Source organism: Pseudoalteromonas sp. 20-92 (assembly GCF_030847595.1).
Lineage (GTDB): Bacteria > Pseudomonadota > Gammaproteobacteria > Enterobacterales > Alteromonadaceae > Pseudoalteromonas > Pseudoalteromonas fuliginea.
The window spans coordinates 1-57671 of record NZ_JANJGQ010000009.1 but is presented as its reverse complement, the minus strand read 5'-3'; the positions used below and the strand labels follow the sequence as shown (position 1 = coordinate 57671).

General features: G+C 40.2%; 45 protein-coding genes (1 of these 45 running past the window's edge). 24 read left to right on the top strand and 21 right to left on the bottom strand.

The features are described 5' to 3' along the window. Together NRL14_RS10255 and NRL14_RS10250 are read right to left on the bottom strand one after the other, a co-directional pair. Positions 1–283: the 5' portion of a PH domain-containing protein gene (locus NRL14_RS10255; RefSeq protein ID WP_306724588.1), read on the bottom strand. 251 nt of this gene lie to the left of the window's left edge; 283 of the gene's 534 nt are visible here — the first part of the coding sequence; its start codon is at positions 281–283; its stop codon lies off the left edge, out of view. Positions 284–311: 28 nt separating this feature from the next. Next, positions 312–1160, bottom strand: coding sequence for a D-hexose-6-phosphate mutarotase (locus NRL14_RS10250; protein WP_306724587.1), 849 nt, complete (start codon positions 1158–1160; stop codon positions 312–314). Positions 1161–1587: 427 nt separating this feature from the next. Here NRL14_RS10250 and NRL14_RS10245 point away from each other — a divergent pair, with 427 nt between their 5' ends. From NRL14_RS10245 to NRL14_RS10200, 10 genes are all read left to right on the top strand, one after another. Further along, a complete protein-coding gene (locus NRL14_RS10245; RefSeq protein WP_007377393.1) occupies positions 1588–2070 on the top strand; it encodes a MarR family winged helix-turn-helix transcriptional regulator in 483 nt (160 codons plus the stop codon). Between the two features lie 97 nt (positions 2071–2167). After that, the gene (locus NRL14_RS10240; protein ID WP_008136080.1) at positions 2168–3481 is read left to right on the top strand and encodes a porin; all 1314 of its coding nucleotides are present in this window, start codon (positions 2168–2170) and stop codon (positions 3479–3481) included. Between the two features lie 278 nt (positions 3482–3759). Continuing rightward, entirely contained in the window at positions 3760–4155 is a 396-nt protein-coding gene (locus tag NRL14_RS10235) for a YbaN family protein (protein WP_033015673.1), read from the top strand. Between the two features lie 118 nt (positions 4156–4273). After that, positions 4274–4906: a PepSY-associated TM helix domain-containing protein gene (locus tag NRL14_RS10230; protein WP_149613718.1), complete on the top strand. Its 633-nt coding sequence runs from the start codon at positions 4274–4276 to the stop codon at positions 4904–4906. Then, on the top strand, positions 4906–5415 hold the full coding sequence (locus NRL14_RS10225; RefSeq protein WP_008136074.1) for a DUF2271 domain-containing protein: 510 nt from the start codon (positions 4906–4908) through the stop codon (positions 5413–5415). The genes NRL14_RS10230 and NRL14_RS10225 overlap by 1 nt, the downstream gene beginning before the upstream one ends. Positions 5416–5449: 34 nt before the next feature. Next, positions 5450–6295 (top strand): DUF4198 domain-containing protein, encoded by an 846-nt coding sequence (locus tag NRL14_RS10220; protein WP_008136072.1) that lies wholly within the window; start codon positions 5450–5452, stop codon positions 6293–6295. A gap of 535 nt (positions 6296–6830) precedes the next feature. Continuing rightward, on the top strand, positions 6831–9362 hold the full coding sequence (locus NRL14_RS10215) for a TonB-dependent siderophore receptor (RefSeq protein ID WP_306724586.1): 2532 nt from the start codon (positions 6831–6833) through the stop codon (positions 9360–9362). A 206-nt stretch (positions 9363–9568) separates the two neighbouring features. Beyond that, on the top strand, positions 9569–10462 hold the full coding sequence (locus NRL14_RS10210) for a hypothetical protein (protein WP_306724585.1): 894 nt from the start codon (positions 9569–9571) through the stop codon (positions 10460–10462). A gap of 223 nt (positions 10463–10685) precedes the next feature. Beyond that, a complete protein-coding gene (locus NRL14_RS10205) occupies positions 10686–13082 on the top strand; it encodes a PKD domain-containing protein (RefSeq protein WP_306724584.1) in 2397 nt (798 codons plus the stop codon). 163 nt (positions 13083–13245) lie between these two features. Further along, entirely contained in the window at positions 13246–15135 is a 1890-nt protein-coding gene (locus NRL14_RS10200) for a monovalent cation:proton antiporter-2 (CPA2) family protein (protein WP_306724583.1), read from the top strand. A gap of 99 nt (positions 15136–15234) precedes the next feature. Here NRL14_RS10200 and NRL14_RS10195 read toward each other — a convergent pair whose 3' ends face one another. From NRL14_RS10195 to NRL14_RS10165, 7 genes are all read right to left on the bottom strand, one after another. Then, positions 15235–15618 (bottom strand): hypothetical protein, encoded by a 384-nt coding sequence (locus NRL14_RS10195; RefSeq protein WP_008136064.1) that lies wholly within the window; start codon positions 15616–15618, stop codon positions 15235–15237. 2 nt (positions 15619–15620) lie between these two features. After that, positions 15621–16142, bottom strand: a complete 522-nt coding sequence (locus NRL14_RS10190; protein ID WP_008136062.1) for a YcxB family protein — start codon at positions 16140–16142, stop codon at positions 15621–15623. Between the two features lie 64 nt (positions 16143–16206). Further along, complete coding sequence (locus tag NRL14_RS10185) at positions 16207–16947, bottom strand: hypothetical protein (protein WP_008136061.1); 741 nt, start codon at positions 16945–16947, stop codon at positions 16207–16209. Beyond that, positions 16932–17282 carry a hypothetical protein gene (locus NRL14_RS10180; RefSeq protein WP_306724582.1) on the bottom strand — a complete coding sequence of 117 codons (351 nt, stop codon included), beginning with the start codon at positions 17280–17282 and terminating at the stop codon, positions 16932–16934. The genes NRL14_RS10185 and NRL14_RS10180 overlap by 16 nt, the downstream gene beginning before the upstream one ends. 382 nt (positions 17283–17664) lie before the next feature. Continuing rightward, positions 17665–18378 carry a hypothetical protein gene (locus NRL14_RS10175; RefSeq protein ID WP_306724581.1) on the bottom strand — a complete coding sequence of 238 codons (714 nt, stop codon included), beginning with the start codon at positions 18376–18378 and terminating at the stop codon, positions 17665–17667. 138 nt (positions 18379–18516) lie between these two features. Further along, positions 18517–20307, bottom strand: coding sequence for an alkaline phosphatase (locus NRL14_RS10170; protein ID WP_306724580.1), 1791 nt, complete (start codon positions 20305–20307; stop codon positions 18517–18519). Positions 20308–20318: 11 nt separating this feature from the next. Continuing rightward, complete coding sequence (locus NRL14_RS10165; protein WP_306724579.1) at positions 20319–21908, bottom strand: alkaline phosphatase; 1590 nt, start codon at positions 21906–21908, stop codon at positions 20319–20321. 851 nt (positions 21909–22759) lie between these two features. On the opposite strand from NRL14_RS10165, the gene NRL14_RS10160 reads away from it, so the two are divergent. The 3 genes from NRL14_RS10160 (at position 22760) to NRL14_RS10150 (ending at position 23844) form a co-directional block, all read left to right on the top strand. After that, a complete protein-coding gene (locus NRL14_RS10160; protein ID WP_006792548.1) occupies positions 22760–22969 on the top strand; it encodes a cold-shock protein in 210 nt (69 codons plus the stop codon). A 185-nt stretch (positions 22970–23154) separates the two neighbouring features. Then, a complete protein-coding gene (locus tag NRL14_RS10155) occupies positions 23155–23364 on the top strand; it encodes a cold-shock protein (protein ID WP_007377377.1) in 210 nt (69 codons plus the stop codon). Positions 23365–23595: 231 nt separating this feature from the next. Next, positions 23596–23844 carry a DUF3297 family protein gene (locus NRL14_RS10150; RefSeq protein WP_007377376.1) on the top strand — a complete coding sequence of 83 codons (249 nt, stop codon included), beginning with the start codon at positions 23596–23598 and terminating at the stop codon, positions 23842–23844. Positions 23845–24256: 412 nt separating this feature from the next. On the opposite strand, the gene NRL14_RS10145 is transcribed toward NRL14_RS10150, so the two are convergent. Next, entirely contained in the window at positions 24257–24655 is a 399-nt protein-coding gene (locus NRL14_RS10145) for a MerC domain-containing protein (protein ID WP_033030558.1), read from the bottom strand. A gap of 139 nt (positions 24656–24794) precedes the next feature. Between NRL14_RS10145 and NRL14_RS10140 the strand changes: the two genes are divergently transcribed. Continuing rightward, on the top strand, positions 24795–27215 hold the full coding sequence (locus tag NRL14_RS10140; protein WP_306724578.1) for a TonB-dependent receptor: 2421 nt from the start codon (positions 24795–24797) through the stop codon (positions 27213–27215). Positions 27216–27243: 28 nt separating this feature from the next. After that, positions 27244–28638, top strand: a complete 1395-nt coding sequence (locus NRL14_RS10135) for a 5-methyltetrahydrofolate--homocysteine methyltransferase (protein WP_306724577.1) — start codon at positions 27244–27246, stop codon at positions 28636–28638. A gap of 98 nt (positions 28639–28736) precedes the next feature. Here NRL14_RS10135 and NRL14_RS10130 read toward each other — a convergent pair whose 3' ends face one another. The 6 genes from NRL14_RS10130 to NRL14_RS10105 form a co-directional block, all read right to left on the bottom strand. Next, positions 28737–30038 carry a DEAD/DEAH box helicase gene (locus NRL14_RS10130; RefSeq protein ID WP_306724576.1) on the bottom strand — a complete coding sequence of 434 codons (1302 nt, stop codon included), beginning with the start codon at positions 30036–30038 and terminating at the stop codon, positions 28737–28739. A 226-nt stretch (positions 30039–30264) separates the two neighbouring features. Next, entirely contained in the window at positions 30265–31212 is a 948-nt protein-coding gene (locus tag NRL14_RS10125) for a nucleotidyl transferase AbiEii/AbiGii toxin family protein (protein WP_149605334.1), read from the bottom strand. After that, positions 31209–31613 carry a DUF6088 family protein gene (locus NRL14_RS10120; protein WP_149605333.1) on the bottom strand — a complete coding sequence of 135 codons (405 nt, stop codon included), beginning with the start codon at positions 31611–31613 and terminating at the stop codon, positions 31209–31211. The genes NRL14_RS10125 and NRL14_RS10120 overlap by 4 nt, the downstream gene beginning before the upstream one ends. A gap of 263 nt (positions 31614–31876) precedes the next feature. Continuing rightward, the gene (locus NRL14_RS10115; RefSeq protein WP_306724575.1) at positions 31877–33064 is read right to left on the bottom strand and encodes an alpha/beta hydrolase-fold protein; all 1188 of its coding nucleotides are present in this window, start codon (positions 33062–33064) and stop codon (positions 31877–31879) included. A 111-nt stretch (positions 33065–33175) separates the two neighbouring features. After that, positions 33176–34996 carry a glutamine--fructose-6-phosphate transaminase (isomerizing) gene (gene glmS / locus NRL14_RS10110; RefSeq protein WP_306724574.1) on the bottom strand — a complete coding sequence of 607 codons (1821 nt, stop codon included), beginning with the start codon at positions 34994–34996 and terminating at the stop codon, positions 33176–33178. A gap of 40 nt (positions 34997–35036) precedes the next feature. After that, a complete protein-coding gene (locus NRL14_RS10105; RefSeq protein WP_008136027.1) occupies positions 35037–35801 on the bottom strand; it encodes a DeoR/GlpR family DNA-binding transcription regulator in 765 nt (254 codons plus the stop codon). A 138-nt stretch (positions 35802–35939) separates the two neighbouring features. Between NRL14_RS10105 and NRL14_RS10100 the strand changes: the two genes are divergently transcribed. After that, positions 35940–36467: a sugar O-acetyltransferase gene (locus NRL14_RS10100; RefSeq protein ID WP_306724573.1), complete on the top strand. Its 528-nt coding sequence runs from the start codon at positions 35940–35942 to the stop codon at positions 36465–36467. Positions 36468–36544: 77 nt separating this feature from the next. After that, positions 36545–38170, top strand: coding sequence for a tetratricopeptide repeat protein (locus NRL14_RS10095; RefSeq protein ID WP_306724572.1), 1626 nt, complete (start codon positions 36545–36547; stop codon positions 38168–38170). Positions 38171–38423: 253 nt separating this feature from the next. Here the strand turns inward: NRL14_RS10095 and NRL14_RS10090 are convergent, their stop codons facing one another. Beyond that, entirely contained in the window at positions 38424–38888 is a 465-nt protein-coding gene (locus NRL14_RS10090; protein ID WP_096794019.1) for a hypothetical protein, read from the bottom strand. Between the two features lie 352 nt (positions 38889–39240). On the opposite strand from NRL14_RS10090, the gene NRL14_RS10085 reads away from it, so the two are divergent. Both NRL14_RS10085 and NRL14_RS10080 read left to right on the top strand, forming a co-directional pair. After that, positions 39241–40878, top strand: coding sequence for a hypothetical protein (locus NRL14_RS10085; protein ID WP_306724571.1), 1638 nt, complete (start codon positions 39241–39243; stop codon positions 40876–40878). Between the two features lie 71 nt (positions 40879–40949). Continuing rightward, positions 40950–42935: a hypothetical protein gene (locus tag NRL14_RS10080; protein ID WP_306724570.1), complete on the top strand. Its 1986-nt coding sequence runs from the start codon at positions 40950–40952 to the stop codon at positions 42933–42935. Between the two features lie 61 nt (positions 42936–42996). On the opposite strand, the gene NRL14_RS10075 is transcribed toward NRL14_RS10080, so the two are convergent. The 4 genes from NRL14_RS10075 to NRL14_RS10060 form a co-directional block, all read right to left on the bottom strand. Beyond that, positions 42997–45411 (bottom strand): ABC transporter permease, encoded by a 2415-nt coding sequence (locus NRL14_RS10075; protein ID WP_306724569.1) that lies wholly within the window; start codon positions 45409–45411, stop codon positions 42997–42999. 84 nt (positions 45412–45495) lie between these two features. Further along, positions 45496–47892, bottom strand: coding sequence for an ABC transporter permease (locus tag NRL14_RS10070; RefSeq protein WP_306724568.1), 2397 nt, complete (start codon positions 47890–47892; stop codon positions 45496–45498). 1 nt (position 47893) lies between these two features. Next, positions 47894–48595, bottom strand: coding sequence for an ABC transporter ATP-binding protein (locus tag NRL14_RS10065; protein WP_007377361.1), 702 nt, complete (start codon positions 48593–48595; stop codon positions 47894–47896). Between the two features lie 11 nt (positions 48596–48606). Further along, positions 48607–49860 carry an efflux RND transporter periplasmic adaptor subunit gene (locus tag NRL14_RS10060; protein ID WP_306724567.1) on the bottom strand — a complete coding sequence of 418 codons (1254 nt, stop codon included), beginning with the start codon at positions 49858–49860 and terminating at the stop codon, positions 48607–48609. A gap of 225 nt (positions 49861–50085) precedes the next feature. On the opposite strand from NRL14_RS10060, the gene NRL14_RS10055 reads away from it, so the two are divergent. The 5 genes from NRL14_RS10055 to NRL14_RS10035 all read left to right on the top strand — a co-directional run bounded on the left by NRL14_RS10055 (position 50086) and on the right by NRL14_RS10035 (position 57047). Next, on the top strand, positions 50086–51495 hold the full coding sequence (locus NRL14_RS10055; protein ID WP_306724566.1) for a sigma-54 dependent transcriptional regulator: 1410 nt from the start codon (positions 50086–50088) through the stop codon (positions 51493–51495). A 2-nt stretch (positions 51496–51497) separates the two neighbouring features. Further along, positions 51498–52817: a PAS domain-containing sensor histidine kinase gene (locus NRL14_RS10050; protein ID WP_306724565.1), complete on the top strand. Its 1320-nt coding sequence runs from the start codon at positions 51498–51500 to the stop codon at positions 52815–52817. A gap of 97 nt (positions 52818–52914) precedes the next feature. Further along, positions 52915–54213: an NTPase gene (locus tag NRL14_RS10045; RefSeq protein WP_033030507.1), complete on the top strand. Its 1299-nt coding sequence runs from the start codon at positions 52915–52917 to the stop codon at positions 54211–54213. Then, the gene (locus tag NRL14_RS10040) at positions 54200–55648 is read left to right on the top strand and encodes a tetratricopeptide repeat protein (protein ID WP_306724564.1); all 1449 of its coding nucleotides are present in this window, start codon (positions 54200–54202) and stop codon (positions 55646–55648) included. The genes NRL14_RS10045 and NRL14_RS10040 overlap by 14 nt, the downstream gene beginning before the upstream one ends. A 133-nt stretch (positions 55649–55781) precedes the next feature. Then, positions 55782–57047: a LysM peptidoglycan-binding domain-containing protein gene (locus tag NRL14_RS10035; RefSeq protein WP_149605306.1), complete on the top strand. Its 1266-nt coding sequence runs from the start codon at positions 55782–55784 to the stop codon at positions 57045–57047. Positions 57048–57671 lie beyond the last annotated feature (624 nt).

Below are 57671 nucleotides of genomic sequence, written 5' to 3'. Positions count from 1 at the left end.
AAGCAATGTCATGATTTCGCACTGCAAAACCTCGCAACCTCACACTTATCATGTTGTACGCCATAGATATGGCCACCAAAATAGGCATACCAATTAGCAAATACGTTTGTACCTTATTAGCAAAGGCTTCATTAAAATAACAAACAGCAATAAGCGCTCCAATTAGCGGAATATAAAACAGAAGCGAGCTAAGTTGCGCATGTAATAACGCTTTGTTAGCCAATGGCTTAAAGCTAATATCACCATGCTTTGGCAAATCCATTATTTGTTGATTGTTAAACACTATTTATCCCTATTACTGCTTTAATTACTTACCAACCAATGGTGGTTATTAAGGTGTGGCTTTGTTTTGGCTCAAGCGTTACTTTATCGCCTAAAACATTAGCGGCCTCTAGGCAGAGCATTGTTTTATATTCATCATCAGCAAAGTTAGATAAGCGTTTTGATTTTTCTATCCATGGGTTCCAAAGTACACACGAACTTGAATTTTCGCGGCTCACATTAATAACACCTTCTGGCGTATTAATGGTTTGCTCTGTATTTGCTTGTGTATAAACCATGTCGGTTTCGCGATCAAAGCTTACAATGTCATTTTGTACAAATGGCCCTTCACTAAACTCAATATATTGCGCGCCTTGCAACCCATCAACATGAGTATTTGTAATGTCTGAGGTAGGAAAATAGGTATGCAGCGCTTGAGTAAAGCTAAATGGCACTCTTCCTAAGTTAGTGGTCGTCAAGCGAACCTGTAATTTATCGCTTAACACAAACTCAACTTTTAATGCTGACTGATGCGGCCAATACGTTGTATTAACTAGCTTCATAGGTAACTTTAAACTAACCGTAATTTGCTCATCAGATTCGTGTACTTCATCGGCTTGCCACACACTTGTGCGTGCAAAACCGTGGGCAGGCCATCCATCATTAGCATGTGTACCAAACCATGGCCAACAAATTGGAATACCACCTCGAATACTTACACCTTCTTGATAGGTTTCGCTCTGTGACACCCAAATAAGCGGCTTGTTATTTTTAGGAATAAACTCGGTAATTTGCCCACCTTGCAAAAATATTTTTGCATCGCACTTTGCACTAGCTATTTTAATAAACTCAAGACCGGTTTCGCTTTGCTCAATGCTAACTGATGGCGATAATTTCATACCTTCCCCTATAATACTGATACTAAAGATTTTTAATATTTGTGCAAAAACAATAATGCATACTTAAAGTATACGCTATTGATATTAAATATTGATTGCTGAATTTGTTCATTGCCGATTAATACATCTACAGTAAACTCACAAACAATTACTTTGTACTAACAGCTGTAAATGAATAATACTAAAGTCTATGTAATAAGACTTGCCAATTATTCACAACCTACGTACTGTGCGCAACTTAATGTATACAAGATGCTAAGAATATTTAATAAATTTTGAACAATATAATTTTACATTAGTTTCTGCTCTAAGCATTAAAAACCAATAAAAGCGGGTTGAAATACAATATATAATTTGAATTCAATTTATTTGATGTGTAACATTTCGCGATTACGGCAAGCTATTGCTTTTTCGACGAGATAAAAAAATGCAGAAATATGACGAGTTATTAGTTTCTTTACGTAAAGTGATCCGTGCGATTGATTTGCACTCTAAGCAACTAAATAAAACAGCGGGTTTAACAGGGCCACAACTGCTTATTATGCAGGAAGTTTCCCAAACAAACGGCATAACTGCCAGTCGTATTGCTCAAAATGTCAATTTAAGCCCAGCAACCGTCACAAATATTCTAGATAGAATCGAAAGTAGAGATTTAGTAACACGCGTACGCAGTCAAATGGATAAACGACGAGTGAGCTTATACCTCACAGAAAAAGGAAAAGAGTTACTTGAAAAAGCACCTCAGCCATTGCAAGAACACTTCATTGAAAAGTTCTCTGCACTTGCTGAATGGGAACAGAGTCTTTTACTCTCGTCAATGCAGCGCGTAGCCGCAATGATGGATGCTGACAAATTAGATGCATCTCCCCTACTAGAAGTTGGTGCGCTGACTCAAGCTCCTAAAGAATAAATAATAAAAACACATAAGTTTTGTACTTACTCTAAACGTAAGGCGTTTTTTGACGCCTTGAATTTTTTATTTTTTAATCAACATCTGAGCAGCTACTATGACTAAACTCTCTAAATTAACGTTAGCATTAATTTTAAGTGGTGTTACTGGCACTTCTTACGCCACGGATCTCGACACCCTTCAAAACCAATTAAAACAACTAAAACAGCAAATGCAGCTGCTCGAAAATCAATTAATCGAAGAGAAATCCAAACAACAGAAAATCAATAAAAAGCATGAAGAGCAAGTTGCTAAAATTAGTAAAAAGGCTCAGCAAACAGCAACTGTTGTAGAGCCAGTAAAAAAAGACGACGGTATTAAATTCGGTGGTGCAATTCGCGCTAACTATAGCGTGGCCTCATACGATGAAGATAATAAAGATCGTGACGGTGATTTCGATTTTGATATTTTTCGTTTAAATGTATCAGGAAAAATTAACGATATCTCAGTAAATGGTGAAATTCGCTTTTTTGATTATATGACCGTAATTAAATATGCCTATCTAGGTTATGAGTTTACAAATGATTGGGAAGCGCAAGCAGGCATTACACAAGTGCCATTTGGTAACGGTCCTTATAATTCTCATAACTACTTTTTTAGCAGCAACTATTATATTGGCCTAGAAGATGATTTTGATTTAGGTGTTGTCGTTAAACGCAAATTGAAAGATAACTGGAAATTAGACTTAGGCTTTTTCAAAAATGACGAGCTTGGCGGTGTTGACGGATCAGCATCAGATAAAAGCCATCGTTATTCTTATGATATTGTTGGTAGCCGCAGTGCAAGCGAAGGAACATATGCAGAACCAGCTAATGAGCTTGGTGAGTACAATACCTTTGCTGGGCGTGCAACATATCAAATTAAGCACAATAAAAACATAACAACAGATATTGGTATTTCACTACTCAGTGGCGGCTTACATGACGGTGTAGATCGAGCAGGTAGTTATGGTGCATGGGCTGTACACCTTGATAGTCAGATTAATAACTGGAATATTCAGCTTCAACATGGCGAGTATGACTACGACTTAGACGATCAAAGTGACCGTATTTCGGTTGCAGCCTATGCCTATTACGATACGATTTCAAGCGAGGCAACTATGTCTAGCCTTAACGTTGCCTACAATTATTCGGTAGAATGGGGGCCTGTAAATGCCCTACAATTTTATAACGACTACAGCACCATATACGACAAATCAGACGATAGCGCCAATACATGGATGAATATAACAGGTGTGAGTGTATCGGCCGGTGCCTTTTTTACCTACTTTGATTACGTTCAAGCGCGTAACCAGCCATTTATTGGCGGAACAATGATAGGAGATGGCGATACAGAGCGTCGCTTCAATATAAATTTAGGTTACTATTTCTAAAAAAGTCGCACATAATCTATTTAACAATAAAAAAGGGCAAAATACATTTGTCCTTTTTTATTGCGTGCTGTTGTTATTTCATACCAATCTGCTTATATATTTGGTCTATTAAATGATAAAAAACCGCACTAAAACCAAGCAAAAATTTTTAACGAAATGAGTCACTATTTAATACTATATAATCATCATGTTTTTAATAAAATTGGCATAAGTACTTCGAATTACGCCTCAATTAGCCTACAATTTAATGTATCCGTAATTAAACAAAATGAGTATAAGTGAATATAAGAGCAGCCTTTGTTTGTTATAAAAATTTATGGCTAAAAATGCTAGGGCTGATACTGGTTGCACTTGGTATTATTGGCATTGTACTGCCTGTTATGCCCACCACTATATTTTTCATTTTAGCGCTCACTTGTTTTACTCGCTCATCGCCCGCGCTAGAACACTGGTTACTTAACCATCCTCGTTATGGGACTACATTACAACAGTGGCAAGCTCACAAAGTGGTTCCCGTTAAAGCAAAATGTTATGCCGCCATTGGCATGTTAATTGGGTTTATATTTTTACTGTACTCTACTGCCCCGATTTGGGTTATTTACCTCGTTGCAGCGATAGAAATATCGGTAATGATTTACCTTATCTTAAGGCCCTCCACTCCACCTAAGTACTAAACGCATCCCTACAAATACCCTCTACTTGTAAAATCTTAATGTAAAGTTAAGTAAGTAAATTTGTAATGGCTAATGCAAATCATTATCATGTTGTAAATTTTACAACATTAAACTATTTATGGCGTTTATTAATAAGCGAACTTTGTATAGTACAAGTCGCGCTCTACATATTTATATTTCTACAGCTTTGTTTTTTCTGCTTATTTTGTTTTGCGTTAGCGGCATTGTGCTCAACCACATTGACTGGCTTAAAAACGATAAAAATAACGGCCAAGTAACGGCGGCAATTCCAGCTGAGTTAGTTACCAAAGCGAATGAACAGCTAAATACGTTACCTACGCTTTACCCTGAAATAGAAGCTTACCTAGCCGAGCAATATGCACTTACAAAAGTAAAAAGCATTGAGTGGGAAAAAGAAGACGCGCTTGTCATGCTCGACTACCCACTACCTGCTGGGTTTGCCTACGCAGAGCTTGACTTTACAACTGGCGAACTAAATCTTGATTACCAAACAGGTGGCTTTTTAAGCCTTATTGGCGACTTACATAAAGGCCGCCACAGCGGTGAAATATGGAGTTGGGTGATTGATATATCTGCCGTACTAATGATTATATTTGCCATCACCGGCATGATTATTTTGTTTCAAAACAGAAAAAAACGCTTAGCAGGAATATGGATAACTTTACTGGGAGTGGCAACTCCACTGGTTATATATTTATGTTGGGTTCCACAAATAAAAGGAGTGTCTTAATGGTTAAATTTAAATTATTTATAAGCGCCGCATTACTGCTCGTAGCTGCGTTTTTTCAAACAACAGCGCATGCGCAAACATCACAGCTAGAGATTGAATTAACGCTTCCTGACTTAGAAGTGCAACCGTATCACCGCCCTTACGTTGCAGTTTGGCTTGAAACTCCTGAGCGCAAACACGTTACAACGCTTGCACTTTGGGTGCAAAAAGCAGAATGGTTTAAAGACTTACGCCAATGGTGGCGTAAAGCCGGTAAAAGCGATGCCAACTTTGACGGCATTAGCGGCGCAACCAAGCGCGCGGGTACTTACACCATAAATTGGCAAGGTAATGATTTAGACGGTAACCCAGTAAAACCAGGTAAATACTTACTAAATATTGAAGTTGTACGCGAAGAAGGCGGCAGAGACTACACCCGCGTTGAGCTCGATTTAACTAAATCAGGCAAGCTGACAATTGATGGTAAAAACGAGTTTTCTAAAAGCTTCGTCACTGTAAGCACTAAGTAGCTGCTACTTAATCATTTGAATTTAAGGAAATACAATGAAAATTAATTTATTAAAAACGGCATTAATCGGCGCATTGAGCTTATCTGCTTTAGTGTCAACTTCGGCAAGTGCACACGGACGTTGGTTACTACCTTCGCATACATCTTTATCAGGCGATAAAGCGCATTACGTAATGATTGACGCGAGTATTTCAAACGAAATATTTGCACCAGACAAAGCCTTTAAACCTAAAGAAAAAGGCGCCGAGTACGACGACACATTATTAATGGCACTTGCACCTAATGGTGAGCCAGTAAGCGACACTATTCGTGCTTATTACTTAAAACGTAAAAGCTCAGCTGCGGTAAGCTTAACAGAGCAAGGCACTTACCACATTGCAATGACCCAAAAGCCAATGTACATGACCTTCTACAAAAATGAAGAAGGTAAGCGCAAGCGCGTATTTGGTAAAAAAACAGACGCAAAATTACCAAGCAATGCAAAAGATGTAACGACAACGAAGGTTGTTTCAACAGTAGATACATTTGTAAGCCGAAATGGCACCTCAAAACCTGCACAGTTAGGTTTAGGCTTAGAGCTTAGCGGTCCAACGCATCCAAACGATTTATTTGTAGGTGAACAAGCACGTTTTCAGTTACTACAAGATGGTAAATCTGCTGGTGAAGGCGTTGAAGTAAGTATTTTAAAAGGCGACACACGCTACCGTAACGAGCGTGGCGAAGTAAAAGTAACGACCGATAAAGACGGGATGTTTACAATTACGTGGAAAGAGCCAGGCCTATACCTAATCGAAACCTCTAACAAGGTTACCGTAAATGAAGAAGGCGTAGATGCAGGACGTTATGCATTATTTACAACGCTTGAAGTTGCCCCTGAATAATTTAAATTACTAAATTTAAAAAATTGAAAGGCCAAGCATTTGCTTGGCCTTCTTACGTATTACTAACTTTTATCTAAAATCCCCTTGAATTCGTAACCATTCGACACAAGATTACAACTACAACGATCCAAACGCCTATATCGCGCGTAAACACTGGGGCGTGTTGGCCTTTGTGGATTGAAATTTGTTCAATCTAGGAGCGATTTAATCGCGGCGCGAGGTTTGTAACCTAGTGGGCTAAGTAAAAACAGAGTAACAAAGAGTTAATCGTTCCTAGAAAGAACCCAAAGGGCAGCGCATGTTTGCCATTTATGCTGCGTTATCGCCTATTTATGGGGAGTAACCACACTACATAGGCTCTGCCTTGCCTAAAAGCCAAACATACTGCTGCAAATTCAATCACCAAGGCAACACGCCCCAGCTTATGTATTAACAACTTAGAATATCTTAGATAGTTTTTATCTTTGCACTAGGGTAGTCGCTTCTATATGATGCGCTCCTTTTCGAATTACTAGCAGTTCTTGGGGAACAATTAATGACTTTTAAGCGTTTATCTGCAAATAAACTAGCACTTAGCTTGGCCGTTACCACTGCACTTAGCACACCTTACTCTATGGCCGTTGCCGCAGAGCAAGATAATCAAGCAGAAAAGAATATCGAAGTAATTTCGGTTACCGGTACTCGCAGAAGCCTACGCAGTATTGCCGAAAGCTCAGTACCTGTAGATATTATTACCAGCGGTGATATGCAAAGTACGGGTCAGCTAGAAATAAGCCAAATACTAGCAAACCAAGTACCTAGCTTTAACTACCCAAGTGCCACTATGGGTGATGGTACTGACCATGCAAAACCAGCTGTTTTACGTGGATTAGCACCCGATCACACATTAGTACTTATAAACGGTAAGCGCCGCCATGCCGGTGCGCTATTAAACTTAGCAGGTGTTGTTGGCCGAGGCTCTACCGCTGTTGATTTGAACATGATCCCAACCTCTGCAATTAAACGTGTTGAAGTACTACGTGATGGCGCAGCCGCACAGTACGGTTCTGATGCAATTGCTGGGGTAATTAACATTGTACTTAAAGATGCCTCAGAAGGCGGTAGCGTAAGCGTAACGTACGGTAAATACGATACTCAAATGGCTGGCGTACCTCAGCTAGAAAGCACCTACGCAGATGCAAACGGCAACTTAGCGTTTAATACCGGTGGCGACCGCGAAGTAAACGACGGTGCAACACGCACTGTTAGTGCAAACTCTGGTTTTGCGTTATCTGATAACGGCTTTGTAAACGTATCCATTGAATACCGTGATAACGACTCAACGCAGCGCTCAGGCTTTGACCCACGCGAACAATACAGCCGTCTTGATGATGGCAGCCTAGACCCACGCGAATTTACTATCGATCGTTACAACCACCGTTTTGGTAAAGCCGACCTTGAAGATTACGCGTTGTTTTACAACATGGGTTACGATTTAGATAACGGCTTAAACCTTTATTCATTTGGTAGCTACTCAAAGCGTGAGGGTAATTCAGGTGGTTTTTACCGCCGTGCAAAAGACAGCCGTAACGTTTTAGAAGTGTACCCCGATGGCTTTTTGCCGCAAATTGAAACAGACGTACAAGACCACTCATTTGCACTGGGCTTAAAAGGCGAAACTAACGACTGGACATGGGATGTAAGTACCAACTACGGCCGCAACGACTTTGGTTTTGGTGTTGTAAATAGTATTAACACATCACTAGGTGCCGACAGCCCAACCGAATTTGACAACGGAGCACTGATTTACGATCAGTTTTTAGTAAACGCAACAGCCAATACCACACTCGATTTAGGCTTACCTGATGACGTATTTTTTACCGTAGGTACTGAATACCGCCACGAAAGCTACAAAATAGAAGAAGGCGAAGAAGCGTCTTACATCACCGCACTTGATAGCGACGGTAACCCAATTGCAGCCGGTGGCGCGCAAGTACTTGCTGGTTTTGGACCAGAAAGTGCGACTGATGAAAGCCGTCATAACATCGCTTTATTTGTTGAGTTTGATACCTACTTAACAGAAAAATGGAACGTAGTTTTAGCGGGTCGTTATGAAGATTACAGCGACTTTGGTGACACATTTACTTCTAAGCTTGCTTCGCGTTACAGCATTACTGAAAACCTATCGCTGCGCGGTGCAATTAGCACCGGTTTCCGTGCGCCATCTTTAGCGCAAAGCTCGTACCGCCAAATCTCTACTGTACTTGAGAACAACCAACCATTTGAAGTTGGTCTATTCCCAACCGATTCTGCAGCAGCGCAAGCGCTAGGTGCTCAGCCGCTAGATGCAGAAGAGTCAGTAAACGTTACTGCGGGCTTTATGTACACGCAAGGCAGCTTTAGCTTAACAGTAGATGCGTACCGTATTGATATTGATGACCGTATTGTATTGTCTGAAAACTTAGAGGGCGATGCAGTTGTTGAAATACTACAAAATGCCGGTGAGCTAAATACCGAAAGCGTACGTTACTTTACCAACGCGATTGACTCACGCACGCAAGGTGTAGATATAGTTGCCACTTATAACCTAGATTTAGACAACTTAGGTGATTTACGCCTAAACGTAGCCGCTAACTTTAACGACACCGAAGTAACACACGTAAACGACAACCCAAGCGAGCTAAACTCACTAGGCGACGACTACGTAGTGTTTGCCCGTCGTGAAGTAGGCCGCTTTGAAGAAGGCACGCCAGATAGCAAATGGAACCTATCAGCAGTGTGGAACTTTAACGAATGGCAAACTACCCTGCGCGCAACACGTTATGGTGAAGTCGCTGATATATCAACTACAGCTGATCGCGATGAATACCTAGACCCTAAATGGATCACCGACTTAGAAGTGGCATACCGTCCAGACGAATATTGGAAATTTGCCGTTGGTGCAAACAACTTGTTCGATCAATACCCACAAGCAACCGTGGATAACATTGGTTACTCTGACTTTGGCCAAATATTCCCGTACACACCGTATGCACCTTACGGATTAGACGGACGCTTTTTATATGGCAACATTACTTACAGCTTTTAATTAGTTTACTAATAAAAGCAGAGCAATTATAAAAGGATGCATCGCGCATCCTTTTTTATTAATAGTTAGTTATTTTAACCACTTATTGGTATTTCAACTTTCATAAAAAACCACCACCCTATATAAAACAACAGCTTACATTTCGGCCTCATTTTTGCTCTATATTGTTTATATAAATACAAACAATAAATACCAAAGGACTAAACATGAGCTCATCAACTGTATCTAACATTACAAAACCACTTTCGCTTATTGGCGGCATTTTATTATTAAGTGGCTGTGTATTTCATATATCGCCAAGCGTTGCCTCAGTAAAGCAAACTCAACAGCTATCACTGCCAAGCAATAATCTAGAATATTTAAATGTGTTAAGCGGCGCAGGTAGCCTTGAAATAAAAGGCTCAAAAACAGCCACCAGCATTAGTGTTAACGCCACCATTTACACAGCCGACATTGAAGACAAATACGAGCTAACGCTCGAGCAAGACGGTAAACAGGCAAAACTTGTTGCCCAAAATAAAAGCCGTAATGGTATTAGCTTTTACAATGGTCAGTCTCCACATATTGATTTAGTGGTTACTGTGCCAAGTAATCTAAATTTAGATATTGATGATGGCTCTGGCGACATTTTAATAAGTGCTATGCAAAGCAATATTGATGTAAAAGACGGCTCGGGGGACTTAACTATAAGCGGTGCTAAAAACCTAACTGTTGACGATGGCTCAGGTGAAGTAAACTTTGAAAACATCGCGGGTAATTTAGAATTAACCGACGGCTCTGGCAGTATTCACATTAACAACGTAAGCGGCAATGCAACTATTGACGATGGTTCTGGCGAAATGCACGTGAGCAACATAACCGGTTCGCTAAACGTTGAAGATGGATCGGGTGATATAGTAATAAGCCATATTAGCGGTGCAGTTAATGTTGATGATAACTCTGGCGACCTGCTTATTGAGCATATTGGTTCAAGCGTAACAATTGAAGATGGTTCGGGTGATATTCGCGTTAATCATGCAAAGGGGCTGACTATCACTGAGTCGGGCTCGGGCGATGTAAGTATCGATAATATTAGCGGTTCAGTAAAAGTAGCTGACTAACTTTATTTAAGCGTTATTCAACTGCCATTTAATATACTTTATGCCCTATCGATCTGGGCATAAAGCACTCCTCTCAAAGTATAAGTTATTTAAAAGCAGCACTGCTTCACGTTAACTATTTCCTAAAATAATATAAAAAGTACCTATTTTGATTTATTTTTTTGCTTTATAGCTAATTTCGGTACATATTAGTATTCGACTTTATTAAAAGGATATTAATACTATGAAATGGAAACTCTTAATTCTAATCACGACTCTATTCACGCTTGTTGCATGTGGCTCTGGTGGTTCAGACTCCAAAACAGTAACTAAACCGCTCAGCACTAACACAAAGCCTGTTGCGGTTATTACCACCGAGCAATCGGAATTTAAAGTAAATACCACCCTCGTTTTTAGCGCAGCACAAAGTAGTGACCCCGATGGCGATGCACTCACCTATCAATGGCAATTAACCAGCAAAAACGAACAAGTAGAAATACCGATTACGGTTAATAATGAAAGTACCGTTGAGTTTTCGGTATCTGAAGCACAAGAGTACCAATTAGTATTAACCGTGAGTGACGGCAAACTTTCAAGCACACCTGCACAAAAACAACTCACCGTTACTGCAAATACCCAACTAATTGCTAACGCAGGCAGCACACAAACCGTTAAACAAGGTGATGTTGTGCTTTTAAATGGCGCGCAAAGTAGCACAACCAGCGGCGCCATTAATCAATACAAATGGCAATTTATTACTAAGCCTGTAGCAAGTAATGCAATGCTTGAAAATGCGACTCAAGTAAAAAGCCAGTTTGTTGCCGACGAAATAGGCGAGTTTAAGGTTGAGCTTACCGTTACTGATTCACAAGGTGATACGGCAAGCACTGTCGTACTCATAAAAAGTGAATCGCTTAATTCTAACTCATCGCCACAAGCGGTTATAAACGTAGAAAATCAAACAATTGCCCCAAATGAAGTTGTTACACTTTACGGTAACCAAAGTACTGATCCCGATAAAAACGATACGCTTAGTTATGCGTGGGCAATTACAGCAAAACCCCAGGGCAGCACGCCTGCTCTTTCAAACATGCAAAATCATACAGCTGGGTTTTCAGCGTCTACAGCTGGAGATTACGCGCTTTCACTCACTGTTACCGATCAACAAAACGAAAGTGATATCGCATCAGTTACTTTAACTGTTACCACAAGCAATAAAGCCCCAATAGCAACACTTGAATCCGAACGTGATATTACGTTAAACGAATCAACCACTTTGCAGTGCCAACAATGCAGCGACCCAGACGGAGATACGCTGAATTATAACTGGCAGTTACAAGCCAAGCCTGTAAATAGTGCATCGCAACTGACTAACAACACATCAGCAACGCCCTCTATTGTTGCCGATAAAGAAGGCGACTACGTTGTAGTGCTTACAGTGTCTGATGGGCAATTAAGCTCAAACCAAGCAACCTCAGTACTGCATGCCAGTAGCAATAAAAAGCCTATTACTTTGGTAACTTATGCAACCTCCATAACAGTTGATGAACAAGTTTTACTTGATGCCTCAAATAGTTACGATCCAGAGGGCCAGCCACTAAGTTACCAATGGGAAATCATTTCGTCGCAAGGCCAAGCAACGCTTAGCAGTAATACAATATCAAAACCAACGTTTAGCGCATCAGTAGAGGGGCAAGTTGTTATTTCGTTACGCACTAACGATGGCGTGCAGTTCTCTGACACAAAAACCCTAACAATTGATGTAATACAAAATGCACTGCCAGTAATTAGCTTCACGGGGGAGCAATCACGCTACGATGTAGTGGGCAATACGGTTAAATTTGATGTAAGCCAAAGTTACGACCCAGAGGGAACCACTCTCGATTACGCTTGGACACTATCAGCCCCTTCAGGCTCGAGCACCAGCTTAAGCAATACAAACCAAAGTATTACCGAATTTATCGCAGATATGACAGGTAGTTACACGCTAACCGTTGTAGCAACTGATGCTGATGGCTTTTCAAAAAGTGTGCAATTTTCAATTACAGTAACTAACTCTGCACAACTTACCGGTCGTATTAAAGGGCAACTCACTAATGTGCAAAAAGCCGCTATAAGCAATGCACAGCTAACAATTAATGGACAGCAGTACAGCACCAACACAAATGGCTTTTTTGATGAAGAGGTTAATTTAGCGCAAGGTGAAAAAATAACGATAACAACAGCAGATCAAAGGCTTGCAGCTGGGGAATATAACTCTGTAGCTATTACGCAAAGCAATTTTACTGTGGATATAGGCCAAAATAGCATGCCCGTTTTACAGGCTGTTGAGGTTTCGGTATTTGTGTGTGCTGAGTTTTCAGGCCCCGACACCGTTAATTTACGTTTTAACATGGTAGATACACTTTTAGCGTCAGATAGCTTTCAATTTAGCTTTGATCAAACAAAACCACTTACTTTACAAAAAAGCGGAAGTACTTACCTCGATAGCGAATTAGATATCGACCTACCTGCATCAGCCGAATTTGAAGTAACAGTAATTGAAACAAACGTTGAAAATACAATCAGCTCAAACATTACTATTTACCATTCTGATTCAGGCCAACCAAGCTCTGCAATTATAAGTATTTGTAATATTTAGCCCCCAAATAAGCCCTTCAACATAAAGTGCTATTTTTAGCCCAGTAGTTATAACCATTAGTGTTATAACTACTGATAAATAAGCAACTTTGAGCCATATAATCCATTGTATTTTATAAGCAGCTAAGCCATTCTAAAAGCCTTGACGTTATTAGGATAAACGCGTGTTAGAAATTGCTTTAATTTACTTAGCAGCAGCCATAGTCGCTGTGCCTATTGCTAAACGAGTCGGACTTGGCTCAGTATTAGGTTATTTAATTGCCGGAATACTCATTGGCCCTTATGCGCTGGGTGTTGTGGGCGATCAAACCGATGTAATGCACTTCGCTGAATTTGGCGTAGTAATGATGCTGTTTTTAGTTGGTCTTGAACTACAACCTTCGCGTTTATGGACATTACGCCACTCTATTTTAGGGCTTGGCGGCTTACAGGTTGTGTTATCGGCAGCGGCTATTTTTGCATTTTGTTATTGGTTTTTTGCCATGCATTGGCAAACCGCACTCGCCATTGGTTTAATGCTCGCGCTCTCCTCTACCGCTATTGTACTGCAAAGCCTTGAAGAAAAAGGCTGGCTAAAGCAAGAAGCCGGACAAAACGCTTTTTCGGTATTGCTGTTTCAAGACATCGCAATTATTCCTATTTTAGCCCTATTGCCACTGCTTGCATTTGCCCCGCAAACTAGCACAAAAGAAATCAGCGATTCGATTATTGCAAGCTGGCCTGTATGGCAACAAGTATGTGTTTCGGTTGCGGTTATTGCCGCTATTATTGCCGGCGGTAAATACGTATCGGCCCCGTTATTTAGATACATTGCTCAAACACACATGCGTGAAATATTTACTATTTTTGCACTGTTTTTAGTGGTCGCTATTGCACTGGTTATGCAAAGTATTGGTTTATCGCCTGCATTGGGAACTTTTTTAGCGGGCGTTGTACTTGCCGAGAGCGAATTTAGACACGAATTAGAAGCCGATATAGAACCCTTTAAAGGCTTACTTTTAGGATTGTTTTTTATAACTGTTGGCGCATCAATTAACTTTGAACTGCTATTTAACGAGTTTAGTACCGTTATAGGCTTAGTGGTTTTACTCATTGTAGTTAAAGCCTGCATTTTATTTGCCCTTGCAGTTACCTTTAAAATTAGCAGCAAACAGCAGTTATTATTTGCCCTAGCGCTTGCCCAAGGGGGTGAATTTGCCTTTGTACTGCTAAGCGTAACCACCACCTTAAGTATTTTAACGCCCGAGCAAACCAGCCTTGTTACCTTAGTTGTCGCGGTATCAATGCTAATAGCGCCGTTATTACTTATGGTTTATGAGCAAATACAAAAACGCAGCAGCAGTGCTTTACCTGAGTTTGATAAGCCAGAGCAAATTAGCACCGCTAAGCACGTAATTATTGCGGGCTACGGACGTTTTGGCCAAATTATGGGGCGTTTACTGCACGCGCAAGGCTACGAAATTACCGTACTTGACCACAGCCCTAGCCAAATAGAATTACTACGCCGTTTTGGCAATACTGTATTTTATGGCGATGCAGCACGCCAAGAACTCCTTGAAGCCGCAGGCGCGCACACAGCGCAAATGCTAGTAATTGCAATTGATAACCCCGATAAAACTATTGAGATAATTAAGTTCGCGCATAAAAACTACCCGCAGCTTAAAATAGTTGCTCGCGCAATCGACCGCCGCCATGCGTATCAGTTACTTAATTTAAAAGTAGATGCGTTTAATCGCGAAACAGTCGACTCAGCTATTAACCTTGCCGTAGAAGCACTCGAGTTACTAGGTAACACTAAGCAAGATGCAGAGCGCGCCGGTAAGCTGTTTAGAGACCACGACCGCGCTGCAGTACTGCAACTTGCTGCATTATGGGGAGACGACGCCAGCTACGGTGTAGCAGTTCGCCAACGCATGGAAGATTTAAAGCAAGTGCTGCAACAAGATAAACAAGCACAAAGCGATTTAAATACCTGCGATAGCGGCGACTGCGAAGACGGCTTAACAGAAGTAGCGAGTAAACCTAAAAAGCCTGATGATGCTCATTTGGAGTAGCGTCTAAAAACTGATATGTGCTATTAGCGTGAGTTAATAGCACTGTGAATAAGTGCTACAATCAAATAAGTTGTCTGAAAGCATAGCTGTACTTTTTAGTTAGTGTTCAAAGCGCTTATATGTTCCACGCCAATCTAAATTTTCAGGATATTTAACCTTATAAGCATTTATTTCAGCCTTAGAAGCGTACTGAAAATAGATAGAAAAATAGTCACTTATGTAGCTTTCGCCGTCACCCATTCTCCAAAATATATCGCTCGGATGATAATTTGGAAATTTAATCCAAGGCGGTTTTGGCGGAGTATGCTTTAACTTATTTTCATAACGCTCTTTAAGCATTTTATTCCAAGCAGCTCTATGCTCTAGATACTTACCCCATTTTTCATCGGTAGTGTTAGCTGGTTTTTCACTTCCCATTGATGAAATAGGTATAAGCATTAAAATAAACACTAAGACGGTGTAAATATTTATAAAATTACGCATGACTAAATATGAGCTTTAATAAATGCTTTTAGTTCTTCTTTTTCGGCTTCGTTTGTAAATGTGCTAGCTGGGATTATTAAAGCCAATAACTTGTCTACAAATATATATAAATCACCTTTATTTTCTTCCATTGCTTCAACGGCTTGCCATTTATAAAAGTAACTTCCAAGATGATTAGTCTCGCAAATGCCATCAGCTTGAAATTCAATTGTTTTATTGCCAATCATTACGCCATTTTCATTGGGGATTGATTGCTCTTTTAACTTATAATTATTGTATAAAAATACAATAATTAATATTAAAAATGGCACTGCTACAATTAACCCACTTGGCCAATGAAAGTCAGAAAGGCGAATAGACTCAACCTGAAAAAAAGTCATAAGAACAACGGCTAGCACAAACCATACAATCATGTTTTTTATAAACCCTAAACCTTTATTATCTTTAGGCGCACACAACTTTTTTATTATAAAATCAGCATAGTCGGTATAATTCTTTTTAGTAACAGTAATAGATTTGAGCATAGTAATGTCCATATAGAACGCTTTTTAGCGCACAATTAAGTTTTGTGTTTAAGTAAATAGCTAACTACAAGCGTGTATCAAGCTTAACCAACTCACCTGATAGTACATCAAAAATATAATAAAGTGCTTCACTCTCCGGCTTGGTATAAATTAATACCATATTATTACTAATTAGCTGATAGCCTTCAATATTATCCATAATAGATTTCAAGCCAGAGCCGTCGTATTCAGAAACTAATAACTCTTTTTGGTCATCACTATTTAAAAAGCCATTTTTATTTGTATCTTTTTGTACAACTGAGAAGATGTTTTTACTTAGAACGCTTTGGTAACTGGTTTCTTTTAATTGAACCGGAGAAAAGCCTACAATTAATACGTTATTTTTGAATAACACTTTGTTTTTCTCGCCAGCTTTAGTAAACATTAAATTTACTGCATTACGACTCAAACTCAGTGCTGATGAAATAATAATCTCAGCATTAGCGCTGTAAGGTTTTTGATTTATTATTTTGTCAGACGTGATTTCTAAAATGTGAACATCTTTGATTTGACCAATATAATTTTTTTGTAACTTTGGTTCTTCATCAAGGGCTACGCTATGTTCAATCACCTGAACCTTAGGCGCAGAATAGCCACTTTTAAAAAGATCACTAATAAGGCTCTTACCAATAGCAAAAATTACAACTATCGCAGCAATAAATAGTAATACCTGATTAGATTTCTCAATAAAATTCATAATACGTGTTCTCAACGCAAACTCCTTATAAACAACTGTTTCACCTTTGGTAATTAATTTTTTACCCATTTTATATTGGTTTGTTTAATACCTAGACCTTGCTTGAAGCTTACAGGAAACTCTAATGTGGGCTTACCAGCCCAGCCTCTTTCAAGATATAAATTGTAGCCGTCATCATTTTTTTCATATGTAACAGCGGACAACCAAATACCATCCCAATCACCTAAAAAATCCAGTTCAGCTAAAGTGTTTGGGTATACCCCATTGCGGGTTTTATGTAGTTCAATTAGAGAAATAGCAGATACAAAGTTTTGTGTACCAAATTTCTCATCGGCCCCAGTTACTTTAAAATCACACCCAGATAGTAATAAAACAAATAAAAGACTAAATATATACCTTGTCATATGAAGCAACTTCTAACTTTGTTTAAACATTGCCGCAGGAAAATAACAAGTGAGTCCATACAAAGCATATAACTAAAAGTACTCGCATTTAATTCCCCATATAACAGCTTTGTTAATAGGCACTGTTGCAAACATCCCTATTGCGTGGACTTCTATTAGTATCAAATAGCGTAAGTTATTGCCAACTATAAATAATTAGTAAAAAGTTATGCTCATTTATAAGAAGGGACGGTTATTCGAGGTATTGTTTAGGCGGAAGTATTTTAAATTCACTTTATTTTAGAGGGCGGTTGGTAGCTCACCACAGCTTGCTGACTGAAGTATAAATCTCCCCCCTAACACAGCAAGCTCGTTTTACGCCACATTAAAACTCAACTAAAACCTAGTGGTGATGCCCGCCTTGAATAGCCTCGCCTTGCTGGTTGTAAAAACCTGTTGCACTGTGCTCAATAAAACCAAGGTTTATCATTTTAGCTAAAAATGGGTCATTTTCGTTATCGCCAATGTCGGCGTAATCGGTGGTTTGAAAACGATCCCACTGTGCAAATTGAGCACTAATTAACGGCTCATCTGTACTTACCTTATTAAGGCTTAGCAATGTACTGGTTTGGTTTTTTTTATTACTAATGCTAAATGTTTTAACTAATTTTGAATGCGTATAAAAGGCGAGGTTAAAGTCGTTGCCATTTTCGCTCAGTGTATAGTTTTTTACTTCATAGCAGCCTGTGCCTTGTGTGCTTACTAGGGTCATTTTTTCGATTAGGTGGTTATCCACCAGCTGGCTTTTAGCACTCCAGTTTTGTACGCCGCGTACCTCAGATGGTTGATATTCAATACCGCGTTGCTGGGCATTAAAGTAACGTATTGGGCGTATTTGATTATTGGCTAAGTGCTGCCAAAGCTCGGTTATTACTTCACTTTGATGCGCTACTTGCTGGTTGTTTCGCCAAAGGGTAAGTGACTCGCTGCTTTGCTGCGCTTTATGACTGTTGGTAATTTTATAATCGGCTTTTAAATGCTTGGCATCAATATCACATTGCGAGGCAAAGCTACTTGTACTCACAAGCGTGGCAATTATTAATAACGCTTTTTTCATTTAGCTATCTCTTATTTATATTTCAGGTTTATGGCAATAACATAACGATTATAAATGTCAGTTTAATGACAAAAACCCCGCACAGTATGCGGGGTTTTTATTTAGATATATTTAACTAAATTTATAACTAGCCGGTATTTATTGCGCTAGTTTTTCGTCTGCTGTTTTTACAAAGTCAGCGGCAAAGTCCATTACATGGAATAAAAAGCTTTGCTCGTTTGTGCCTGTTACCAAGTGTGCACCTGGCCCCATTGCATAAACGCCTACGTCTTCACCGGCATGTGTTTCTGAGCCCATTGGTACCAGTGCTTCTTGATGAAAACCAGGTGTTGTTGTATCAACATCAGTTAAATCAACACGCCCTGTAACCGGTGCAAAGGCATAACCTGCATCGGCATCGGTCTCGCTGCCTAGGTTTCTAAAACCACCACCATTGGTGTAACCAACCGTTGTATAAGGCATATCATCGGCAGCTAAGCTTGCCTCAGTAGCGCCTACTGCAACCACTTTACCTAAAATTGGGTTACCGCGTTTAGGGTAACCGGCAATGGTAAATACATGGCTGTGATCGGCAGTTACAACTATTAATGTTTCTTCTGGGTTGGTGTTTTCCATCGCCACTTTAACGGCTTTGGCAAGCTCAATGGTGTCGTTTAACGCGTTATAAGCGTTACCCGCATGATGCGCGTGGTCAATTCGACCCGACTCAACAGTTAAGAAAAAACCTTGCTCGTTGTTATCAAGTACGTTTATTGCTTTTTCGGTCATTTGTGAAAGCGAAGGCTCGCCTGCAACATCGTTTGCGCGGTCAGCTTCGTACTGCATGTGGGATTCGTTAAATAAGCCTAACACTTTAGTGGCGTCGTTACTTATTGCATCAAAACCGGTTTGATCCATTACGTAAGTGCCATTTGGATACTGCGTTTTCCACTCTGCGGTTAAGTCGCGGTTATCTGTACGATCCCCTTCAACTGCACTTACTGCATCGGCTGAATTAAACGCGGCATCTTTTGGTAAAAAGTGACGACGACCGCCGCCCATTACTACGTCAATACCGTCTACATCAACACCACTAAAGCGTACTTCTAGGTTGGCTTCAAAGTTCACTAGTTGCGATGCAATGTCTTCACACGTTGCAGCGCTTTCTGGCATATCGGAGATATCTTCCCAGTTACGCTCTGCCGATTTAGCATACGTTGCAGCGGGTGTTGCGTGAGTAATACGCGCTGTAGAAATAATCCCTGTTGCTTTGCCTGCAATTTCAGCAAGCTCTAACGAGGTAACAAGTTCGTGCCCTTTGCCTGATGCACAATTACCACGTTCAACCGCTTCATCAATACCAATAACGCCTGCGTCGGTTTTAACACCCGATGCCATTGCAGTCATAGTGCCTGCCGAATCTGGCGTTTGCGCATCTACGTTGTATGTTTTTACAAAGCCCGAAAAAGGCATAGTTTCAAAGCTTAACTGGTGTTCTTCACCCATTTCACCCTCTAACTGACCCGCTAAAATACGTGCTGCGGTTATGGTAGAAATACCCATACCATCGCCCACAAATAAAATTACGTTTTTAGCTTTGCCTGATTCAGTAACAATGTTGCTACTGGCTGTTTGTGCAGCACCTAATTTTGTTTGTGCTTCACTAAACCATGTATTACTAGTGAGTGAAGCTAACTGCTCGCTTGTTAACGCCGTTGCAGGTGCATTACACACTAAATTAGTTGAGTTAACTTCGTTGCTATCTAGCATGTCGTTATTATTGGTATCTGCGCCTACTTGCGTCTCTACACCGCCATTAATACACTGCTCAGAGCCCACTGCAATAGCGTTATCTACTGCGATAATATTGTTTTCATTTTTGTTATCGTCACTCGAGCAACCTGCAAGCGCGACCATTACTGCCAAAGAAAGTACCGTTAATTTGTTCATGTTAGCCGCCATTATTGCTGAATTAGTTCAAGAGCTTGATTAATTAGATGAAATACAACGTTTTGTTCAATTACACCTTGGGCTAGCTGAGCACCAGGACCTTTAGCATGCAGTGAAATATCTTCACCTGCGTGTGTTTCTGACCCCATTGGTACAGTTGCTTCTTGGTGAAAACCTGGGGTTGTTGTATCAACGCCATTTAGCTCAACACGCCCTGCTACAGCAGCACTTGTGTAACTTGCATCAGCATCAGTCTCGTCGCCTAGGTCTCTAAAACCTAAACCATTTGCGTAACCGACTGTGGTGTACGGCATATCGTCAGCAGCTAGGCTTGGTGTTGTTGCACCTACTGCAACTACTTGACCTAAAATTGGATTACCACGCTTAGGGTAGCCTGCAATAGTAAATACATGACTGTGATCGGCGGTGACTAAAATAAGGGTTTCTTCTGGATTGGTGTTATCTACCGCTGCTTGCACGGCTTTAGCAAACTCAATGGTGTCGTTAAGCGCGTTGTACGCATTACCCGCATGATGCGCGTGGTCAATTCGGCCCGACTCAACCGTTAAGAAAAAACCGTTATCGTTTTTACCAAGCACTTCAATTGCTTTAGTGGTCATATCGGTAAGCGAAGGCTCGCCCGCTACATCGTTTGCGCGGTCAGCTTCGTATTGCATGTGGGATTCGTTAAATAAACCAAATACTTTAGTGGCATCGTCTGCTATTGCATCAAAGCCTGTTTGATCCATCACGTACGTAGCATCTGGGTATTGTGTTTGCCACTCAGTTACTAGGTTGCGCTCGTCAGTGCGGTCGCCTTCAATAGCACTTACTGCATCTGTTGAGTTAGCTGTTTCGTCTTTTGGTAAAAAGTGACGACGACCGCCACCCATTACAAAATCAAGACCGTCTACGTCGGTCCCTACAAATCGTGCTTCCAGGTTTTTTTCAAAGTTAACCAGTTGCGATGCAATGTCTTCACAGCCACCCGTTACGGCATCTTCTGGCATATCGGATACGTCTTCCCAGTTACGGTCAGCCGATTTAGCATACGTTGCAGCAGGGGTTGCATGAGTAATACGTGCTGTAGAAATAACGCCGGTAGATAGCCCTTTAATTTCAGCCAATTCAGTTGCGGTTATTAGCTCGTTACCAGCTACTGTTGAACACACGCCGCGTTCAATATCTTCATCTACACCAATAACGCCCACATCGGTTTTCACACCCGAAATAATAGCCGTCATCGTGCCTGCTGAATCGGGAGTTTGCGCATCTACGTTATACGTTTTAACTTGTGCAGAGTATGGGAACTCTTCAAAGCTTAAATAACCTTCTTCGCCAGGTTGGTTATTACGCTGCCCTTGCAAAATACGCGCGGCGGTAAGAGTAGAAATACCCATGCCATCGCCCACAAATAAAATAACGTTTTTAGCTTTAGTGGCTTGTGTAGCCTGCGCTTGTGCTGTTTTTGTTGTTAGTTTAGTTTGCGCAGCGCTATACCAGCTGCTGTCTTTTTGGCTTTGCGGTAGTACATCTGCATGGCTCACTGCGCTAAACGTTAACGTTAGCGCGATTGCCGCAGCGACTTTTTTAATTTTCATTCATAATTCCCATTGTTTAGTGGTTATTTTTTGCTTGAAGTTAAAAATCTCAAATGAGTAACCGCTGCACTATAGAAAAAAGATATGACTAAAAAAGGTAATTTTGGTGAACAAAAAGTGACTAATATTTTACAAAAAAAAGACATAAAAAAGCGCAGCATGTTAAATGCTATAACTCTGGCTTAAAGCGACTGAGTTACACTCGCCTATGTTGATAGAACTGAGTATCGCCCGTATAACAAGTAGTTACTTTTCACCTTTTATATAGTGATTAAAAACGCCAATAACCTTTTGTTATTTTTTAATTACGCTTGCCTCCATAAATATAAAAAGGGGTAAAACCCATCAAAGTGGACATAAAATCGATTATTTAAATAATTACTGAAACACTTTGGATTACATTATTAGCACCTAAATTTGCAATTTAGAGCCAGTCAATTAAATAATCTAAGATCCATATAAAAATTAAACAGATAAGTGATAGGCGTTTTAAGCACTTGAGGTTTCTATTTAATTCACTTAAAAGAACACAAAATAAAACATAACAAACTGATTTAAAAAGCTTTAATTTAATTTTAAAAAACAAATCTGCATAGGTGTTAGTAAACTGGCTAATAATTAACAGATAAAAAAGTAGTACTTCTAAAATAAAATCACAATAAAGCTTGGTATACGGCTTAACTTACTGTTATCCTGCTTCGCATCGGGTTGATAGAAAACCCTATTTATTTGTAAGTACCACGTTGATATTAGTAATAATCCTTCGCGTTATCCTCAGTTAAATGTATGTTTTCTTCCTGTTAAATTGCCTTAATTTAAGGCGCACTTTTATTAATTCTTAGGATACTATTATGTCTAATACTACAACTGGTACAGTTAAATTTTTCAATGAAGCAAAAGGTTTTGGTTTCATCGAGCAAGAATCTGGTCCTGACGTTTTCGCTCATTTCAGCGCAATCTCTGGTGACGGTTTCAAAACTTTAGCTGAAGGCCAACGTGTACAGTTTACTGTTACTCAAGGTCAAAAAGGCCCACAAGCTGAAAACATCGTTAGCATCTAATTGCTTTCGTTAAATGGGTTAGCAATAACCCATTTTGAATACTAGTTTGAAAGAAGTTCTGTTTTATTTGTTAGTACCGAGTTGTTTTAGTAATAATCCTACACGATATCCTCAAGTTAACTATTTTTTCCGGCTCAATCGCCTCTTTTCAGGCACACTTATATTAATTTTTTAGGATACATATTATGTCTAATACAACTACTGGTTCAGTAAAATGGTTTAACGAAGCAAAAGGTTTTGGTTTTATCGAGCAAGAATCTGGCGCAGACGTTTTTGCACATTTTAGCGCAATCTCTGGCGACGGTTTTAAAACTTTAGCTGAAGGCCAACGTGTACAGTTTACTGTTACACAAGGTCAAAAAGGCCCACAAGCCGAAAACATTGTTTGCATCTAATTGCTAAACAATTTAGTGGGTTAGAGATAACCCATTAATATTTTACCTTTATCATTTTTTAGTCAAATATCTTCAAAATCCTCCTCTGTAAATATTTTCCAAGCTCAATCTCATTTGTATACACAACTCATTAATTAGTACATTTTTAAACACATTTACCACTATCTCTCTTGAGCGAAAGCTTTGTATTGCCTACAATAGCGCATACTTCATTCAATATAGAATATGACCATGAACGACACTACCGCAAAACCTGCTTTACCAGATCGCCTTTCTATTAATCCACGCAGCCCACATCATGTGGAAGACGTTTTTGAACACGATATTGGTATCACGTTCAACGGCAAAGAACGTTTTGATGTTGAAGAATACTGCATCAGCGAAGGTTGGATAAAATTTGCATCTCCAAAAGGGCTTGATCGTCGCGGGCAACCACTTTTACTTACAAGAAAAGGCACTGTTGAAGCCTTTTACAAGTAAGCTAATAATGCTTACTAAAAAAGCGACACCTTATTAGGTAGTCGCTTTTTTTGTGTGTTTTTATAGTGTTTTTATAGTGTTTTTATAGTGTTTTTAAATTTAATACCAATCTGCTTAATTAAGTGAGCTATTTTTAGTTAAGAAAATCGTGTCGATTACAAAGCAAAAATTTCGTTATTTAGTTGTTATCACTAATTGCTCCTGCATTGCTCTATCTCCTGCATCCATGCAGTCGTATATCAGAAACTTTTAACACAGTTAGCATCAGGTTTAAGCCCTCAAATTAATCAAGTATTACTGCTGATTGGTATAAAACTCGCCTTTTAAAGCTGAGTCTTTAATATAAATCAATATTCATTTAGTCGATGAGAGCTATACCACCATAATATAGGCATTAAACTATTTGATAAGATTAATTACCTGAGCACGGACAATCCTCATCTTCTTTTTTAAGACACTGACGATAGTTAAACCAATGTGCTACAGCTATAAAAGCTGAGCCAGTTAAAGTTAGCGCCTTTTCTGCACCTTCATGCCCTATAAAAATAGCAAGTAACATTAAGCACAACCCCACAATCCCAAAAGCCATATAACTAAACTGTTTATGTTTTTTACAGCCTAAGCTTAACGCAAGTAAACTTGTGGGTAGCACCGCCATTAATATCCATATATGAAACTGTTCGTTATCTAGTTGTAGTGCTGCCAAACTAGGTAGAAGTACTAAAATAATTGGCGTTGCAAAACAATGCACTGTACACATTAACGAAAGCCCTATTGCTAGACGATCCATTACACTTTGACTCGATTTCATTTTTTCCTCTACTAATCAATGTCTAAAATAAATATTTACTTTTGCATGAGCATTTAAATAACAATCGTTAATTACACTTGCTACATTATAACATTTGAAGCACAATTGATACAATATAACATACCAAGAGTAAGGTAGAATGAAAAAAAAATCACAGTTAGCTCTTTTAATAGCCGCTTTATTTCCCGCGAGTGTGCTTGCAAAAACCATTCAAGGCACAGTGGTAAATACACAAGGCAGCGCTATAAGTAATGCTGTAATAGAACTTGAAGGCTCAGACATAAAAGTCACCACCGATAAAAACGGTCACTTTGTAATAGCCAAACTAAACAATGGACTCAAAGAGCTTCACATCGTTGCGCCAGGTTATGCGCATTTACATCGTGATATTACTATAGACACAGATGAAACACGCTCTGTATCGTTTTCGCTTCAGCGCTCACCTATTGAAGTAATAGACATTGAGGCAACACCAATTCATATGTCGGCTATGGAGTCAGCCTCACCAGTCAGCGTTTTATCAGGCGAAAAATTAAGGCGCGATCAAGCCGCTACACTAGGTGACACCCTTGAAAAACTCCCCGGTGTAAATACCAATTTTCATGGCAAGGTGGCGAGTACACCAATCATTCGTGGACTAAGTGGCCCCCGTGTACTTATAACTCAAAATGGCCTTGATGTAAGTGATGTGTCGCGCGTTGGCCCCGATCACTCGGTAGCATCAGAGGCTTCTACCGCACAACAAATTGAAGTATTACGCGGTCCTGCGACCTTATTTTACGGAAGTGGCGCTATTGGGGGCGTTGTAAATATAGTTGATAATCGCGTACCAACCGACAGCACAACACGCGGCGAATGGAACGTAGAGCACAACTCAGTAGATAATCAAAAAGTAGCCTCGTTTAATGCCACCACAGGCACAGACTCGGTGGCTTTTTACGCCGATGCATTTTGGCGTGAGGCCGACGACTACGAGGTGCCTGTAGCTGCCGATATAGATAGCGATGGTGAAAGCCATAGTGGCGATTACACTGTTGAAAACAGTAATGAAGAGTCTGACGGTTTTACTGTTGGCGCTAGCTATTTAATGGATAACGGATTTATTGGCTTAGCAGTAGAGCAATTTAATCGTCAATACGGCATTCCAGGCCATACGCACGGCGAGGAAGAGGAAGAAGAGGAAGAGGAAGAGCACAGCGACGAAGAAGAAAGCGTATTTGCTGATTTAGAACAAACCAAAGTGCAATTACTAGGTGAATTCAATCTAAATAATAAGTGGCTAAACAAGGTAAATCTGCGCGCTGGCCATACCGACTACGAACACGCTGAAATTGAGGGTGGCGCTGTTGGCACTACCTTTAAAAACGAAACAAACGAATTACGCATAGACCTACTACATAACCAATTTAGCGAGTGGAATGGCGGCTTTAGTTTTCACTATAAAAATAGTGATGTAGAGGCGCAAGGTGAAGAAGCTTTTACACCGCCATCAGAGACCGAAAGCTTTGCTGTAGCGTTAATGGAAGAAAGGCACTTTGGCGACTTTTTAGTGCAATTAGGTGGCCGAATAGAGCGCGTAGAACTTAACGCAAGCAATGTATTACTGCCAAGTATTGATGCTCATGCACATAATGAAAGTGATGAACATGACGATCATAATCACGAAGAAGAAACCAATTTTACTCGCGTATTTGATGCAGAGCATGAATTTACGCCAGTCAGTTTGTCGGCCGGTGTAGTATGGGACTTTACACCTAACTATAACTTAGGGCTTTCGGTATCGCGCTCAGAGCGCGCACCTTCTGCGTCTGAATTATTGTCGTTTGGGCCACATATTGGCACCGCAACTTATGAAGTTGGCGCCTTATTTGATTTAGATGAAGATGGCCATTTAGGTTTGTCTGAGCAAACAATAGACCTAGAAACTGCCAATAATATTGATTTAACCTTTCGTAAAACCCAAGGTGATATTGGCTTTATATTTAACGCCTTTTATAACCAAGTAGACAACTATTACTACCAAATAAATACCGGCTTATACGCCGAAAGTGGCCACAACCATGATGAAGATGAGCACAATCATGACGACGAGGACGAGCACTCAGAAGAGCTACCCGTTTATTTATTTAAAACAGATGATGTAATTTTACATGGTTTTGAAGCGCAAATTGCGTGGCAATTAACAGATGAGTTTAAGTTAGATTTATTTTCAGATTATGTGCGTGCACGTTTAAAAGACGGCGGCGACCTGCCGCGTACACCTCCACTACGTTTTGGCAGCGAGCTAAGCTACAACACCGAAAAATTAAGTGCGCATATTCATGTAACTCGCTACCAAGATCAAGATCGCACGGCTCCTGAAGAAACCGCGACAGACGGTTACACCCTAATTGACGCCAGTGTGAGTTACGACCTATCAATACTTAATCAAGACCTATCTCTGTATTTAAAAGGTACAAACCTAACAGATACAGAGGCACGCGTTCATAGCTCATTTTTAAAAGAGATAGCGCCACGCCCAGGACGAAGTTTCGCACTTGGTATTCGCGGTTACTTCTAAAAAGAATTTTAAATAAAGGGAAACTAATATGACCAAATTATTCAAACTAAAATTGATAGCACTTGCAGTAAGCAGCACATTAATTACCGCCTGTGGCGATGCAGAAACCAACATTGTAGAAAAAGATCCTATTGCTGTGGTAGATGACGAGCATAAAAGTGATGACGAGCATGACGACGGCTATACCATAAGCTCATTTGGCAGGCTTGCTGTTCTGGCAAGTGACAGCAACGAAGCGAGCTTTTTTGATTTAGACGATAACGCACTACTTGATACGTTTGTATTAAACGATGACTCAAACACGTTATCTGCATCACCTGACTTTCGTTATGCTGTTATTGCTAATCGTACCCAAGATTACCTAGGGTTTATAGACGGCGGTATGTGGCGCGAAGATCACGGCGCTCATTTACATGATTACGAGCAAAGCCCGGTGTTTAGTAGTTACGAGCTTACAAGCGGCAGCCGCCCTACACACTTAATAACTCACGACGGACAATTAGCAATATTTTACGATGGCGATGCAGATTCAGGCGCTTCTGCTTCGGTTGAAGTATTAACCGATAACGATATTACCAATGCAACAGCCACACTTACTGGCATTAACTACGATATTAACATGCATGGTGTAGCTGAGCCTCGCGGTGAACATTTACTCTCAACCATTCGTCGAGACGATGCAAGTAGCACATCTAATGCCAAAGTACTTCCCGATCAAGTGGGTGTATATCATCTTCACGATGGTAATTACGAACTGGAGCAAACGTTAGAAGTAACCTGCCCCGATTTACACGGCGCAGCACAAAATCACGATTATGTTGTATTTGGTTGTGGCGATGGTGTATTGATTGCCCACCAGCAAGGTGATGAGTACGAAGCTGAAAAAATAGCAAACATTGTAGCTGTAGGCGATCTTCGTATTGGTAGTATTTATGGCCACGAAGATAGCGAGAGCTTTATTGGCATAGCATCTGGCCATGGCGGAGGCGAGGCTGTCATTGTAACTATTAAACCAGCAACCGCAGAAATGGAAGAAGTAGAATGGCAACTTGCTGATGGCGCAAGTGCTGTATCTTATTCTTTTTCAGCCAGTGGTGAACACTTTTTAGTACTCGACAGTCTAGGCTTTTTAAATGTATTTAGCGCACACGACCATGATGGCGAAATGCATTGGGAACTCGCAGGCCAAGTAGATATTACTCAAGCAGACGTAACCACAATGCCCGAAGGAATGAGCTTTAGTATGACAGTGGCGCAAAATGGTCAGTTTGCTTATATTGCCGACCCAATTGCTCAACACATAGTGCAAGTACACCTAGAAGATCTAGAAGTTGAAGGTGAGCTAGAGTTAACTTTTCCACCTGCAAGCATTACCTGGTTAGGGATTGCAGAAGAGGTAGAAGATGAAGGTCACGACCATTAATTTAAAACTAACGCTTTAAGTTAAAGCCACAAAACAAAACACCCGTAATTAGGTCTACTAATTACGGGTGTTTTACAGCTATTTATTTAGCTCTATTGTTACTTACGGCGCCAGCCACTCCATACATCATCTATATCATCGGCTTTATTTTTTTTCTTTTTCTTGCCTGTGCCTTCTGGTTTTGCCATTGGCTTTTCATTTTTAAGCGCTTGTGCGGCATCAAGGTTGGCTTGGTTTACGGCAAAGCCTGTAACCTCTTCGCGTTCTAAACGTAGCTTGTTTTTCTTCTCGATGATTCTAAAGTGATGAAAGTCTTCATAATCAATCAGTGATAACGCTAGGCCAACTTCACCGGCACGGCCGCTTCGGCCAATACGGTGCATGTAATCAGCAGGACTGCGTGGTAGATTAAAGTTTATTACCACTGGCAGCTTTTCAATATCCAAACCACGTGCAGCAATATCGGTTGCGATAAGTACCTCTATTTCGCCCGCTTTAAATTTTTCTATTACGCGAGTACGTTCACTTTGGCCTTTATCGCCATGGAAAACTTGTGCATTAACACCCCGTTTTTCAAGCTTAGCCGCTAAATGCTCACAGTCTTTTTTAGCGTTCACAAAAATCAGCGCTTGGCGCCATTTATGGGTTTTAATTAAATGCGCTAAAACTGTGGTTTTTTCACCTTTGTTTACGGTAAAAACACGCTGTACTAAGGTGCTTTCATCTTTGTTTTGTACTTGTATTTCAACAGGGTCGTTTAAAAGCTCTTGCGTTAATAGCTTAACTTGCTCAGGGAAAGTTGCTGAAAACAACATGGTTTGTTTTTTAGCAGGCATTAACGCTAAAAGGTCAGCCAGCTCTTCGGTAAAGCCAAGGCTTAGCATACGGTCGGCTTCATCAAGCACAAGCGTAGTTACATTATCGAGCTTAATCGCATTGCTTGAGATTAAATCGAGTAAGCGACCAGGTGTTGCCACAATAATATCAGCGCCACCACGAAGTGCCTGCATTTGTGTATTAACCGACACACCACCAAACACCGCAACCGTTTTAATCGCGCCATTAAAATTTGCAGAATACGATTTAACGCTATCGGCCACTTGCGTAGCAAGCTCACGAGTCGGCACTAAAATAAGTCCCGTTACAAAGTTACCTTTGCTCGCAGTATTTTTAGCGCCCTGCTCAAGGAAAGCTTTTTGCAACATAGGTAATGCAAACGTTGCCGTTTTACCTGAACCCGTATTTGCCCCTGCAATTAGGTCACTGCCCGCAAGCACACTAGGTATAGCCTTAGCTTGAATAGGTGTAGGCTGGGTATATTCCAAATCGGTTAAACGAGCTAATAGCTCTGGAATAAGGCCAAGTTCGGAAAAAGTGCTAGGGCTTGTGGCTGAGGTCATATTTATTACGGGCTTATTGCTAAAAAAGTAGCCTGCAATTTTAGCGTATTTACCGCTTATTAAGTAGGGGTTAGTGATTTTAATGTCTTTTAGGTAACAGCTGCGCGATTCGAGCTATAAGTTGCGAGCAGATTTGTGTGTTTGTAGACGCGAGTTTATCCCGCACTTAATTAATGTGTTTAGAATAATCCTTTTATTCAAAGCACTTAAATGAATGAATTAAATGTCACCCAATAAGCTGCTCTGAAATTACTTTAAATGAGGCAATGCAAGTATCAAAGTCATGAGGATTTTGGCTGTATACCATTGGTGCAACAAACGCGGTAAAACGCTCACGAAACTTCTCATTGTTTTGAAGCTCCTCCAATCCCAGCTTTAGCTCATTACGGGGATCGTCAACAAACTCCTGATGTTGACTGCCAAATCGGAGCCTATCTTCTTCCAGAATTAAATCAAACATCGGGCGTAACACATTCATATCAATCTTATGCCCAACACTAATACAATGAACATCATAAATATGACGAACCAACGTATCATCATCCTTACGATTTGAATTTGGGTTTCGTTTAACTGACATAGTACGGCGCAACATAGAAAGTACTTTTTCAACCAGCGTAGAATTAATCGATACACATAATATAGCCTTAACTTCGGCAGGTTGTTTATAGCTCTGCGCTACCAGCGATGAAATAGAGCGACGCTCAGTGCCATGCAGTTCAATAGTCTCAATAAACTCTAATTTTATATACGGGCGTAGGCACGGTGCTTGGTGATATTGCTGTGGGTATTTTATTTCTATTTCGACATGGCGATATTCATCATTCACCGTTTTATCAGTGTAATTAAGATAAGGATGGTCAGACAACTTCATTATGATATGTTCAATCAGCGCTTTGCGAGCTTGTTTCTTTACCCCCTTGCCCTTTTTGATAAACTCAGCAGTAGGAATCAATTTTATGTCGACGTCTTCAGACATTCGCAGGATTTTAATATTGGATTTAGCCAATGCAGTTCCGCCAGAAAAAACCAGTTGATGACTTTCACTTTTTACATATTCCAACATAGCAAGAAGAGACACTACCCAATAATCTTTTTCTGGAATCGATGGATTACCTAAATCCAACGCATCTGATACCTCAAGAAACTGTTTTTTCAGTTTTAGTATGCTCATCTGCGATAACTCAACACCCTATTGCCAACTTTAAGATTTCGGTTAAATTGCTTAGAATCCCAGCTGTACTTAATAGACGCGGGTATTTGGGTAGATTCACCGTTAATACTCCTCAATGACATGGCATCCATCTCAAAGTCTACACCGCGTAACTTTAAAATTTCACGCATTATTGCGTCAGTGCCGCCTGGGCTGGTTGGCATCGGCCTGTTAGTAAGACTATTTATCGTTGCTTTAGTATACAAACCATAGCCAATTTTCATCAGTATGCCTTTATCGACTAATTGCTTTAACACACGACCAACCTGATCGTAGCTTGCATAATTGTCGAAATCTTTACGTTCAAACACATAGCGGCGAGAACGCTTTATTTTTTGATAAATACGATCAGTTGCAGTCATGTCTAATTCTCCTACGTAATGATTTGTTTTAGTATAACTCAAACCACCTCTGCCTAAAAATAATACGGCACTGAAAAGAGAAAAAACACGACAAAAATTATCACACGAAAAATATAAGCTATTGTTTATAGAAAAATATAAATAAGCTAAACAAAACTGACATAAACTTTAAACTGCAACCGACCTAATTATTGATAGAACCTTAGTAAGCAACGTAATAATGTTCGTTGAATAAAAAGCCAGCAACTAAGTTGACAATATTATTAGCTCTTACTCAGTTCTGCTTGCAACCTAGCTTTTGTTTCTTTTAAGTAATTTATATAAGGATATGAGTCGTCTGCAATTGTTAAAGCAGATTCCATATGTTTAAGCGCTTGGCGAGTATTGCCTTGCATTTCATAGCCATAAGATAAGGCTGAAAACGCATCGACTGATTTTGGGTGGTTTTTTATATTGTACTTAAACACCTCAATAGCACGGGTAAATTGCTTGCTGCCAGTTAAGTTATAACCGAGTGATCTAACAGCGCGATCCGGTGGCGCAATCTGCTCCCCCCATTGCTGAGATAAGTTTTGATAATAAGCATCAATAGAGGCTACATCGTCAGTTAAATCACTTATGGGCATTTGTTTAGGCAAAAATAAGTTGTGATAGGCATTAAATGCACCAGCAACGGAAGTCAGATTATGCGAGACACCATCAAACGCATCACTAAAGAAGCGTAGCTCTCGCACTTTATGCAATTGCATAGCTTGCTGCAATTCATCGTACCTTTCGCGCATTATGCCGGCTTCTTCGCCGATATTGATGTAAACGTAACTATTAAGCCCTTTCGTTTTAGCTATAAACGATTTTGTACTTTTTACCGATGCGCCATAGTTCCACCAAACCGCAGGGCTATACGCAATATGCGCTTGGAATAACTCAGGATTTGCCTGCAACGCATATAGCGCAAATACACCACCAGCAGATGCGCCAGCAATCACTTTATAATTATGCGTACGATAATTCTTATTAACTAAAGGAATGAGCTCTTGCTCAAAGAACGTCAAAAACTTTGCCGCGCCGCCCCCTTCACCGACAGGCCCTTGTGGCTCTTTATTCACTGTAGAATAGAAATCTCTGAGTCGATTAGTGCTTTCAATAGCGACAATAATAACCTCGGGCGCACGATTATCATTTTGTAAGCGCTCAATAACAGCACTGGCAAGCGGTATATTACCCGCGCCATCTAAGCGATATATAACAGGATATACCTTGTTTGGCTCAGATTGATAGCTCTTAGGTAACTGAACGACAACTGTGCGTTCTTCGTTTAAAACAGCCGATTTAAATGTATGTGTGTGCACAGAGTAATCAGCACTTTGTTGTTTAGTGTCAGATTGTGCAAGAACACTTTGTGAACTAAAAATACAAAAACTAACAAAACACAGGACGGTAAATACGCGCATAACTAATCCCTTAGAGAATAACGAGTTACTTAATCTAACAGAGTTTCAGGCATAAAAAAGGCGCATTGAGCGCCTTTTTATCTTTAACAGGTAATTACCAACCTATTGATTTTACTCAACCGTAACCGATTTAGCTAAGTTACGTGGTTGGTCAACGTCAGTTCCTTTAATTACCGCTACGTAGTACGACAGTAGCTGCAATGGCAGTGTGTAAACAATTGGCGCAATAATGTCGTCAGTGTGGTTTACGTTGATTACACGCATTGTGTCGTCTGACTCAAAGTGTGAATCTTTATCTGCGAATACGTAAATAATGCCGCCACGTGCGCGTACTTCTTCTACATTTGATTTAAGTTTTTCTAGCAATTCGTTATTTGGTGCTACAACAATAATTGGCATGTCGGCATCAATAAGCGCTAGTGGGCCATGTTTAAGCTCGCCCGCTGCGTAGGCTTCTGCGTGAATGTACGAAATCTCTTTAAGTTTAAGCGCGCCTTCCATTGCAATTGGGTATTGCGAGCCACGACCTAAAAATAATGAATGGTGCTTGTCGGCAAACTCTTCTGCAAGGTCTGCAATACCATCAGCGAGTAGTAATGTTTCTTCTAACTTAGCTGGAAGTACTTTAATTGCATTTACAATCGCACTTTGATCAAGGCCTTTTTCTTGCGCGATAGACGCAGTAAGCATTAACAAACCAACTAATTGCGTAGTAAACGCTTTAGTCGATGCAACGCCAATTTCAGCGCCCGCTTTGGTCATAAAGGCAAGGTCTGATTCGCGTACAAGCGATGAGCCCGGTACGTTACAAATGGTCATTGAGGCCATGTAACCTTGCTCTTTAGCTAGGCGTAATGCGGCTAGCGTGTCGGCTGTTTCACCCGATTGAGAAATAGTAACTAGTAGGCTGTTTTCGTGTACAAACGACTGACGGTATCTAAATTCAGAAGCTATTTCTACATTACAGCTAACACCCGCAAACTGCTCAAGCCAGTAACGTGCAACCATACCTGAATGGTAAGACGTACCACAGGCAATAATTTGTACGTGTTTCACATCTTTAAATATTTGCTGAGCGCTTTCGCCAAAGGCATCAATTGCTACGCGGTCGTCGTTTAAACGTCCTTCAAGGGTATTACGTACAGCAAGTGGCTGCTCGTAAATTTCTTTTAGCATGTAATGGCGGTAGTCGCCTTTGCCTGATGCATCTTGCGTAATGTTTGATTCAATAACTTCACGCTCAACGGCGTTACCGTCTGCATCAAAAATTTCTACTGTGTCGCGGGTAATACGCGCTACATCGCCTTCTTCTAAAAAGATGAAGCTGCGAGTAACAGGTAATAATGCAAGTTGGTCAGAGGCAATAAAGTTTTCACCAAGGCCTAAACCAATAACAAGTGGGCTGCCTGAGCGCGCTACAATAATTTCGTTGTCGTTGTCTTTATCAAATACAACGGTACCAAAAGCGCCTTCAAACTGTTTAACAGCAGCTTGAACAGAGGCTAACAATGTAGTGTGTTGTTGGCGTAATTGATGAATTAAATGCACCATAACTTCGGTATCGGTGTCTGATAAAAATTCATAGCCGTCACCTTTAAGCGCAGCACGTAAGCTTGCATGGTTTTCAATAATACCATTGTGGACAAGTGCAAGCTGGCTATTTGAAACATGTGGATGTGCATTGGCTTCTGTTACGCTACCGTGTGTTGCCCAGCGAGTGTGTGCAATACCTGTATGACCGCTAACGCCTGCTTTTTCTAGCGCTGCTTCTACGTTAACTACTTTACCTACTGCTTTAACAGTATTAAGTGTGTTGCCATCAAGCAATGCTACGCCTGCTGAGTCATAACCACGGTATTCAAGACGCTTAAGGCCTTCAACTAAAATTTTGTTTACTGGACGTTCTGCAACTGCCCCGACTATTCCACACATAGTGTCTCCATTAATTTTTTAAATACTTGCTACTAAGTAGCTATTGTATAATCTCTGCGCAAATTAGTTTTACACCACACGCCTCAATTGCCTTGCGTTTATCGTCAGCTAAGCCATTGTCGGTTATTAATGTGGTTACTATTTTCCACGGTAATTCTAAATTTGGTATTTTTCGGCCAATCTTGTCGGATTCAACCATTACGATTACTTCACGTGCCGCTTTTGCCATAACTTGGCTCAAACCCACCAGCTCATTAAAAGTGGTTGTGCCACGTTTTACATCTATGCCATCAGCACCAATAAATAGCTGATCGAAGTCGTAAGAGCATAATACATTTTCGGCAACTTGCCCCTGAAACGACTCAGAATGCGGGTCCCATGTTCCACCGGTCATCAAAAGTGTCGGCTCGTTTTCAAGTGATAGTAAACGACTCGCGACTTTAATGGCATTGGTCATAACAACTAACCCACGCTTATTTGCAAGCTCGGGGATCATCGCAGCAGTAGTGCGCCCGCTATCTATAATAATTCGGTTATGATCTTTTATGAGGGCGGCTGCAGCTTTAGCTATAGCCACTTTGCGCTTTGAATCTATTTCATCGCTAACAATCTCTTTAGGCAATGCAATAGCACCACCGTAACGGCGCAGCAATAAACCACTTTTTTCAAGCGCGGTTAGATCTTTTCGAATGGTTACTTCGGAGGTTTGAAACTGCTGTGCTAACTTTTCAACCACGACTTCACCTAGCTCATTAACTTGAACCAAGATATTGTGACGACGTTGCTGTGTGTTTCGTTTAGTCATAAATTAAGTTTCGTTTCGAAAGTTATTAGATTTTAAACGAAACAAGTTAAATGACAAGTGAATGAATGAAATTAAAGCAGCTTTAATCAAATAATAATAAAGGTAGAATGCCATAAGCTTTATTTTAAAAGAAACCACATGCAAGTATTTACTAGTTTAAACAAAGAATATTTAGCGCTGCGCAAACAAACTGGCGACACCTGCCGCCTATTTAATAAAAGTCCGAGCAAAGGCAACTTAAAACGTATTAGAGAGTTATTTTTGGAATGTGGTGAGGGCGTTATAATTGAAGCTGGTTTTCACTGCGATTACGGCAATCAGATCACTATTGGTGATCGTACTTTTATAAACATTAATTGCACTGTATTAGATGCACCAATTGATGAAGGTGCAATAACGATTGGCAGTGACTGCTTAATTGGCCCTAATGTTCAAATTTTAACTGTGTCCCACGCATTAAACCCAGCTCAGCGTTTAAATAAAGAAAACTTTGCAGCACCAATAACTATAGGTAATAACGTATGGATTGGCGCGGGAGCTATTATTTTAGCAGGTATTACCATTGGCGATAATAGCGTGATTGGTGCCGGCTCGGTGGTCACCAAAGACGTAACCGCTAATACCGTGGTTGCAGGAAATCCAGCACAAAAAATACGTAACATTTAATAGTCACACAATCTTTATGACGAAAAGTTAATACTGTGTTACTTTTAATTTAACATAAATGCAACCCGTACTTAGTGATGTTTCTAAATATCGTTTTTATTATATTTTTACTTTTTTCTTATCCGGTATCGGCAAGTGTTTGTGAGCAGGATAAATCGGTTGATATAACGAGTGACATTTTAACCTGCAAGCAAAAAATCAGTAAACTCAAGCCACACTCAACAGCATCATTTGAGGCTAAATTAGAATTAGCTGTACTGTACAGACAAGCTGGTGATTTAGCCTTAGCAAACTCCGAGCTTGAGCAACTACTTAGCCAAAGTTTAAGTATTTCACAGCAATATCATGTAACGCGACAACTCGGTATTAATGCATACAGACAAAGAGGTTATATTCAATCTCTTACTTATTTTCATAAAACACAAAAGCTTGCTACGCAGTTAAAAAACTTAAGTTATGAAGGTCAAACATCGAATGATCTTGCTAATGTATATCAAGCGCTTGGGGATTTAGACACCGCTTTAACTTTATTTTTAAACAGTTACGACATTGCTAAGCAATTAAACGACTTAAAACGCCAAGCAGTTACTTTAAATAATTTAGGTAATATATCGCGAGATATTAATCAATTAGATGATGCTATCGTGTCATTTCGACAAGCACATTTACTACATACACAACTTGGCAATCAAACAAAGGCAAACCATACGCTGATAAGCTTAGCTGAGGTGTTTTTTAAAAAGTTACAGTTTGATAAAGCTATAAATCTTATAAATTCAACGCTTACGCAGTTAAACAATAGTGGTGCACATACTCAAGCTTCACGCGCCTACTTACTACTCGCTGAAATCGCTTTAGCTCAAAATAAACTTAATGAGGCACATAAATGGCTAGCAACACAAAAACGTACCCGTAGCCTTATTCAAAATGACAAAGTCGACCAACGGGCGCTATTAATAGAGGCAAAGCTAAAACAACTAGAAGGTAATGACACTGAAGCACAAGTGTTATTAAAACAAGGGTTAGCCGAAAACCACAATCAAAACAGCCAACTAACAGAGTTATTTTACATCGCACTCGCTCAGTCACAACAGCAATCAAAACAATACCGTGATGCGCTAAGTACGCTTGAAGATTACAATACAATGTTACGCCAAAATCGAACTGATACGGCCAATCTATACCAGCTACGCTTGAAGCAAGCCGATATTCTCCCAAATAAGCCACAACATAATTATTTCACTCTTTATAATGTATTAGCAGTATTTAGTGCCTTTATGGCAGGAATGTTGCTCAGCTATAAATATTTAGCACAAATAAGCAAACCTCCAAATACAGTGAATAACGCCGCCCCCAACGAAGCTACCGACACAGAGCAAGACACTCGCCAATTAATTGTAGAAGTTATGACGCTATCGCTGAGCATTTGGGAACAAACAAGCTCAAAAACAAGAATTGAGCTAGCAGAAGAAAGTAAAATGTGGAAAGTAAACATTGATGATGGTCGGCTGCGGGTGCGTACATTAGAGCGCTATTTAGCGATTAAAACACTGCCTAAAAAACCACGCTGGCGTAATATAATAAAAACCGCACATTATGTTATTAACCACTGCAATGAAGAGCATGATGATTTACATAAACTAAAACAACAAATACAAAAGCTTGAAGTACTTGCTAAAGCCTCACCTCACTATTTAACTTGAACTCTGGTTAAGAGATTTACTAACGTATTGAATCATGGTGATATTTAAATTTATTTTCTCTAGCCAGAGATTTTCAATGAAAACAAGACGAATTTACGCGTCAATAGCTGGCCTATTGCAAGTAAATTCAACGCAGTTAGCGCTGAAAATAGCTGCTAGAGATAGATTTATTATCCAGAGTTCAGGTTACTTAACCTGAATCAGAATTAAAAAGCACAAGGTATCACTTATATCACCTCGTGCTAAGGTTTAGCTATTTTGCTGTATCACAGACATAACACGCTAATGTAACACCCATGTTGGCTTTAAATTTTTGATGATGTTCGTCCCCTTTAAATTCATAAGGGCCTTCAAAGCGAGTAAATATTTGCATATCTGGGTTTAATGTATTGTCAAAACGCATCATATTTGAGTGTAACGACTCACACATATTGTTTCCCATATCGTAAGCTAAACGCCAATCATCAAACTGACCACAATCTAACATCGGGCTTTCTCGACCTGATGCAGAAAGCCTTTTTTCCGTACACCCACTACTTGTATCACTTTTTAAAAATGAAAACGTTCCTGTCGATATTTTCATTGAAGCGAGGAACGTTGTTTGCTTTTTAGGGCAGTTTTGCGCATTAGCTTGCAGTTCTTCTTGCAGCATTTTTGCACTATGAGCATGTGCAAAGGTTGTTAGTAACAGACTTGATATTAAAATTGTATATTTCATTATATTTACCTCCATTTATTTACTTGATCCTGTTGTTGAGACTGTATTTACATATCTATTAAATACAAAATCAACTCAAAAAGTGTGCATCAAAGAGAGGTAAATCACACTTAAAATCATGGGGCAATTGGGTAAAAACGGGTAAATTTATTTTTAAGCTTTTGTATTTAAAAATATATATATTTATTCAATTCAAAAAATAATGCCCAGCATGTTTACACCCCCTTACTTTTCTCACTTTTACCAAACTCGCCCCCTGCTGACCCTGCTAATTCCTTTCGTGATGAAAATAAACAAGCAATATAAAAGGGCACATTATTTGTGCTTATTTATTATTTATGGAGGAATAAAAATGAAACGTACATTAATGACACCACTTGCTTTAGGTTCTCTTGTATATATGGCAATCATAAGTACCACTGCATTTGCAGGTACTGTTGAAAATACCAACCACCGTACTACCGCTTTAGAAAATGATTATGGTGCAATGGCACCTGCTCAAGTTAGCAAACAAACTTGGCAGACTATTTCAGCGTGGTCTACTGACTCGCTTTCTTTGCTTGATTTTATGGCTGAAAACGATGAAGAAGCGGTACTCAATCATTATATTGAAAAACTAACAGCAACTTATCAGGCCGAAGAAATCTTAAGCCAAATAAAAGAGATAGACGTAAATGCGCTTGATTTATGGTCTACGGTGCTTGCTGATCACTCACCAGAGGACAGCTATTACCTTGCGCGCTACCTTATACAATATAAGCCGGCTCTTTTTAAGCAATGGTTAACAATGCAAAAAATGGTTTCGTTAGCTGAGTTTGTCGAAATAAACAATCCACGGTTATTTGAAGCGTGGTTTGAAACTTACGCAGCTCCTAAGAAAAAAGGGCTCTCTGTTTTAAGCTATAACAAGGAAATGGATCCAACTACTTATAATGAAATTAAAGAGTTATTAAATAAAGATGCAAAGGGTGGTCCAAAGTCAGCCTGCGCCTGCCAAATGGTAGTGCCAAATACAGGCTCTGGTACTGTGGTAACAAATTACCCTTCAACCCCATCAGCCTCAACTGATACGTCTAGTGACAATAAAGGAATGTCTAAACACGGACTTAACTTTACCAGTACTGCTTACGGCGCATTTCATTCAGGCGATGGTGAGCGTTGGTCAAAACACAAAGCCTATGGCTACGACAACACAATAAGCCATAACTCTACTGAGTTTTCGGTAAAAATGCTGTGTGCCGATAAAGCGGGTTTTGATTGTAATCAAAGTAATTCATGTTCAGGAAACTTAGAAGTTAGAGGCACTTATGCCTCGCGTTTCCATGTAAAAGGGACTGCAAGACAAATTTGGTCAAAAGCCACTAATGCACACTCTGCCGATGGCGCAAAGTTTGCCGTTGATTTACCTGGTTCTGCCCCTGAGATTGTATTGTTTAATAAAGCCGGTGGTGCAGCAATGAGCTTTAACACTGGATGGGATATTAACTCGGTGCTGGGCACTATAAAAGCAGCTTTAGGTATTACTGCTGCAATAGTGAATGACAATGCCGGTAGCTTACTCGATGCGCAACTTGCCAGTGATTTAATTACTAATATTGTAGGCATAATTACCCGTTCGGGTAACGAAGCAAGCGTAAATTCGACGATGCGGGCTCGATTTGATTCATCTGACGTAAGTCCGTTTTTATTGCAACCTAACGAAGTTTATCACTTCACACTCGACTCAGAAGCCCATGTTAAAGCACGAGGTTATGGCGGTTATTCTGATAGTCATTTTGAGTTTGGTAGCTCTGGCGCTGTAATGTATGCCGCTAACCACTTTACTTGTGGCCCAAATGTAACAGCACCTATGCCTACAGGCTTATGGTTTTATGCCGATCAAGCCGGTCCTGATAGCGTCGCATCTCTTCGTAGTGATGTAGAAAATTGGCTATCTGTTCAGCTTAATCAATATGTTAATGCTTCGCAGTCGCAAGGAATTGTGTATTAAACACAGCGAGAAATTTATAAGGGGTAGGTGTTTCCTACCCTCTTTTGTACATTTAAAGCAAAGGAATTATTATGAAAAAACTACTCACGTTTTTTATCACTGCGCTTACGATAACCACCAGTATGCATTGTGCAGCAATAGCAAAACAATTCGATACAAGTACTCTACCAGTACTATTTTATGCAAACCAAGAAAGCTATTTAGCTCAAACACCTTGGTTTAATTTTACATACCTGCAACGTAAAATACAGCTACAAACTTGTAAAGAAGAAGCGTGTATTCAACGTTTACAATTTTTAGAACTCCAAGAAGGAGAGCAAAGCCATAAACAAAATAATGGCTCAGCTTTTTTAGGTAAAGCAGATAAAGTACACACATCAAATACCTATTCCAAACTCAGATTAGGCCAGAGTAATCACAATACATTGCATGTTAGCGGTAACCAACGGCGCATTCTTTTTTCTTTCGAGATCGCTGAAAAAGGCACACCATTACGGTTCAAATTTGAAGACGAACAAGATTCTCTAATCTCACAGGAACAACATGCCCTTGTTCGCTCGTCTAAGTCATGCATATCAAAGTGTGAAACAACATGGCAGGCATACAGTGTAGATAAGGAGGGTCAATACACTCCAATAACTTTCCACCAGCAGGCGCAAGATCAGTGGGTTGTTAAAGAATTAGATAACACTATTAGAATTGAATTAACCGCTTTATTTGGTCAATATTCGGCGCCTTTACATCAGTATCACAATGAAGAAACATCATTTTCTAGCTACCAAGTAAATAGTAATGCCATCATAAATACACTGAATCATGATCAACAAAATCAATATAATTTTGAGCATACTAAAGTAATTGGTTTGAGTGAAAATACATGGCTTTTGCAACAAGATAGTACTCTACAGCTGACTGATAATAATGCAAAAATTATAAAGTCTCGCGAGCTATCAACTTGGCACGTAAACAAATTTATAAGCAGCTATATATCAAAAAATCAGATTTATTTATTAGCACAAGTGAGTGATAAGTACCTAACTCCACCTTCAAAGCAAACCGTGATAGCCCAGTACCCTAAGAAAAAGCAAAATAGAATGCGCCCCGTAGTGCTCTATGAGTTCGATTTAGCGCTTAACTTAATATCTAGCACCACACTCTATTTACCAGAAAGTGAACTACCGTATGCACAAATAACACTTCAATCGTGGGGAGTATTAGTAGGTACAGGTGAAGCCGCAGCTGCATCGGTTAATCACACTTATCAAAGCAACCAATCATCTGCAAATATGGCAAACTGCCCGATGATAAATGACGGCTATGGTTATGGCTTATTATGTTGGAAAGCATTGAACAACCCAACTACAAATTATACACCTAGTGCAGCTAGTAGCATGATCCCAGTAACGGTTGTCGACAATACAACGCCAAACCTACTTAACCAACTGGAGGCAAACCAACATGGAACAATATTCGATAACAGCGGCACTCCTGTTGATCCTGGCGGCTCATGGACACATGAAAATAACGTTGCAATAAACAAAGAGGACTTAGGCCTATCAATTGCGATGTATAATGAACGTTGGAATTCTCCTGTTGCGGCAAATATTATTTTCCCCGCAGGTAGCTCTTCTCGTCCTGTTATGTTTAGAGCTGTAGAATATTCTGCAGCAAATACCAGCAACCTTCCACACAATGTGTGCAATCAGTTTGCTGCCAGTTCTGGCTACCCTGAATACCAAGCCGCTGATGCATGTATGACGCAAGCAAACTTTGGCCTATTTAGTTTAGAAAGTCTGAAATTTGATCGCTGGCAGGGCGGTATCTACCACCCCGACCAAAGCGTAAGTGGCAATGATAATAGCTGGTTTCCGTGGTTTACTAATTTTGTTGGCGACCCTCCTGTCGAAGACGTTTTTACAGCTGAAGCAGTCCATGAAATGGTGGCTCGTATGCGTATTAACGCTGCAAATATTGGAACTTTAATACAAGATTCATACATTGACGGGCATTTGTATACCCAAGCACATGTACCTGGGTATTACATTTCGTATCAATAAACTTTATGATAAAAAAGGGTTAGTGTATTCACTAACCCTTTTTTAATTCACGGAGCTTTATTTACTCATAACGTAAAGTAAGCGATGGCCGTGTGCTTGCAGCTTTAAATGCAAGGCTTGCAACCGTGAGCCAAGTAAAGAGTGCGACCACAAGCGCCGCAACGCCATATACCCAAATGGCTTGCTCAATACGGTCGTTAAAACCTTGCAACCAATTATCCATTAGCCAATAAGCTAGAGGCAAAGCAATTGCCGCCGCTGCGAACACCATGATTAAAAACTCACGGGCAAGTAGATTAACTAAACTTAAACGGGTTGCACCCAATACTTTTCGAATGGCTAATTGCTTTTGCTGACGTTTCGCTGCAAACGCTGCAAGTCCAAATAAACCTAAGCAACTTAAAAACATGGCCAGCACAGAGAAATTTCGAATGAGCACAAATAAGTCATGCTCGACGCGATAAACCTTGGCTAAGTCTTGCTGCATCAGGCTAAATTGTGGATCGGCGGTTAAATTAAACTGCTTTAAAAGCTGGCGTAACTGATTAAATAACTGAGGAAAGTTTGCTTGTTCGGTCCTTATCACTAATCGAACGGTTGATTGTGAGCTATACCCTGCTGAAAATGACACAGGTAGCCAATCATCTTTCGCCGAGCCGACTTTAATGTCTTTTACCACACCGACAATGGTTGCATTAATGTTGCGATAAAGCCCCTGAACTTGCAGACCTACCACCTCATCCACATTATCGTAACCAGCACGTTTTGCCATTTGTTCGGTAACCAAAATAGCCATTGCTTGAGGGTTGTCTTCGCCCTGCTGCGCCCCAGTATGCTCATTAGTAGAGTGCAACCAATCGCTCTGGAACTGTGGTGAAAAGTCTCTGCCTGCAAGTAGTGTCAAACCCAAGGTTTCAACGGCATGGAAACCTGTGCCTATGGTCGGTGGCAGTTCACTTTCCTCATAGCCGTTTGGCCATCGGAAATAAAAGCTTTCAAGAATACTGTCGGTTAAGTCTGTGTCAGTAGTAGTTATTTGCACTACACCGGGCAACGCTCGGATCTCATTGAGTATCGCATGTTCTTTTTCCATCAATTGCTTGCTACTTAAATCGTGTATCACAATGCGATCTGTCGCATCATAACCAAGCGATAAGTTTTGCAAGAACGTTAACTGTTGTAAGCTCACCATAGTACAAACAATTAAGGCCATTGCCATGGCTGCTTGAAATACTAACAGACCTTTACGCACCACCTGACCTGTTTGCAATTGCCCTGCAAGTAAACTTTTTAGCGGTGCGCGTGCGACACAAAAAGCCGGATAAGCACCAGATATAAAAGCCAATAAAAACACCACACCCAATACAGCTATCAATTGTGACCAACCCCAAACTAGCAGCAATGGGCGGTTTGCAAAGCCACTAAAACTTGGTAATAACATCTCAACCCAACACAACGCTAACACCGTAGCAAGGGTCACCATTAGCAAGGCTTCTAACAAAAATTGCAGTATTAATTGTCGCTTACTCGCCCCCAAGGTTTTGCGCATGGCAATTTCTTTGCTGCGATAAAGTAATTGCGATACCGCAATATTAATGTAATTGGCTGCAGCAATGGCGAGTAGTAACACGCTCAATATCAGGCTCAAGTTCACTAAAAAAGCCGACCCGCCAGGTTTAAATTCAAATGGCGAATGGGCTTTAAAGTACACCTCTCGCATCGGCACTAAACGATATTCAAGTTGGCTGTTCTTTATCTGATATTTTTCGATAAGACGACTAGCTAACTGCTTTTCTATGTCTTTTAAATCAGCTCCTTGCTGAGTTTTTAGATAAACATAACTCGATATATCATTATGTTCGGTGAAATCAACAGACACTAAAGCATGAAACAAAAAGTGGCTGTTATCGGGTAAATCATCAAAAACAGCACGCACAGTGACTCTTTTCTCGCCCATCAATAAGGTTTGTTCGAACGCATTGCTAACACTGCCGAATAACCTCGCAGCCTCACTAGCACTCAAGGCGATTTGATTGGGTTCTGAGAGCACTTGTTCAAGGTTGCCAGCCATCACATCTAGATGAATAAAATCACGTAAATTGGCCGATGCTCCATATAAATTACGCAACTTAAATACTTGCCCTGCAACATTAATATGATCAGTAAATAAATCACTATCGACCACATCTGCCAGCACCAATAAGTCGCTTACATCACTACGTGAAAACACTGTCTGCGCAATGCTTACAACGGTTAATGGAATCTCTTCTAAACCCGGTACCTTTACATCAACATGCAGACGATATACTTGCTGGTGATCGGGCTGCATTTCATCAAACGACAATTCATACTCTGCGAATAAAGCCACTAACAGAGCTGCGGCAAGACCAATACTTAACCCAGAGACACTCAATAACGAATAAAGCTTATGTTGCTTAAATACTCTAAATGCTGTTGTTACATGTGATATCAACATATCTAACCTATAAGATTTTGTTCTCACCCAAAAATGGCCTACCTGTTACTCCGATAGACCATGGTTTTGACTAATAAATTTTATTTACTCATAACGTAAAGTAAGCGATGGCCGTGTGCTTGCAGCTTTAAATGCAAGGCTTGCAACCGTGAGCCAAGTAATTACTGCAACACTAAGAGCTGCAATTAAATAAACCCACAGCGCTTGATCAACACGCTCATTAAAGTTAGCGAGCCAATCACCCACCAGCCAATAGGTTATTGGGTATGCAATGGCTACACTCACCAATACTAAAATTAAAAACTCTTTTGTCAGTAGGTTCATAATACTAATACGTGATGCGCCAAGTACTTTGCGTACCGCCACTTCTTTTTGGCGACGAATTGTGGCAAATGAAGCTAAACCAAATGTACCCAAGCAGGTTAAGAATACCGCAAGGCCCGTAAAAATAAGTACCACAAGAGAAACACGCTCATCAGCTTTTAAAACCGCTTTATAGTTTTCAGCTAGTAGGTTTATTTTTGGCTCATAAATATTAGACACCTCAGCCAAGGCTGCGATCACTTCTTGCTTTATAGCTGGGAGCTTTTGCAAATTAACTGTTAAAATCACTTCAGATACCGGTGCTAAATAGTTAAAGCCACATAAAAACATAATGTTAGAATTTGCATCTTGTGCATTACCAATTTTTACATCTTTTACAACACCGACAACCCGCATATCCACATTACGCCCTGTGTCTTTAATTGTTTGTCCAACAATATCAGCCACATTGCTATAACCAGCCTGCTTGGCAACGGTTTCTGTAATAATTGTACCAACCGTTGTAACCCCGTTTGCTCGCGTCGCCCAGTCTGAGGAAAACTCACGGCTAAAGTCTCTACCAGCAATGAGCGTAAGACCTAGCCCTTTTACGACATCAAAACCAGAACCTATCACAGGGGTTATTCCACCTGATGATTCTCCATTGGGCCAAGTTGGCTGTAATGTATTATTAATTGAAACGGTTAAACGGGTATCAATAATCGTTGCTTGCTCTACGCCATCAATAGCCGTCAAGCGATTAATGAGTGCGCTAGGCTGCTGCGTAAATACCGATTGCACTGGCAACTCTGAAACCACTAAGCGTTGCTGTGTTTGATAGCCTAAAGGAAGACTTTGTAAGTGAGATAATTGGTTTAATAACGTAATCGAGGCAATGATCAGGCCTATTGCCAGTGAAGCTTGTAGGGTTAATAAACTTTTACGCACCCAAGTAGCTGTACTGCCTCGTTGTAAATCGCCACTTAATACTCGTTTAGCGCTAAATGATGAGATAAACAATGCAGGGTACAAACCGGCAAGTATGCCTACAGCAATCACCACGCTCATAATACCCAAACCAAAGGCTGAAAAATAAATTACGACTAGCTCACGATCGACTAACTGATTAAAGCTCGGTAATAACAGCTCTACTAATACACATGCAGTAATCATCGACAATAACGCAACCAACATAGACTCAGCTAAAAATTGCGTTACTAACTGCCCTTTACTTGCGCCAAGTGCTTTACGCACCCCAACTTCTTTAGCACGCCTTGTGGACTGCGCCACCGTCATATTGATAAAGTTAAAGCCCGCAATTAAAATAAGCAACACACTCAAACCCGCACAAATCATTACGACTTGCTTTGCGCCACCCGCTTTCATTTCAAATGGTGATTTGGCTATTAAATGTAAGTCTAATAGTGGGTGAAATTCAATGGCAATTTGCCCCGCCATTTGCCCATTAAAGTATTGTTTAGAAAGTGTATCCGCAAGTGCGATTGGATCGGCCTGTGGCGCTAAACGCATATAAACGTAGCTACTATTCATCATAAGGTTGCTCGGGTCATGTTTTACATACACTAGGTTTTTAAATGCAAAGTGAGTATTGCTTGGTAAATCCGCAAACACCGCCCGTACAGTATATTGCCCTTGTTCGTGCTGTAGCGTATTACCAATAACATTCACAGAACCAAAAATACGCAGTGCTTCAGACTCACTCAATGCTAGGCTACCAGGTGTACTCATAGCATTTTTTAAATCGCCAGCCAATGTGTTCATATTGATAAAATTCTCAATATTTGGAGTTGCTCCATATAAATCGCTGAGCTTAAAACCCTGATCGCGATACTGTACGTCAACCATCGCCTCTCTAGTCATCGACACCATAGTCAAACCAAAGACTTCTTCCACTTGGCTATACTCGACTGCCTTCGCTCCTTGTGAATAATTGAAGATTGGGATCACAAATAAGCCCAACTTCGAGAAGTCTTGGCCTACGCGGTAAACACGTTCAGCATGTGGCTGCTGACTATCGTAAGACAGCTCATTTTGTGCGAACAACGCCACTAAAATAGCTGAAGCTAAGCCAATACTTAAACCTAATACATTTAAAATAAAATGTTGTTTTTGCTGTTTGAACGAACGCAGCGCTGTAATAAAGTAACTTACAAACATGCTATGCAACCTCCACCGTTTGTTGTACGTTATTTGCTTTATCAAGCATCACTTGGCCATCAAGTAGGCGTACTAAACGATCTGCGTAATTACCCTCTTTATCAGAGTGCGTAACCATAATTACCGTGGTGCCTTCTTTATTTAATTCGCGGAGCATTGCCATTACTTCATCACCATTTTTTGAGTCTAAATTACCCGTTGGCTCATCAGCTAAAATTAGCTTAGGGTTAATCACCAAAGCTCGCGCTACTGCCACTCGCTGCTGCTGACCACCCGATAACTGTTGCGGTAAATGATCGCCTCGATGATCAATACCCACTCGCTTTAAAATGGTTTCAACACGCTCTTTACGCTCACTTTTTGAAATTTTTTGATATTGCAAAGGCAGCTCTACATTTTGATAAACTGTCAATTCATCAATTAAGTTAAAGCTCTGAAATACAAAACCAATCGAGGCTTTACGTAACTCTGCTAATTGTTTTTCGCTATAACCTGCAATGTCAGTACCTGCAAACTCAAAGCTTCCACTTGTTGGCGAATCTAACATGCCTAAAATAGATAATAAGGTTGATTTACCACAGCCAGATGGGCCCATAATTGCTAAAAAATCACCTTCTTTTACGGTTAGAGTAATATTGCTTAGTGCAGCTGTTTCAACATCTTGAGTACGAAATACACGGCTTAAATTAGTTAGTTTAATCATTATTGTTATCCTTAAAATTGTAGTTGTTGTGCTTTTTCGAAGTTGCTGTAGCTAGAGGTAATTACTTGATCCCCTGCTTTTAGCCCTTCAAGCACTTCAAAATAATGTTGATTTTTTTTACCTAAACGAATATCACGGCGCAGTGCTTTATCACTACCTTGCTCAATTACGTAAACCCAATTACCACCCGAGTTTGTGAAAAATGCGCCTCGATTAAGCAATAAGGCATTGTTTTTGTTGTTGCCAAGCATCAACTCAAGGTCAATACTTTGGCCACGCTTAATACTTTTAATGTTACTTGGTAAATCCACTTCGATTTGAAATTGAGACTGCTGTACGCGGCTATCAATTTTGCTCACTTTGGCAGTAATCACGTCATCATCAAGTTCAATCATCACGGCCATATCGCGCTGAACTTGATTTAAATAAAACTCATCAAGACGCACCACTAATTTGTACTCGTTAGGAATATCTATTTGTCCGAGGCGTGCGCCGCTGCTTTTTGATTCACCAATTTCTACATCAAGCTCGCTTAAATAACCTGATACCGGTGCTTTTACTAATAAGTTATCGAGGTTTCGACGAGCAAATTGAAGGTTTTTCTCGAGCATTTTAGCGCTGTCTGACAGCTGTGCAACTTGCACTTCACGTATTGATTTTTCTTGCTTTTGACGCTCAAGCGTTAGCTCTTTGCGAGCATGGTAATAACTTAAATCTTCCTCAAGTTCTGCTAATTTATCTTGCGCCAACACCCCACTTTTAACTAATGGTTTAGTTTGTTTTAAACGGCGTGTTAAATGCGTAATCTTTAACTCTATTTCTAATAAGTCGCGGCGTAAATTTAAGCGGCTAGTTTCCATAGTCATTTGCGTATTACGTAAAAAATTAAGCTGCTCTGTTACTTGAGCCTCACGGCCCATAACATCAAGTTGCAAGTTAGTATTACTCAAGCGCACCAAGGGCTGGCCTGCTTCTACAAATTCGCCTTGTTCTACCAAGCGCTCCTCAACTTGGCCACCGGCGATAGTATCAAGATAAATACTGGTTTTTGGCACCACTTGACCACGTAAGCTTAAGGCATCTTTAAATGCACCTTGTTTAACTGTGCTAACGGTGAGACTACTGCGCTCAACATGTTGGCTACGACCTGTATCGCTAGTTTGCGTAAAACCATACGCAGCCGCCGCAACACCTAAGGCCATCGTTGCAAAGATGAATTTTTTTAAATACTTTTGAGTAAATGAGCGCTCTATTTTCTTATCCATGTTGCCGCCTTAATACAGGTTTAATTTAACTAATTACCTATTGCTATTACAAAGCGTATGCCAACTTTAATTATTCTTTAATTACAACAGCTTGAATAACACTTTATACAGATAGATACTTTAAGTGTCCGTTTATAGAACACTTTTTATTTTAATAAGCGTCCATTTATGGACACTATTCCTTTTTTGTTTTAGGCTAAATAAAACTCTATAAAAATAAAAACCATGAAACACACAGGCTCAGTTTTAATTGTTGACGACAATCCCGATATTCTCATTGCAGCACGCTTGCTATTAAAGCAACACTATCAAAGCGTCAAAACTACTGATAATCCCTTTGATATTGCTGGCATTATTAGCAAGCAACGAGAAAGCGATCAGCCCATTGACGTGATTTTATTGGATATGAACTTTAGCCAAGATTCGATTAGCGGCAAAGAAGGGTTTTATTGGCTCAAAAAAATCATTGAGCAAGACGCTAATATTGTGGTGCTACTGATGACCGCTTACAGTGATATTCAGCTTGCGGTGGATGCCATTAAAGCAGGTGCGTCTGATTTTATTGCTAAACCTTGGCAAAATGTGCAATTACTTGGCGCGGTTGCTGCTGCATTCTCGCACGCAAAAGACAAACAACAGGTTGGTAAACTTACTCGCCAAAAGCAGGGACTTAATCAGGCATTAAACACGCCATCATTTGAGTTTTTAGGGCAAAGCGCAGCAATGCAGAAAGTATTTAATACCATAGAAAAAGCCGCGCAAACCGACGCAAATATATTAATCACTGGCGAAAGTGGCACAGGTAAAGAGCTCACCGCTCACGCAATTCATCAAGCAAGTATGCGCAGCGAACACACCTTTTTGAGCTTAGATATGGGCGCAGTGGCGCAAAACCTATTTGAAAGTGAGTTATTCGGCCATAAAAAAGGCGCGTTTACTGACGCTAAAGCTGATCGAATTGGTAAATTTGAACTTGCCCAAGGCGGCAGTTTATTTTTAGATGAGTTAGGTAACTTACCTCTTGAACATCAAGCTAAGTTACTCTCCGCATTGCAAAACCGCCAAGTAACTCCGATCGGCAGCAGTAAAATAGTTGATATTGATATTCGCCTCATTTGTGCCACTAACGATAACCTTGAGCAAGCCGTCGTTGATGGTCGCTTTCGTCAAGACTTACTGTATCGTATTAATACTGTTGAAATTCGCCTACCCGCTTTACGCGAGCGCAGTGACGACATTCCATTACTAGTAGATTATTACCTAAATCATTTTTCACAAAAATACAAACGCGACTTAACCATTGCAGCAGATGATATGACATCACTTTGCCAATACTCATGGCCGGGTAATGTACGTGAGCTAGCCCACTCAATAGAGCGTGCGGTAATATTAAGTGAAGGCGAAAATCTTGATGTGAGTTCAGTGGTTGGCGCTACCGCTAACAACAATAATAATGCGAATAATACAGCCGTTAATAGCAATAGTTCATACGATACTTTTGATTTAGAGGCACTTGAACAACGCACAGTTCGAGCTGCCCTTACTCATCATCAAGGTAATGTAAGCCACGCTGCCAAAGCGCTTGGTTTAACGCGCGGTGCTATGTATCGTCGCCTTGAAAAGTATGGATTATAAACATGCGACCTTACTTTTTTCTCGGGTTTAACCTAGTCGCATTAAGCAGCTGCAGTGCATTACTGTGCTACTTACTTATTAATAAAGGTTTCTCGGCAACATTATTGTTAGTCGTCTTGGTTGGTGTTGCGTTGAGCGCCCATATTTTCACACTATTTACTCGCCAACAAAAACAAGCTGAAATAGTTATTCGCGCACTCGCTAATGGCGATAGTACGTTAGGCCTTAGCCAGTATCACCCAATGCGCCAGCAGTTCGATCAAGTAAAAGCACAAATGCAAACCGCACGCTTTAATGCCGAGCAACAAGCTCAGTTTTTACAAGCATTACTAATTCATGTCGATTTGGCTGTATTGGTGTCTGATAACAGTGGCCAAGTGATTGAATCAAACCCCGCTGTAAGTAAGCTTTTAGGTAAAAACATTAAGCACTTGAGTGAATTGGGCGCTGTGGGTGATCTTCTTTTAAAAGCCGAGCGAAACGTACGTAATACCCTGCATTGGCAAACAGGTGAACAGCAAGATACATTATCAATTGCACTCAGTATCGCCGAAATTCAAGGTAAAGTTCGCCGCGTTGTCAGCATACAGTCTATTCACGACCAATTGCAGTTAAAAGAGCAGCAGGCTTATAAGCGCTTAACTAAAGTGCTAACTCACGAAATAGCGAATTCTATAACGCCACTTTCATCACTCGCTAACACGTGCACCACTTTATTACCACAAACGCTGTGCTTTGATGAGCTTGAAGATAAGCAAGACTTGCAGCTAGCACTCACTACACTTGCGTCTCGCACTGAGCATTTAGGCGATTTTATAGCACGCTTTCGCCAAGTTAGTAGCTTACCTACACCTAAATTAGCGCCTTATAATTTAGCTAGTGTGCTCACACAAATAGTTGCATTACATCAGCGGCAAGCATTTAGCCAAGGCACTACTTTTGAGCTTAATCTTAATACCCAACAATTAGTGATGCTCGACAACGGCCAAATAGAACAAGTACTGGTTAACTTAGTAAAAAATGCACTCGAAGTACTCGCCACAAGCCACCAACATAACGCGAAAAATCCTAATAAAACACCAATGATTCAACTCACCCTCGCGCAAAATCACGCACAACAGCTTTACATTGAAGTCAGCGATAACGGACCTGGTATTGCTGAACATGTTATCGACATGGTATTTGTGCCCTTTTTTACTACCAAACAACAAGGCTCGGGTATTGGTTTGAGCTTGTCGCGGCAAATTATGCTCAACCACGGCGGTGATTTGGTTTATGTACAAAAACCACAAGGGGCATGTTTTAGGTGTGTGTTTGGGTAACACACATCAATATACAGTAGTAATCTAGTGACACTAATTTATCTTGCGTGTTATCTTTACCTTAATTAAGATCGAACACAAACGAATGAGACATTTGATGAGTACTCCTAGAGATTTTCATAATTCATTTTTAGATACAGCTAAACGCGATGATATATTAAATTACTATGTTAATCGTGCTCCTGATGATGCTCACGACAGTGTTGAAGATATGAAACAGGCTATCGAATGGGAAGATACACCTGGCTGTTACTTATTCTCTGGACTTAGAGGTGCAGGTAAAACCACTGAACTCCAGCGTTTATTAGCTGATCTCAAAGTAAAAAACATACCGGCTTTTTACTGTAGTGCAGACTCTTTTTTAGATTTAAATGAGCCTGCAATTACTCAAACTGAATTAATTTTCACTGCATTAGCAGGCTTATCTCACGCCGTTAAAAAAGCATATGGTGATGACTTCCTTACTGAAACAATTTGGGAGCGCACAAAAAAAGCAATGGACTCAAAAGTAGAGCTAAAACCTAAACTAAAAGCAGCAGGGGCTGAGGTTGAGTTCTCTCTAGAGGAAAATGTAACTTTTAAACAAGAATTAATAAAATTTGCTAATAGCTCAAATAAGTTTTTTCAAGAGGCCATCAAGTTTGCAAACGATGTCGCTGCATCAGTTAAACAATATACCAATCAAGATAAAGTTGTTCTTGTTGTTGATTCATTAGAAAGACTGTCTGCACCTAACGGTCAAGAAAACGTATTATTTGAATCCCTTAAAGACTTATTTTTTAACTCTCCTGCCCGATTATCTTTTGAAAATATTACCGTCATTTATACTGTTCCCCCGTATATTCATGCTGTACTTCCTAGCATTGATCAATTTTATTCTGGGAGCTTTTCGTTGCCTAATTTTAAAGTTATGCAAACACCTAAAAAAGAAAAGCCAATTGAGAAAAACCCAGAAGGTATAGCAAAAATGGTGTGTGTCGTAGAAAAACGCTTTCCTGAGTGGGAAAACTATATTTCAAAGCCCGTGATAGAGGAGTTTGCATGGCTATGCGGTGGTAACGTTCGTCGGATGTTTGCTTTAATACGCCATACCACTAAAAAAGCAGTACTTGGTAAAGTCAATTTTCCTGTAAATAGAGTTAATAGCACTCCTGTTAAGCAGGCAATTTTAGAAGAAACTAAAAATGTTCAATGGTTAAATGCACAAGATAGAAAATGGTTAATTCATTGCAGAGAGCACAGCGGTAACCTAGCACAATATATAAATGACCTTGCCAGCGACTTACCACCAATTATTCGTTTATTTGACCATTCATTAGTTTTAAATTATCAAAATGGTAGTATTTGGTACCAAGTTCCTCCAATTATGAACGACTACTTTGATGCACAATCATGATTTTGAGGCCATCTGGTCAGAGTTAAAACTCACACTTGAGTGGCACGAAGACTTCTCTCTTTTTTTTGTATTTGTTGAAAATACTCAAGCGAGTTTTGCCCTTAAGCAGCGGCTAGATGACTTTATGCGCAGTCACAGTAAACCGTTACGCCGTATAAAACCAAAAACTCAAACAGATTTACCAAATAAAGTTATTGATGAAATTTTTGACGCTAACGCAGGCCATTCTCCCGTTTGGATAGCGCTAACACAAGTAGATCAAGAAGGGATTTGGAATACGCTAAGAGCCAAAACCTTAGCAACTTTAAATAAACGCCGTTCGCAGTTGGAAGATATTGTAAAGAGCCCTATTTTCATTGAGCTACCTTATAAATGTGCAGCTAATGTTGTCACTTGGGCGCCTGATATCTGGAGTGTTCGCCAACAAATAATTGAACTACCTTTTAACATTCAATTAAATACTAAGCTGTCACAAACTGAAGCTGAAACTTCACATGAGCCGCTATTATCATCAGTGCAACTTGATGAAGCTATCTACCAAACTAGAGCCAAGATAGAACAATTGCAAAGTACGGTTACAAACCAAGGAAGAAGGCATTTGAGTATCGCCTTAGATAGATTAGGTGACTTACTAAGTAATATTGGCCAATTACCTGAAGCCAAAGCCGCATACACGCAAAGCTTAGCAATTCGCCAACAACTGCAAACGAGCCTTGGTGACTCACCACAAGTATTACGAGACCTGTCTATCTCGTTTGATAAGATAGGCAACATTGAGCTGCAACTCGGGGATTTACCCGCAGCCAAGGCCGCGTATATGCAAAGCTTAGCAATTTGCCAACAACTGCAAACAAGCCTTGGTGACTCACCACAAGTATTACGGGACCTGTCTGTCTCGTTTGATAAGGTGGGCGACATTGAGCTGCAACTCGGGGATGTACCCGCCGCCAAAGCAGCCTATATGCAAAGCTTAGCAATTCGCCAACAATTGCAAAAAAGCCTTGGTGACTCACCAAAAGTATTACGAGGCCTGTCTGTCTCGTTTGATAAGATTGGTAATATTGAGCAAGAACTTGGTAATTTACCCGCAGCCAAAGCTGCGTATACGCAAGGTTTAACTATTTGCCAACAACTGCACACCAGCCTTGGTGACTCACCACCAGTATTGCGGGACCTGTCTGTCTCGTTTGATAATCTTGGCAACATTGAGCAGCAACTCGGGGATTTACCCTCAGCCAAGGCCGCGTATACGCAAAGCTTACAGCTCGACAGGCAACTTCAAACTAATTTGGGGGATACAGTAACAGTGCTTAGAGATCTCACTATATCCTTAAATAAGGTGGCAGAAATAGAACAACAACTAGGTAACTTAATCTCATCCACACACCTACACACTCAATCAGACGAAATAGCAGATAAATTAAAAACTTTATAATCATCAAGTTACCTTAACTCGTCGCTATAATGAGCAGTTTAAAGCATGCTTAAATTTAGCCCCACCTCACATTCCCTATGTTAAGCTAACCGGCTTTTAGCTAGCTGCATTTATATTACGGAGTAGTTTTTACGTGTTTTTAAATCGATATATCGGCATTTTGCCACTGATTTTTATTTTATCTGGCTGTGAGACAACACCAGAACAACCAGCCCCTAAAACAATTATTAAAGCCAATCCTGTTGTTAATCAACAAAGTAAAGCAATTGAACAAATCGCGCCTTTAAGTCCTAAAGAGCTGGATGATGTTTGGCAACGTATTCGCGCGCAGCTAAGCTTTACTAATTCAAGCCACCCCGCTGTGAACAAGCGTATTGCTTGGTACTTATCTCATCCTAATTATATGGATGAAATTAGCCGCCGCGCTACACCCTATCTTTATCATATAGTGACTGAAATAGAAAAACGAGATTTACCAATAGAGCTGGCATTAATGCCACTTATTGAAAGCGATTTTGATGCAAGCGCCTATTCTCATAAACATGCGTCTGGCCTGTGGCAGCTAACGCCCTCTATTGCTAAATATTTTAAAGTAAAAATTTCACCTTGGTATGACGGTAGACAAGACGTGATAGACAGTACCCGTGCAGCATTGGATTTTATGGAGTATTTATACAAACGTTTCGATGGCGATTGGTATCATGCTATTGCGGCTTATAATTTAGGTGAAGGCCGCGTTTTAAGAGCAATTAAAAACAATAAAAGGCAGGGTAAGCCAACCGATTTCTTCAGCTTAAAACTACCTAAACAAACAAGTCAATATGTCCCTAAGTTACTTGCTGCTGCCCAACTACTCAAAAGCCAAAAAATGGTATTTCCTGCGATAGCAAATAAGAATACCATTGCGGTAATACCAGTTTCGGGATCCGTTATCATAGATAACAAAGAGAAGTGGCAACAACTCGAGTCATTAAATTACGGTGTGATCCGCTTTCCAGCAGTTATTGATGCGCCTCATATCGTTGTTCTTGCCGATGAGCAAATAGAGTTTAAAGCAATGCTCGCAAATCAAAAAAGTAATGATTACAGTCAATGGCAACACTACACTATTCAATCTGGCGACAGCCTCAGCGTCATAGCTAAACGCCATGCAATAACAGTTAATCAGCTAAAGGCCTTTAACAATCTAAAAAGCAATCGTATTCGCGCAGGGAAAAAGCTGATACTCCCTATACTTGCAGATCAAGAAATCGAGCATAAAGTTAAATCAGGCGAAAGCTTATGGAAAATCGCTAAGTATTACAAAGTCAGTATTAATAAACTAAAACAATGGAATAACCTTTCAAGTGACCATTTAAAAATAGGTAAAAAACTTACTGTATTCTTATCTAATAGCTAACTACTTGGCTGATTATTAAATATATGGGCTGATGACTTTATCAGCCCATATATCCTTCAAAAAATGGTTTGATTATTTATCAATCATACCAATATCATTTATTAAGTGATTCGGTTTATCCATTTTTAAAATACATACATTCAAAACTGCAACATTTGAGCAAAACACATTTAATGCTCTACATACTTGCCCCACACAATACATAAGTTGTGACTGCAGGACCTCGAGTGAGTAATGTTCGCTATTCCCTTATATTTCAATTTTCTGCAGACGTAAAAAAAGCCCGAATCGCTAGATTCGGGCTTTCTACAATGTGAAGTCGGTGCGCTACGCAATAGGATGTCATAGTGCCCACAGCGGTGGAGAGTCACAGTGAAATGCTACACTATCATTGTGTCAGGGCGGCCTCCCGTGAGGCTCGCCTTCGAGCTGTTTTGTTTCACTACTGAGTTCGGCATGGGCTCTGGCTACCGCTTTTATTTTCACTTTTCTGCAGACGTAAAAAAGCCCGACTATTTCTAGTCGGGCTCTCTACAATTTGAAGCCCGGTAATGTCTTAGTGCCCACAGCGGTAGAAAGTCACATAACAAATGCTACACTATCATCGGTCGAAGCTTTGACTTC

Coding starts and splice junctions, on each gene's coding strand:
- NRL14_RS10175 (WP_306724581.1), bottom strand. CDS start 18,378: ATGAAAAAAGCGTTATTAATAATTGCCACGCTTGTGAGTACAAGTAGC.
- NRL14_RS10225 (WP_008136074.1), top strand. CDS start 4,906: ATGGTTAAATTTAAATTATTTATAAGCGCCGCATTACTGCTCGTAGCT.
- NRL14_RS10145 (WP_033030558.1), bottom strand. CDS start 24,655: ATGAAATCGAGTCAAAGTGTAATGGATCGTCTAGCAATAGGGCTTTCG.
- NRL14_RS10085 (WP_306724571.1), top strand. CDS start 39,241: ATGAAACGTACATTAATGACACCACTTGCTTTAGGTTCTCTTGTATAT.
- NRL14_RS10130 (WP_306724576.1), bottom strand. CDS start 30,038: ATGACCTCAGCCACAAGCCCTAGCACTTTTTCCGAACTTGGCCTTATT.
- NRL14_RS10245 (WP_007377393.1), top strand. CDS start 1,588: ATGCAGAAATATGACGAGTTATTAGTTTCTTTACGTAAAGTGATCCGT.
- NRL14_RS10180 (WP_306724582.1), bottom strand. CDS start 17,282: ATGACAAGGTATATATTTAGTCTTTTATTTGTTTTATTACTATCTGGG.
- NRL14_RS10205 (WP_306724584.1), top strand. CDS start 10,686: ATGAAATGGAAACTCTTAATTCTAATCACGACTCTATTCACGCTTGTT.
- NRL14_RS10075 (WP_306724569.1), bottom strand. CDS start 45,411: ATGTTGATATCACATGTAACAACAGCATTTAGAGTATTTAAGCAACAT.
- NRL14_RS10040 (WP_306724564.1), top strand. CDS start 54,200: ATGCACAATCATGATTTTGAGGCCATCTGGTCAGAGTTAAAACTCACA.
- NRL14_RS10150 (WP_007377376.1), top strand. CDS start 23,596: ATGAACGACACTACCGCAAAACCTGCTTTACCAGATCGCCTTTCTATT.
- NRL14_RS10155 (WP_007377377.1), top strand. CDS start 23,155: ATGTCTAATACAACTACTGGTTCAGTAAAATGGTTTAACGAAGCAAAA.
- NRL14_RS10065 (WP_007377361.1), bottom strand. CDS start 48,595: ATGATTAAACTAACTAATTTAAGCCGTGTATTTCGTACTCAAGATGTT.
- NRL14_RS10165 (WP_306724579.1), bottom strand. CDS start 21,908: ATGAAAATTAAAAAAGTCGCTGCGGCAATCGCGCTAACGTTAACGTTT.
- NRL14_RS10060 (WP_306724567.1), bottom strand. CDS start 49,860: ATGGATAAGAAAATAGAGCGCTCATTTACTCAAAAGTATTTAAAAAAA.
- NRL14_RS10170 (WP_306724580.1), bottom strand. CDS start 20,307: ATGAACAAATTAACGGTACTTTCTTTGGCAGTAATGGTCGCGCTTGCA.
- NRL14_RS10190 (WP_008136062.1), bottom strand. CDS start 16,142: ATGCTCAAATCTATTACTGTTACTAAAAAGAATTATACCGACTATGCT.
- NRL14_RS10210 (WP_306724585.1), top strand. CDS start 9,569: ATGAGCTCATCAACTGTATCTAACATTACAAAACCACTTTCGCTTATT.
- NRL14_RS10125 (WP_149605334.1), bottom strand. CDS start 31,212: ATGAGCATACTAAAACTGAAAAAACAGTTTCTTGAGGTATCAGATGCG.
- NRL14_RS10120 (WP_149605333.1), bottom strand. CDS start 31,613: ATGACTGCAACTGATCGTATTTATCAAAAAATAAAGCGTTCTCGCCGC.
- NRL14_RS10045 (WP_033030507.1), top strand. CDS start 52,915: ATGAGTACTCCTAGAGATTTTCATAATTCATTTTTAGATACAGCTAAA.
- NRL14_RS10070 (WP_306724568.1), bottom strand. CDS start 47,892: ATGTTTGTAAGTTACTTTATTACAGCGCTGCGTTCGTTCAAACAGCAA.
- NRL14_RS10220 (WP_008136072.1), top strand. CDS start 5,450: ATGAAAATTAATTTATTAAAAACGGCATTAATCGGCGCATTGAGCTTA.
- glmS (WP_306724574.1), bottom strand. CDS start 34,996: ATGTGTGGAATAGTCGGGGCAGTTGCAGAACGTCCAGTAAACAAAATT.
- NRL14_RS10195 (WP_008136064.1), bottom strand. CDS start 15,618: ATGCGTAATTTTATAAATATTTACACCGTCTTAGTGTTTATTTTAATG.
- NRL14_RS10055 (WP_306724566.1), top strand. CDS start 50,086: ATGAAACACACAGGCTCAGTTTTAATTGTTGACGACAATCCCGATATT.
- NRL14_RS10230 (WP_149613718.1), top strand. CDS start 4,274: ATGGCGTTTATTAATAAGCGAACTTTGTATAGTACAAGTCGCGCTCTA.
- NRL14_RS10185 (WP_008136061.1), bottom strand. CDS start 16,947: ATGGGTAAAAAATTAATTACCAAAGGTGAAACAGTTGTTTATAAGGAG.
- NRL14_RS10090 (WP_096794019.1), bottom strand. CDS start 38,888: ATGAAATATACAATTTTAATATCAAGTCTGTTACTAACAACCTTTGCA.
- NRL14_RS10140 (WP_306724578.1), top strand. CDS start 24,795: ATGAAAAAAAAATCACAGTTAGCTCTTTTAATAGCCGCTTTATTTCCC.
- NRL14_RS10160 (WP_006792548.1), top strand. CDS start 22,760: ATGTCTAATACTACAACTGGTACAGTTAAATTTTTCAATGAAGCAAAA.
- NRL14_RS10135 (WP_306724577.1), top strand. CDS start 27,244: ATGACCAAATTATTCAAACTAAAATTGATAGCACTTGCAGTAAGCAGC.
- NRL14_RS10105 (WP_008136027.1), bottom strand. CDS start 35,801: ATGACTAAACGAAACACACAGCAACGTCGTCACAATATCTTGGTTCAA.
- NRL14_RS10050 (WP_306724565.1), top strand. CDS start 51,498: ATGCGACCTTACTTTTTTCTCGGGTTTAACCTAGTCGCATTAAGCAGC.
- NRL14_RS10215 (WP_306724586.1), top strand. CDS start 6,831: ATGACTTTTAAGCGTTTATCTGCAAATAAACTAGCACTTAGCTTGGCC.
- NRL14_RS10250 (WP_306724587.1), bottom strand. CDS start 1,160: ATGAAATTATCGCCATCAGTTAGCATTGAGCAAAGCGAAACCGGTCTT.
- NRL14_RS10100 (WP_306724573.1), top strand. CDS start 35,940: ATGCAAGTATTTACTAGTTTAAACAAAGAATATTTAGCGCTGCGCAAA.
- NRL14_RS10115 (WP_306724575.1), bottom strand. CDS start 33,064: ATGCGCGTATTTACCGTCCTGTGTTTTGTTAGTTTTTGTATTTTTAGT.
- NRL14_RS10240 (WP_008136080.1), top strand. CDS start 2,168: ATGACTAAACTCTCTAAATTAACGTTAGCATTAATTTTAAGTGGTGTT.
- NRL14_RS10080 (WP_306724570.1), top strand. CDS start 40,950: ATGAAAAAACTACTCACGTTTTTTATCACTGCGCTTACGATAACCACC.
- NRL14_RS10095 (WP_306724572.1), top strand. CDS start 36,545: ATGTTTCTAAATATCGTTTTTATTATATTTTTACTTTTTTCTTATCCG.